Here is a 57,671-nt window from a genome sequence, read left to right on the forward strand (position 1 = left end):
TTTTCATGTTAGGACAGATGGTGGATCAAAATCCAGATGTTGCAAAACAAGTCCACGACGAGGGTCATGAGGTAGCAAGTCACTCGTATTCTCATCCACAATTGAATACACTTTCGACAGATGAATTACAAAGGGAAATAAATAAAACCAACAAAGCTATTTTCAAGGCTACAGGCGTCTTGCCTCGCAATATCCGTCCCCCTTATGGCGCTATTGATAAAAAAAGTGCTGAAACAATTGGCATGCCAATTATTCAATGGGATATTGACTCACAGGATTGGAAATCAAAAAATCCTGGAACAATCAATAATGTTGTTAAACAGAATGTCTTTAATGGCGCAATCATCTTAATCCACGATATCCATCCTGAATCAGTCAAAGCTGTACCAGGATTGATCTCTATGTTAAAACATGAAGGATACGAATTTGTGACGATCGATCAACTATTGTCAGGAAAACAAAAACCATTGCATCAATATTTTGGTATGAATGATGAACGACTAGTAGAATAAAAGAAAAGCGAACGTATTGGCGTTCGCTTTTCTTTTATTCATAAACATTTGTAGTAAATATTTGAATAAGTAAATGAGAAACTGCTTTAGGCTGCATCTCAGAAAAATCTTTTAGCCAGCGTTCAATCAACCCGATCGAGCCACAGACAAAATAACTCAAACATAACTCTAATTCTTCTCTTGTTGCATCTTCGAAATAAATAGTAAAGCGTTTAAACGTTTCCGGTCTGATTTTTTCCAATAACAAATCTAATAAATGACTGTTATTAAGCAGAATCAAATGACTTACACTAGGATTTTCTTGCAGTATAAGTAATAATTTTTCTAGCCATAGATCTAATGGGAGATTTTCTTGTTGCAAATTATCTGCAATTTGTTCAACGATTTCTTTCTCAATCTCCTCTAAAAGGTCTGCAGTATCTTTGTAATACTTATAAAAAGTTCCTCGATTGATATCAGCACGCTGGGCAATCTCTGTAATTGTGATTTTTTCAAATTCTTTTTCCATCAAAATCTCTTGAAATGCTTTTCGAATCACTTTTTTTGTATATTGTGTTCGGCGATTTCCAACTATTCCTACCATAACTTCAATCCTTTCTATACAAAAATAACTTAAATGTTTATTTAATAACAGATGAATAAGATTTGAGGATTGCCCCTTTTTTTCTTTCTTAGTATACTAACGCTATGTGATTAAATCAACAGGTGTTCAAAATATGGAGGCGTTATATGAGTTATGTAGAAGTAAAAAATACGTATAAAAGATATAAAATGGGCGAAACCACGATTACCGCTAATGAAGACCTATCCTTTTCAATTGAAGAAGGAGAACTAGTCGTTATTTTAGGTCCAAGCGGAGCTGGAAAATCGACTATTCTAAATATATTAGGTGGGATGGATTCACCTGATGAAGGTCAAATCATTATCGATAATATTGATATTGCACAATTTTCGGATAAACAACTTACAGAATATCGGCGCAAAGATGTAGGCTTCGTTTTTCAATTTTATAATTTAGTCCCAAATCTAACAGCAAAAGAAAATATCGAGTTAGCAACAGAGATATCACCGAACGCACTTGACCCAGATGCTGTGCTTAAGCAAGTAGGATTAGAAAATAGGTCCAATAACTTTCCTTCTCAATTATCAGGTGGCGAACAGCAACGAGTGTCCATTGCCCGAGCGCTAGCAAAAAATCCGAAATTACTTCTTTGTGACGAACCAACAGGAGCATTAGATTTTGAAACCGGTAAACAAGTATTGAAGCTGTTGCAAAGCGCAAGTCGTCAAGCTGGAAATACTGTTTTAATCATTACGCACAACAGTGCCATTGCTCCCATTGCTGATCGCGTGATTCGTATTAATGATGCTACAGTGCGCTCTGTAGAAATTAATGAATCCCCTATTTCAATCGATGAGATCGTTTGGTAGGAGGAAACAAATGAAAAATAAGACGTATTTAAAAGCAAGCTTACGAGAAATCAAACAGTCTAAAGGAAGATTTATCGCTATTGTTTTAATCATCTTTCTAGGTACTTTTTTGTATGTAGGTGTCAAAGCAACTGGGCCTATTTTGAATCATTCTGCAAGTACTTATGTTGATGAACATAACTTAGCTGATATACAGGTTACATCAACACTAGGTATCACCGATCAAGATCTTAAAGTAGCTAAAGAGTCAGGGATTCAAGTGGAATCAGGCTATCAATTTTATTATGTAGCAGAAGCAGATGAAGTTGTCCAAATCAATTCTTACAACAAAAGCCAAAAACAAAACGCATTAATCCTTGAAGAAGGCCATTTACCAAAGAATAGCAATGAAATTGTCTTAGATACACAAGCGAAAGAATATGGCTATCAGTTAAACGATACTTATACTATCGACTCGCAGGATACTATAAAGGATAAAAACTTCAAAATCGTTGGTTTTGCCAACTCGCCCCTATTTATCAGTAAAGCTGAACGAGGCTATGCGAATGTTGGCAGTGGTACAGTAACATATTTTGCTTACCTTCCCGAAAATCAATTTCTGAGTGATGTCCAATCGGTGCTCTATCTGTCTTTTGATAATGTGAAAGATTTAGAAACTTACTCTGATTCCTATCAAGAAAAAATGGAAAAGAATCAAGAAAAAGTAGAAACGCTTTTTGCTGATCGTCCACAAGAACGTGTAGCAGAAATCAAACATGACGCAATGGAAGAATTGAAACCTGCTAAGGAAAAAATTGAAACTGGAAAAGCACAGCTATTAGATGCACAAACAGAATTAGATGCTGCTAAAGCTCAGATTGAACAACAAAAAAGTGCAACCCTTCTGTTACCGTCTCAACAACAAGCTGGTGCTATTGAACAACTGAAAACTGCTGAATCGACATTGATTAAACAACAAAATCAAATCAATGAAGAAAAAGAGAAGTTAGCTGATGCAGAATCTACATTACAAAAAAAAGAAAATGAAATAAATGAAATGGAAGAGCCTACTTATTTATTTAATCTAAGAAAAGATAATCCTGGGTTTCAAGAATACGGCGGTTTATCTGATCGTATAGCGGCAATTGCAAATGTCTTTCCAGTATTCTTCTTTTTTGTAGCAGCTTTAATAACTTTTACCACCATGACTAGAATGGTAGAAGAAAATCGAAAAGAAATTGGCACATTAAAGGCTTTGGGATATGCAAAAAGAGAGATAGCTCGAAAATATATCATCTATGCTCTTTTATCATCTAGTATAGGAATTCTCTTAGGAGCTGTACTAGGTATCGAATTTCTACCTCGATTAATCTATTTTCTTTCTAGTGAACGGTATCTTTTAGGTGGTGTCCGGGTTTACTATGTTTGGGGGCCAATCATTCAAGCTACAGTCGCCTTTATTCTTGCTACTTTAGGTGCAGCCCTTGTTGTCCTCTATCGTGATTTGCGAGAAAAACCAGCGCAACTATTGCAGGCACGTGCACCAAAGCCAGGGAAAAGAATTTTTCTAGAATACATTCAACCACTTTGGTCACGCTTGAGCTTTAATCAAAAAATCAGTTACCGAAACATTTTTCGCTATAAATCACGAATGATTATGGCAATAATTGGGATCGCAGGATGTGCAGGACTTATGGTCGCTGGAGTGGGTCTAAAAGATTCATTAAGTGCTGTTTCGCAAAAACAATTTGGTCCTATCACTGATTATCAAGCAATCGTCACATTAAAAGATAGTAAAACAAACAATACCGAAGTTTTTGAAATATTAGAAGAAGATCCAACAATTCAACAATCCCTGCTTGTATTGAATGAAACAATTGAGTTACGGTCCAAAGAACAAGGAAAGCAAAGTCTGTCTTTAGTGGTACCTTCTGATACTGACTCATTCTCGAACTATATGCATCTACACTCTACCGATGGAAAAAAAATGTCACTAGATGATGGGGCCATCCTAACGATGAAATATGCGGAGCTTTTTGATATCCACATTGGAGATGAGCTAACCTTTTATGATAAGGATCAAACAGCTGTAACAGTGAAGATAGCTGGTATCGCTGAAAATTATTTAGGTAACTCACTTTATCTTTCTAGAAATGACTATGAAAAAGCAACAAATACGAACTATCAGCCTACATCGCTTCTTATCAAGAGTAAAAAGATGGAACAAAAGCAAGAAGACGCATTAGCTAAAGAACTATTGAAAACAGACCAAGTTCAGAATACTACCTTCCTGTCTAGTCAAATCAAAGCGCAAAATGAGTCCATGGGGAATCTGAATTCCATTGTTCTTATCTTGGTCATTTTATCTGGTGCCTTGGCATTTGTTGTTCTATACAATTTAACAAACATTAATGTATCGGAAAGGATTCGGGAACTCTCTACAATTAAAGTTTTAGGTTTTTACGACAAAGAAGTTACAATGTATATTGTTCGTGAGAATGTTGTCTTTACTTTGCTAGGGATCCTAGCTGGTTATGGAGTCGGATACTTACTGACTGATTTTATTCTCCGACAGGCATCGATGGAAAACATGGTTTTTCCATTAGTGATTAGTTGGGCTGCTTATGCGTTAGCCGGCGGCATGACCATTTTATTTACAATCATTGTTATGTTGGTTACTCATTATAAATTGAAGCATGTTGATATGATCGACGCATTGAAATCAAATGAATAATTTTCCCATACAAAAAATGGCGGTCAGTGTCTTATTAAGACTACTGGCCGCCATTTTTTATTTAATGTTTTCACGTGAAACAATTTCTAAGACTTCACAGAATAGTTTGGTGCTTCTTTAGTAATTTGCACATCGTGAGGGTGAGATTCTTTCAAACCATTTCCGCTCATTTGGATAAACTGTGCTTCATCTCTTAGTTGTTTTAAGTTCGCTGCTCCAACATATCCCATCCCTGATTTTAGACCGCCGATCATTTGGAATAAAATATCTGCAACACTGCCTTTATAAGCCACTCGGCCTTCAATTCCTTCTGGAACAAGTTTATTTGCTTCATTAACTCCACCTTGGAAATAACGATCACTTGAACCTTTTTCCATAGCTCCTAGTGACCCCATTCCCCGATAGGTTTTGAAACGTCGACCTTGATAAATTTCAAATTCCCCTGGAGATTCATCCGTTCCTGCCAACATACTTCCTAGCATAACTGCATGTCCGCCAGCAGCCAAAGCTTTGACAATATCACCAGAATATTTGATACCACCATCTGCAATAATGGCTTTTCCATATTGTCGAGCCACTGAGGCAGCATCATAAATAGCCGTTAACTGAGGGACACCTACACCAGCGACAACACGTGTCGTACAGATGGAACCAGGACCAATACCAACTTTAACGACATCTACACCAGCGTCGTATAGAGCTTTTGTTCCCTCAGCAGTTGCGACATTCCCTGCAATTAATGTTGCTTCAGGAAAATGTGCTCTGATTTCAGAAATTTTACGCAGTACGCCTGCACTATGTCCATGAGCAGTATCGATTACGATCGCATCTGCTCCAGCATCTAACAATGCTTGTGCTCTTTCAAAGGTATCACTGGTCACACCTACAGCTGCCGCTACTAATAAACGGCCATGAGTGTCTTTAGCCGCGTTGGGGAATTCAATGACTTTTTCAATATCTTTGATCGTAATCAATCCACTTAAAATACCTTCATCATCAACGATCGGTAATTTTTCGATCTTATGTTTTTGCAAGATTTTCTCTGCATCTTTCAAAGAAGTACCAACCGGTGCCGTAACTAATTTTTCTTTGGTCATTACATCAGAAATTGCGATTGAATAATCCGTAACAAAACGCATATCTCGATTCGTGATGATTCCAACTAGTTTACGATTCTCCATTGTTTCAACAATAGGGACACCGCTGATTCGGTATTTACTCATAAGGTGTTCTGCATCTGCTACTAGATGACTAGGTGTTAAGAAGAACGGATCAATGATTACGCCACTTTCAGAACGTTTTACTTTCCGCACTTCATCTGCTTGGGCAGCAATACTCATATTTTTATGAATGACCCCTAATCCACCTTGACGAGCCATTGATATTGCCATTTTACTATCAGTTACTGTATCCATACTGGCACTCATGATCGGTATATTTAACGTAATATTTTTTGCAAGCTGCACATGCATATCCACATCATTTGGCAACACATGACTTTCTGCAGGTATCAATAATACATCATCAAACGTTAACCCTTTTTTTACAAATTTGGTTTCCCAGTTGGACATTTTTGTAACCACTCCTTAAAGTTAATATGTATTTTTAAAAAAATAGCAAATATTTTTTCATAAGTCAACTATTCGGAAAGCTTTCTTATTTATTCCTGTGTAATCTGAGAAAACAGCCAGAATCACAAAAGATTTCTATTTTCTCCCTCTTGTATGACACATAATAAAAAAGACCCACACGCATGAATGACATGTGGGAACTTATTATTATCCTCTAGGAACAGATAAGCTACTAATAATATTGTATTTCTTCTTCAAGTAATATTTAGCTGCTAGTGCCACAGCCCCAATCACAATTTCGATTAATGGGTCGACCTGTGGATTAAGTGGTGGTTGAAGCATAGCAGAAAGTGAGATAGTCACGATCCATACTAAGAAAGCTCCAACTAAAATCAAAATAATTTTCCACATTTTCGGACGTTTACTTTTATCTGCGCCTGGACGTTCATATTGATACATGTACTTGTACATTAAGTAGAAGACCCAACCAGCTAACATGGCCATTAAGAAGAGGGTCAACAATCCGTAAGGCTGTGCTTGACCTTTTGTAAATACCCCCATCACGCCGAGCATTAATCCAAAAATACCTAAAATAAGCAACGTATTGTCTAACCACATCAAGAATGGACCTGATTCTTTTTGTTCAACTGGCTTCGTGATGATTGCTTCCGTACGTTCAGAGACTGTCCCAAAAAGTTGTCTAGCGGTTTTACCACCTTTTTGTTCTTGAACAAGAATCGGTAACATCTCATGTAATGCGACAGTTTTTTCTTCTTCAGAAAGATTAGCTGCCTCCAAAGATTTTTTTAAATCAAAAATATATTGTTGGTTACGTTTTGTTAGTTGTTTTTCTAATTCACGATTTTCGGAAACATACGAGCGCAGAGTTTCTGGTTCCATAAATCATTTCTCCCTTCTGCGTGATTTCTTCACAAAGGACATTTTACCATATTTTTTTTTGGAAGAAAGCCTTTTATACATTAAAACGGAATAACATAACATCGCCGTCTTGAACGACGTATTCTTTTCCTTCTAAACGAACACGCCCAGCTTCTTTTGCTGCATGCATATTGCCATACTTATCCAAATCTTCAAAGGAAACAGTTTCTGCACGGATAAACCCTCGCTCGAAATCTGTATGAATAATTCCTGCAGCTTGAGGCGCTTTGATTCCTTTTCGGAAAGTCCATGCACGAACCTCTTGTTCCCCAGCTGTAAAGTAAGTGGCTAATCCTAATAAATCATAGGCCGCACGAATCAGTTGATCTAAACCAGATTCTTCAATGCCTAAAGCTTCCAAAAATTCTGCTTTATCTTCATCATCCAATTCAGCGATTTCTTCTTCTGCTCGAGCACTAATGACGATCACTTCCGCATGTTCACTCTCGGCAAATTCTTTCACACTTTTAATATAGGGATTCTCTTCTGCATTTGCCACATCATCTTCTGCAACGTTTGCTACATATAGAACAGGTTTTGTTGTCAGCAAAAACAATCCTCTAACGATTTTTTGTTCTTCTTCAGTAAATTCAATAGAACGTGCGGATAGACCTTCTTCTAAAACAGGTTTAATTTTATCTAAAACTGCTAATTCAGCTACAGCATCTTTATCTTTTGTTTTCGCAACTTTAGCAACACGTGCATAACGTTTATTGATAGATTCTAAATCAGCCAAGACTAATTCTAAATTAATAGTATCGATATCCGCTAGTGGATCTACCCGTCCTTCAACGTGTGTAATATTGTCATCATCAAAACAACGGACTACATGACAAATAGCATCTACCTGACGGATATGACTTAGAAATTGATTTCCTAGTCCTTCTCCTTTACTAGCTCCGCGAACGATTCCTGCGATATCCGTAAATTCAAATGTTGTCGGTACAGTTTTTTTTGGATGTACTAATTCCGTCAAACGTTGTAAACGCCAATCAGGGACTTCCACCATCCCTACATTTGGATCGATCGTAGCAAAAGGATAGTTTGCTGCTTCCGCTCCAGCTTTCGTTATAGCATTAAATAAAGTAGATTTACCTACATTAGGTAGTCCAACGATTCCAGCAGTTAAAGCCATTTATTATTTCACTCTTTCTCTTTTTTTTCTAGGATTTTTTTCATTTTTTTGTCGAACTCACGGCGAGTAAGCATAACAATATGGCCACAGTTCGTACATTTTATTTTGATGTCCGCACCCATACGGATAATTTCCCAACGGTTTGCTTTACATGCATGGGGTTTCTTCATTTCAACAATGTCACCAAGATCATACATATTTATCACCTCAAGCTTCATCAAATTGAATGTTCAATAAATCAAGGATTCGTGTTAAATCTTTCTGTGAAAGGTACTCAATCTCTATTTTCCCCTTACCTTCCTTTTCATGGATTTCAACATTTGTCCCAAACTTGTCCATTAGTCGTTCTTCACTTTCCCGCAAATAATAGGGTTTTTCACGAATCAAACGAGGAATTTTCTTCTTCTCATTTTTAGCATCATTCATTTCAGACACTAATTGTTCTAATTGGCGAACAGTAAGATTTTCTTTCACACATCGATTGGCTAATTTTAAAATCAGATCTTTGTTTTTTAACCCTAGCAGTGTGCGCGCCTGTCCCATTGATAAGCGTTCATCTTGTACCATCTCTTTTACCAACTTTGGCAATGATAATAGACGAAGATAATTTGCAATATAAGGACGACTTTTGCCTAATCGTGTTGCCACTTCTGCTTGTGTTAATTTAAGATTTTTCATCAGCATTTCATACGCTTCAGCTTCTTCTAAAGGATTTAAATCTTCTCTTTGCAGATTCTCTAGAACAGCTACTTGCATCATTGCTTCTTCATCAAAATCACGGATAATTGCAGGTATCGTTTCTTTTTTTGCTAACTTGGATGCACGAAAACGTCGTTCACCAGCAATGATTTCATAGCCCTTTACAGTAGATTTTCTAACAATAATCGGCTGAAAAACACCTGCGTGTTGAATTGAATTAGCTAGTTCTTGAAGTGAGACTTCATCGAAGGTTTTACGTGGCTGGTAAGGGTTTGGTCTTAATTCATTTAAAGGGAGCTCAACCACTTCCTCTGTTTTGATATCTACTTCTTCTAAGCCTTGAAGATCTTGAAATAGTGCATCGATCCCCCGTCCTAAACCTTTCCCTTTATTTTTCACGAGTCAACACTTCCTTTGCTAATGTCTGATATACTTCAGCACCCTTTGAACGTGGATCATAATCAATAATAGATAGACCATGACTTGGGGCTTCTGATAAGCGTACATTACGTGGAATAATTGTCTCATAAACTTTTTCTTGGAAATAACGACGAACTTCTTCTACTACTTCAGCACCTAGATTTGTCCGTGCATCGTACATTGTCAACAAAACACCTTCAATTTCTAATTCAGGATTAAAGTGCTTTTGAACTAGACGCACGGTATTCAATAACTGACTTAGTCCTTCCAATGCGTAATATTCACATTGAACGGGTATTAAAATAGAGTCGCTGGCTGTAAATGCGTTGATCGTCAAATGTCCAAGAGAGGGGGGGCAATCAATAAATATATAGTCATATTGATCTTTGATTTCATTCAATGCCGATTTCAAACGAGATTCCCGAGCCATCATTGAAGTTAATTCAATTTCAGCACCAGCTAATTGAATCGTCGCAGGAACAATATCTAAATTCTCACGACTACTTGGCAATATTGCCTCTACGATTGGTGTTTCATTCACCAATACATCGTAGATATCTTTATCAACATCTGGTTTACGAATTCCTACTCCACTTGTGGCGTTTCCTTGAGCATCAATATCTACTAGTAAGACTTTTTTTCCTACATAAGCCAAACAAGCACCCAGGTTGACTGTAGTTGTTGTTTTGCCTACGCCGCCTTTTTGATTTGCCACCGAAATAATACGTGCCATTCTGCTTCCTCCTACTTGATTGGTTGTTTCGCCGGCAAACCAGGTTTGCGCGGGTATTTTTTTGGCGTTTCTTTCGTTTTTTTGATGATCAAAAGATGCCGTTCATCATTACTAACAGGCAATGTCAATTTTTTTTCTTCAATAAACTTACCACCAAGTAATGCGATTGCTGATTTTGCTTCTATTAATTCTTCTTCGCTTTTTGCTGCTTTTAAGGCAAAGAAATACCCGTTCTTTTTAACGAGAGGCAAGCATAGTTCCGTTAAAATATTTAAACGAGCTACTGCTCGAGCAGTGACATAATCAAAGGATTCTCGGAACTCTTTTTGACCAAATGTTTCTGCTCGATCGTGAAACAAGTAAACATCTTTTAAACCTAAATCTGCCACTAAAGTTTGTAGAAAAGTAATCCGTTTATTCAGTGAATCAACGATTGTTATCTTTAGTTGTGGGAAGATGATTTTCAATGGAATACTAGGAAAACCTGCTCCAGAACCGACATCACATAAATGTGCATCTTCTTTGAATGCTGTCACAAAAGCTAAAGAAATCGAATCATAAAAGTGTTTCAAATATACTTCTTTTTGATCGGTAATTGCAGTGAGGTTCATTTTTTGATTCCATTCAATCAACCGATCATAGTAAGTAGCAAATTGCTTGAGCTGTTCAGATGACAACTCAATTCCTTGAATAGATAATTGTTTTTGAAATTCTTCTGGCAGCATAATGAATCCTTTCTATTTTTGTGAAACAGAAAAATGTTTCACAGACTAATTCCTACTTTAACGCAAAAAGTTTTGAGATGCAATAGGAATACATTGCTTTCAAAGAGATTTTAATTTTTCCTCGACGGTTTTTATTTAATTGTTTGTGGTTAGTTTATGGCAAAAATTTGAACTTGTACTCAGACAAAAAAATGCATCATTTTCCATGACCGGTAAATACTAACTCACTAGACTTAAAAAATACAATTACAAAATTGTATCTGTATTCTGATGAAATTGTTACTTGTATGAATAGTCAGTAAGCAGCTGTAAAAGTGTATTATCAGTTCTATCAATTTTTTAGTTAAATAATATAGAAAGAATCTGTTTTTCAAAAAAATTGATCGATAAAATAAGAGCTACCCTTCAACATGAAGGATAGCTCTTATTTTTTCTATTATTAATTAATGAACGCGAGGTTCATTATTTTCTTGCATACGATCAGATGTTCGTTCTACTGCACCTTTAGCTTTTTCTGTTTGTCGAGAAGCAAAATCTCCTGTTTTTGATGCCGCGTTGGAGACTTTATCTTGAACTGTCTCGCTATCTTCTTGATACTCAGCTTCTGACTTAATGTCGACCACATTGATATTGACTTCAATTACATCTAGTTGAGTCATATTGGCTACTTCTCTATGAATCACTTCTTTAACTCTCTCCGCAACTTCTGGAATATTTCGTCCGTACTCTACCACAATATCCATATCAACAGCGACTTGTTTTTTGCCAACTTCAGTATTGATCCCAGAGGTTACATTATCTGTATTTACTAATTTCTCTGCAATATTTGAGAAAAACCCTCCATCAACTGTTAACAGACCATCAACATCTTCCAGAGCGATACCAATAATTTTTTGAATAACTTTATCATCATAGGTCAAAGAACCATTTACGGATGTTTCTCCAGTAGGACCTTGAAATCCACTAGGTTTTTCTGTCTGATTATGATGTTGGTTTCCAACTGTTGCTTGGTGCTGTTCAACCGCTTCTTGCGCATGAGGTACAACTGGGTCTGGTGCTTCTGTCATCGGAATATCGTTTTCTTTTGTCGTATGATCCGTGTTTGGTACGACTGGATCTGGATGTGCACTTACTGGTTTTTCATTTTTTAATTCGTTTTTTTCGTTATTCATTTAAATTCCTCCTGAGTTCTTATTGTTTTAGAAATTGATCTAACATTCCCGTTCTCTGTACGTACATCCCTAGGGCAAAGCCTAATCCTGTGAGCATAATGATCAGTAGTGTTTTGAAAAAGCCAATGCTGACAAATAGTAAAGCTAACACTAATCCAATCGCTCCAAAGATAATAGGGATCTTATATTGTTCAAGCTCTTTCATTGATAGACCTCCTATTCTACACGTGGATTTTCTGTAGTGTTCTGTTCTTCGTAGTTCGTATAAGAAACATCGACTTTGACTTTTTCACTTGATCCTAACGTTCTCTGCAAATCTTGCTGGATCTCAGTCATCAAATTCTCTGTTTTACCTACCAATGCAGAAGTACGTTTTAATCTTCCTTTGATTTTTACGCTGATTCGATTTTTAGTTGCTTTAACATTCACTTTAGGTCCATCAACAAATTCTTTTTCACTAACCTTTGTTCGTACTAAACCTTCAATTGCTTTTTTATCAATCGACAATGTTCCTTTATCCTCTTTCAAAACAAAAGTAGCTTTTGTTCTAGGATAGAAGATAATAACTAGAATGACACAAAGGAAAAAGATAATTAGAACTGCTGCTGCCCAAAAAAGATATTGTTGTAGGAAATAATTCGTGAAAAAGAAGGAAATAAATCTTTCTTTTCGATCTAAGCCAAACGGTAAACTAAAATAAGGATTGCCCAATAATAATATTGGCAATAACACAGTAATAAAAATCAATGAAACTACAATCGCTAAAGTTTTCCATCCTTTATTCATAAGACACCTCCTAATATTTGATCACTTCTTATAGATTGATTGCTTCTCCACCAGTTACTCCATAAATTTGAGCTGTTACATAGCTTGCTTTGTTCGACGCCAGAAAAACATACACAGGTGCTAACTCGGCTGGTTGTCCTGCACGTTGTAACAACGAATTTTGGCCAAATTCAGGTAACTGATCCTGAGGTTGTCCATGATCCAACTGTAGAGGTGTCCAAATTGGGCCTGGTGCTACACCGTTTACTCTAATTCCCTTTTCAGCAAACTGTTTTGCCAAACTAACTGTGAAACTAGCAATAGCAGCCTTAGTTGCAGCATAATCCATTAAATGAGCACTTGGACTAAAAGCTTGAACAGAAGTCGTTGTCACAATGGCCCCACCTGCTGGGAGATGAGGTTCTGCAGCTTTAACTAAAGCAAACATGGATAATATATTCACCATGAACGTATCTTTTACTTGCTCAAAGGGTAATTCTGAAATAGAGGGACGTGTGATTTGTTGCGCAGCGTTCAAAACAAGCGTATCCAAACCGCCTAGCCCTTTTACTGCTTTTTCAACGATTTCTTGAGGAGCTGCTTCATCTCTCAGATCATATGGTAATAGGATAGCTTTACGTCCAGCATGTTCGATATAGTGAGCAACTTCCTCGGCATCTTTTTCTTCTCCTGGAAAAAAATGTAAGGCGATATCGGCCCCTTCTCGTGCAAAAGCAATGGCTGCCGCTCGACCAATTCCTGAATCTCCACCCGTAATCAGTACCCGTCGATTTTCTAATTGATTTGTTCCTTCATATGTTTCTTCTCCACAATCCGGCTCAGGCATCATTTCTTCTTGCAAAGCAGGAGTATCTTGATCCTGTTTTTTAAATTTACCTGTTTGATAAAGTTCGCGCGGATCATTCAAAATAGGTTCACTCATCTTACATCCTCCTTTTGTCTATAACAAAATTCTAAACCATTAAATTTTTTTTTGGAAATATAACGCTTATTTAATTTTAAAATCAAAAATAATTTCAATAAAAAATGAGCAAAGAAAGCGTACACAAAGAGGGTTTTAATAAGGATATAGAAGGTAAAATAATTTATTTCTCTTTCCGTACTGAAATTCAATTTTTTCCATATTTTGGCAAAAGTAGGTAAACTAAAAGAAAAAAGGGGGAGTACAAAATGCCTTGGAATATGAAAGATTATCCTGCTTCAATGAAAAACTTGGATCCGTTGGTTCGAAAAAAAGCAATTGATATTGCAAATGCTTTGTTGAATGATGGCTATACAGACGATCGGGCAATTCCTATTGCTACTAGCCAAGCGGAAAAATGGCTAGAAAATGCCAGTGAAGAAGAAAAGAAAGAATTTCGTAAGGAAAAAAATCCTCAAAAAGATGATCCGCATACCAAAAATAAAAATGCAAAAAAACTTCTGACAGCCAATGTTCAAGTAAAATTTGAAGAAGATAAATGGATTGTTTTATCTGAAGGCGCTAAACGAGCTAGTGATCATTTTAATATTAAAGAAGATGCCATTGCTCGGGCAAAAGAAATCGCTGAAAATAAAAAAACTGGTGTAGAAGTATTTAAAAAAGACGGTAGTCACCAAAAAGATTACGACTTTTCCGAATAAAAAAACCAGCCTCTTTAGGCTGGTTCTGTTATTTTCGCAATCTTTCCTTGTTCGATGTAGACCATCAATATACTTATGTCGGCTGGATTTACGCCACTAATTCGGCTGGCCTGAGCGATGGTTTCTGGTTGTATTTTTTGTAGTTTTTGTTTTGCTTCAGTTGCAAGACCATTGATTGCTTCATAATCAATGTTTTCAGGAATCCGTTTTGCTTCCATGCGTTTTAGTTTTTCTACTTTTTCAAGGGCTTTTTTGATATATCCTTCATATTTGATCTGAATCTCTACTTGCTCAATTTCCTTCGGCTTTAATGCAGGGTTTGCTTCGATAAACTGCAAGAGTTCTTGATAATTTACTTCTGGACGGCGTAGAAATTCATTTGCTAGAACACCATCTTTTAATGGAGCGGTTCCTTTCTCTTTGAGGAAAGTTTGAACAGATGGTGTTGGTTTGATACGTACTTTTTTTAGACGTTGGATTTCCTCTTCTACAGCTGTTTTTTTTGTTAGATAGGCTTGGTATTGTGGCTCTTCCACTAAGCCAATTTGGTGTCCGACTTCTGTTAGACGAAGATCCGCATTATCGTGACGCAGCAACAACCGATATTCTGCTCTCGATGTCAATAGACGGTATGGCTCATTAGTCCCTTTTGTTACTAGATCATCGATCATTACTCCGATGTATCCATCACTACGTTTCATAATAAAAGGCTCTTTTCCTTGAATCTTAAGAGCAGCATTTATGCCAGCAATCAATCCTTGACCCGCTGCTTCTTCATATCCGCTCGTTCCATTTGTTTGTCCTGCTGTAAAAAGGTTAGCGATGACTTTTGTTTCTAACGTTGGTCGTAACTGATGTGGTACTACAACATCATATTCAATAGCATAACCCGTACGCATCATCTCAACTTTTTCAAGCCCGGCAATCGAATGGAGCATATTGACTTGGACGTCTTCTGGAAGAGAAGTTGAAAGTCCTTGGACATACACTTCTTCGGTATCTAAACCTTCTGGCTCTAAAAATAATTGGTGGCGTGATTTATCGGCAAAACGTACGATTTTGTCCTCGATCGAAGGGCAGTACCTTGCTCCAACCCCTTCAACGATTCCAGTAAACATTGGTGCACGATGAATATTATCATTAATGATTTGATGTGTATGTTCATTGGTATAGGTTAACCAGCAAGGTTCTTGATTGGTTTTGTATTGGCTATCTGGTGTACTGTAACTAAAGTGATTAGGGGCTTCGTCACCGGGTTGGATCTCAGTTACATCATAGTTGATGGTACTTGACTTCACACGTGGCGGCGTACCAGTTTTGAAGCGCGCAATTTCTAAACCTAACTCTTTTAAATGATCAGCAAGTCCAATGGATGGTTGAGAATTATTAGGTCCCGAAGAATATTTTAGTTCACCAATAATAATTTCCCCACGTAGCGCAGTTCCAGCAGTAATGATCACCGATTTTGCTTGGTAACGAGCTCCAGTTGCAGTAACAACGCCTTTACAAATACCATCCTCAACAATCAATTTCTCTACAATACCCTGGCGTAATGTCAAATTTTGCTCCATTTCAATGGTTTTTTTCATTTCAGAAGCATAGGCATGTTTATCTGCTTGTGCACGCAATGCACGCACAGCCGGTCCTTTACCTGTATTCAACATTCTCATTTGAATGTATGTTTTGTCGATGTTCTTCCCCATCTCGCCCCCGAGAGCATCAATCTCTCTAACAACTACACCTTTAGCAGGACCTCCTACTGATGGATTACAAGGCATAAATGCAACCATATCTAAATTGATGGTTAACAATAATGTTTTACACCCCATACGGCTAGCTGCAAGAGCAGCCTCTGATCCAGCATGACCTGCACCAACTACTATGACTTCATATTCTTCTGCTTGATATTCTTGCATCGTATTCTCCTTTGGTAATTTTATTTTCCTAAACAAAATTGACTAAATAACTGCGTAATTAATTCATCTTGAACACTATCTCCAACAATTTCACCTAAATAATCCCAGCAACGAGTCATGTCGATTTGCACAAGATCAACAGGCATCCCACTTTCAATTCCTTGAATCACTTCTGCTAATGAATGTTCTGCTTTTTCCAATAATGCAATATGACGAGTGTTTGAGAGATAAGAAGCATCTTTGTCTCCTGTATTTCCACCAAAAAACAAGTCAGCTATTGCTTGTTCAAGTTGATCCAATCCTTCACTCGTTAATACCGAAATAGGAAGAGCAGGCTCATTCTCTAAATAGGGCACTAAATCTTCTTGATTGATTCTTGAAGGTAAATCTGTTTTATTTAGCAAAATGATTCGTTTATTTCCAGATGTAATATCCAATAATTGTTTATCTTCTGTCGTGAGTGACTCACTTTGATTTAGTACTAATAAAATCAAATCCGCTTCACTGAGTGCTTTGCGACTACGTTCAACACCAATTTTCTCAACGATATCTTCTGTTTCACGAATTCCTGCGGTATCAACTAACTTTAAAGGCACACCACGTACGTTTACATACTCTTCAATAACATCTCTAGTAGTACCTGCAATATCTGTTACAATTGCTTTCTCTTCCCGTAATAAGTGATTTAGCAGACTTGACTTGCCTACGTTTGGCCGACCAATAATTGCTGTACTGAGACCTTCTCGTAAAATTTTTCCTTGCTGTGCTGTCTGTAAAAGAGCTTGTATCTGTTTCTGGACTTGATTTGCCTTTTCTAATAATAAACGTGTTGTCAATTCTTCGACATCATCATATTCTGGATAATCGATATTTACTTCTACCTGTGCCAATGTCTCTAAGATCTCTTGCCGTAGTTGTCGGATCAATCTTGAGAGGTTACCATCTAATTGGTTGATAGCGAGATTCATTGCTTTATCAGTTTTTGCACGAATCAAATCCATCACTGCTTCAGCTTGAGATAAATCAACACGCCCATTAAGAAAAGCACGCTTTGTAAACTCTCCCGGTTCAGCCAACCGTGCTCCTTGACGCAAAACTAATTGCAAAATTTGATTAACGACAACAATCCCGCCGTGACAATTGATTTCTACTATATCTTCTCTAGTAAAAGTTTTTGGTTTTCTCATGATCGATACCATAACTTCATCCATCATTTGATACTTCTCAGGGTCAAAAATATGGCCATAATGTATCGTGTGGCTACTCACATCTATTAGTTTTTTCTTTCCTGATTGAAAGACAGCATCTGCTATGGAAATTGCTTGTTCACCACTTAATCGAACAATACTGATCGCTCCTTCACCAGGGGGCGTAGATATTGCTGCAATCGTATCAAATTCCTGCGTAATACTCACCATACTAAAGCTCCTCCTAATTTTTCGCATAAAAAAAGCGCCCACTCCACCCGTCAAACTCATAACGGATAGACTTAGCACTTTGACTGCTTGTCATATAAAATTCTGGGAATAGATTAGCATACTTTTTATTTTGTCGCAAGTCTACTTGGTAAACTTTTAATCTTTTGCATCAAACACTAAAAACATTTAAAATAAAGGAAACAATAAGAAATGAGGGATTTTTATGGATACGTCCAAAAAAATAGATACTTCTTCTCGCATCAAGGAAATCATTCTTTCTACCGGAAATGTCAATCGGCCATACATTGTTCGCGATATTGTCTTTGCCGCAGATAAAATTGAAGTAGATTTATTTGATCCTGAAATCGATTTGAATGCGCTTCTCTCTGATGTTGCTTTTCGTCTGAAAGAAAAAGCGCACAGTTATGGTGCTAATGCTGTAATCAACTGCCATTTTGAACATGATCGGATCGTAGAAAACGGGAAAACTTTTTTAGAAATTTTTGCTTATGGAACAGTTGTACAGTTTACACAATCTACAATCGGCGGCTAATTTCCCTCAACAATAAACTGCTAAACCTCGATACTACCAATACAATTAATATAAAAAAAGAGTCCGTGGCAAACGGACTCTTTTTTTCACCAAAGTAAGAACTACTCATCGTATGTTTACTTTGATAAGAATGATTTCTAGTCAAGAATACTTGGTTTCAAATATCTTGTCAATTCCTTTAGACTTAAAAGTTTTTTTTCGCTGGTTCAACCACCAAGTACCGATAAGGCTCGTCACCTTCAGAGTGTGTTTGTATTTGGGCATCCTTACTTAATGCAGAATGGATTTGCTTTCTTTCAAAAGCTGGCATAGGTTCTAAAAAGACTGGTCTACCTGTGCGTTTAACTTTTTCTGCTGTTCTATTGGCCAGACGCTCTAAAATTGCCTGACGCTTTTCACGATAATCACCTACATTAACAACCACGGATAGCTTATTTGCTGCGATTCGATGAATATATACTTGTGCCAGATATTGTAAAGCATTTAGTGTTTTTCCATGTTTTCCAATCAGGAGTCCTTGCTTTTGTGTATCTAGATGAAAAACGATCAAGCCATCTTCTCGTGCTGTTTTTACAAGGGCTGGTGCATTCAATGCTTTAGAAATGTTAGTCAAATATAAAGCAAGATGAGTAAGTGCTTCATCATCAGAAAGATCCTTTGCGTTAGGTTTTTCTTCCGTATCTGCTTGCGATTTTGCAGTAAGCACTGATTCCTCAAGTTCAGGTTCTAAGATTTCTTCAATTATTTCAGTTACTGATTCTGTGATGATTTTTGATTCATCCGCAGCACTTCTTTCAATTGATACGCGGGCATTCTTTTTACCAATACCCAAAAAACCTTTTTTCCCCTCATCCAAAACATCGATCACTGCTTGATCCTTGTTTAAACCTAAAGCATGCAATCCTTCTTGGATAGCTTCATCTACTGTAAGACCTTCATAAATCGGCATTATCTGCAACCTCCTTTTATTTCTTACGTTTTTTCTTAGGACTCATTGCTTTCTTCAGCGCTCTTTCTCGTTCTCTTTCTTTTCGAGCAGCTTCTTCTCTTTCTTGACGAATCTTGAATGGATTATTCAAAATCAACGTTTGTACTACTTGGAATGCATTGGATACAACCCAGTATAAAGATAAACCACTAGCGATATTGATCCCCATCAATAAAATCATCAATGGCATTGCAAAATTCATTATCTTTAAACTAGCATTTGATTCTATTTGACTCATACTAGACAAATAAGTACTTGCAAATGTAAATAGTGCAGCTAATATAGGTAAAATAAAGTAAGGATCTCGGTCCCCTAATTGTAACCACAAAAATTTTCCTTCTTGTAAAGCTGGAACCCGCGAAATCGATTGCCATAATGCCATCAAAATTGGCATTTGGACAAGTAGCGGCAAACATCCGGCATAAGGATTCACATTATTTTCTGCATAAAGCCGTTGCGTTTCTGCACGTAATTTATTTTGTGTTTCACTATCTTTCGATGCATATTGTTGTTGCAGAGCTTTTAATTTTGGCTGCAATTCTTGAGTTTTTCGCATACTCTTTGTTTGAAAATGCATTAAAGGCATGAGAATAATCCGAATGATCAGAGTAAATAGAATGATCCCAATCCCAGCATTGCCAAAAGATAGCATCTTGATCGCTTCAGCAAAGTAATAAACGATATAACGATCCCATAATCCTGAACTTTGCGCATTCACTTCCCCAGTTGCGCTACAGGCAGACAAGACAACTACCAATGAGACGATCCCCAAAAATAGTAAGATACGTTTTCCTTTTTTCACTTAAATAATTCCTTTCCGTTAGTTAATGATTTTAGCAAGCTTTAACACATGCTCTAAATTCGAGTATACTTCTTGAGAAGAGCAATTCGAAACACTTGGACGAGCAATTACGATGAAATCGAGTGTAGGTTTGATTCTAGGTTGCATATCCGTGAGACTTGCTCTGATTTTTCGTTTGATCTCATTTCGTTTAACAGCATTTCCTACTTTTTTTCCTACAGATAATCCGACACGAAAATGTGGCTGATCTTTCTGCAGAACATAGACAACAAATTTACGGTTTGCAAAAGACTTTCCTTTCTGAAAAACCTTTTGAAAGTCTTGTTCTGTTTTTACGCGATATGCCTTTCTCATCTTGGTTCCTTCATTTCTTTCTACTTTGGTTACTCACCTGTCAATAATACCATATTTAGTAAAAGGGATTCACTATATTCCTTAAAAAACGGCATAAAAAAAACCACTGGCATTCAGTGGCTTATGCAGAAATAACCTTTCTGCCTTTACGACGACGACTTGCTAAAACACGACGTCCATTTTTTGTACTCATACGTTTACGGAATCCGTGAACTTTTTGACGTTTACGTTTATTTGGTTGATAAGTTCTTTTCATTTAGTGACACCTCCATCAAAATAATGATTATGCGCATAGACATACTTTGATAGTATAACGAGTCAGACAGTGTTTTGTCAATATAAAATTCACCCACTTTACTGTCTTGTTTTCCACATAAACTAAATGAACTGTGTGTTACTTGTGGATTTTGCATTTTTGTGGATAACTTATTTCCACAAGTTTTTCCTGCTTTTTCCACAAATAAACACCCTTCTAAAAAGTTATCCACATACACTTTTCTAGCTGTGCATAAATCAGTAAAATGCTTTTACATCAACGTATTTGATTAACAGTTACTTGTGGATAAACAAGAGATTATTGTAACAATCCACAAACACTCCTCCTCTGTGGATAACCGTAAATTTGATAAGTTAATTTCTCCTGTTCTTTTTTCCATAGATGTGGAAAAGTATTTTTTTCTAACCTTTTTTATTATAATCTGTGGAAAACTTCTTCCATCCGTGCTAAATTAGTATTATCTATTCTTAGCTATAGGAGGACAATTTATGTCATCTGCTGATTCCATTTGGCGAGATCTTCAGAAATCTTTTAAAGAAGAACTTAATCCAGCAAGTTACAGTGCTTGGATCGAAACAGCCAACATATTATCTTTTGAAAAAAATCAGTTATTGATTGAAGTACCCAGTGATCTTCATAAATCTTATTGGGAAAAAAATCTAGCTGCAAAAATTGTTGAGATGGGCTTCATGAAGACCGGTGAAGAACTAATTCCTAGTTTTGTCACTGCTGAAGAAGCAGAAGCTCTGCAAAAATCGCCTTCTGTTGAACAAACAGTTACTGAAAAAGCAGAAAAAAAAGGAAAAACTATTCTAAACGAAAAATATACTTTTGATACATTTGTTATAGGTAAAGGAAATCAGATGGCTCATGCTGCAGCTTTAGTTGTAGCTGAAGATCCCGGTTCTATCTATAATCCGTTATTCTTCTATGGTGGTGTGGGTCTAGGAAAAACTCACTTGATGCATGCTATCGGACATCAAATGCTGTTAAAAAGACCAAATGCAAAAATCAAATATGTGAGCAGTGAGAACTTCACTAATGATTTTATTACTTCGATCCAAAAGAATAAAATGGAAGATTTTCGGAATGAATACCGAAATGTTGATCTCTTACTTGTTGATGATATTCAGTTTTTGGTCAATAAAGAAGGGACACAAGAAGAATTCTTTAATACATTTGAAGAGCTTTATCGAAATAACAAGCAGATCGTTTTGACAAGTGATCGCTTACCAAATGAAATACCCACGTTACCTGAACGATTGGTTTCACGTTTCGCATGGGGGTTATCTGTAGATATTACACCTCCAGATCTAGAAACTAGAACAGCGATTTTAAGAAAAAAAGCAGAAGCTGAACGCCTCGAAATCCCTGACGATACACTGAGTTATATCGCAGGACAAATTGATTCGAATATTCGGGAATTAGAAGGCGCATTAGTGCGTGTACAAGCATTTGCAACTATGCAAAATTCGGATATTACAACAAGCTTAGCTGCAGAAGCAATCAAAGCATTAAAGTCAAGTCATGGAAGCACTCAAGTTTCTATATTGCAAATCCAAGAGGAAGTTGCAAAATACTACCATATCCATATAAATGATCTCAAAGGAAAAAAACGTGTCAAAGGAATTGTCGTACCTCGGCAAATCGCCATGTTTCTTTCTCGTGAACTAACGGATAACTCTTTACCTAAAATTGGAGCTGAATTCGGAGGTAAAGATCATACTACAGTCATTCATGCTCATGAAAAAATCCAACATCTTTCAGAAACGGATCCTACCATTAAGAATGAAATTTCAGAAATCAAAAACATTCTCTTTAGTTGAGTTGTGGATAAAGCAAAAACATGTCAAAAAGTTATGCACAGGTTATACACAGGCGTTTTCGTTGACGTCTCAATGATATTTTCTAGTTATCCACAATACTAACAAGCCTATTACTACTATTACCTTATTTAATAACTATAAATAAAAGGAGTGCTCCTAATGAAAGTAACTTTAAATCGAACAGAGTTCATGCAAGAATTACAAACCGTTCAACGTGCCATTTCATCAAAAACTACCATACCGATCCTTACAGGTGTTAAATTAGTTCTAACTGATAAAGGTTTAACTCTGACAGGAAGTAATGCTGATATTTCAATTGAGACTTTTTTAAGCGTAGAGAAAGAAAAAGTTCAAATGAAAATTGAACAAACAGGAGCAATTATTTTACAAGCACGATTTTTTAGTGAAATCATTCGTCGCTTACCGGATAATACTGTTACGCTGGAAGTGATAGAAAATAACCAAGTAGCAATAACTTCAGGGAAAGCTAACTTTACTGTAAATGGATTAGATGCTGATAGTTATCCACATTTACCAGTTGTCGAAAGTCAAGATCGCATCGAAGTTCCTGCTCACATTCTAAATAAAATTGTTAACGAAACAGTTTTTGCTGTTTCACAGCACGAAAGTCGTCCAATTCTAACCGGTGTTCATTTTGTTCTTGAAAATAAGAAATTATTAGCTGTAGCTACAGATTCCCATCGATTAAGTCAACGAGTAATTCCATTAGAAAGTGGGGAAGCGAATTTCAACATCGTTATTCCTGGGAAAAGTTTGACTGAATTGTCCCGTTCTTTAACAGATGAAGAAGAAGCTATTCAAATCAGTATCATGGATAATCAAGTATTGTTCCAAACCAATACAATGAAGTTCTATTCACGCCTATTAGAAGGGACTTACCCAGATACAAATCGATTGATACCATCAAGTTTTAACACAGAAATTGAATTTTCAGTTCCAGAATTGTTGTCAGCCATCGAACGCGCATCTTTACTTTCACATGAAGGAAGAAATAACATTGTTCGTTTGTCAATAAATGAAAATTCTGTTATTTTATATGGGAATTCTCCTGAGATTGGTAAAGTAGAAGAAGATCTATCCTACGAGCAAGTTTCAGGAGAACCATTGGAAATCTCTTTCAATCCTGATTACATGAAGGCGGCTCTAAGAGCTTTTGGAGATACAAACATCACGATTCGCTTTATTTCTGCTATCAGACCATTCACTTTGGAACCAACTGAAAGTCAAGGAAGCTTTATTCAATTGATTACACCAGTCCGCACAAATTAGAATTTTTCATATTTATTGTAAATGCATGAAACAAACGTCTGAAAATACAAAAATAGTTTAGAAGGGCTTAAAATCGATTTTAAGCCCTTCTTTTTGTTTTTGCTTATTTTTTATCTAAAACAATCAAAACTTCTCAGAATGAAAATTATACGGATAAATTTGTTTTATTCCTTAAAAAAGAGTATAATAATGGTATACGTTCTTCTATAGAATCGAGGGATAATATGAAAATGCAAATACCTTTAGAAACTGAATATATGACGTTAGGACAAATGTTGAAAGAAGTCAGCGTAATCAGCAGTGGAGGACAAGCAAAATGGTTCCTAGCTGAACATACGGTACTTGTAGACGGAGAGCCAGAGAATAGACGAGGCCGCAAATTATATGCGGGAATGAGGATTGAGATACCTGATGAGGGTACTTTTTTTATGGTAAAGAAGGAAGCCTCAGATGCGTCTGAATAATCTTCAGCTAAATAATTATCGCAACTATGAATCTTTGGAATTATCTTTCGATAAAAATCTTGTCATTTTTTTAGGCGAGAATGCTCAAGGAAAAACCAACGTTTTAGAAAGTATTTATGTTTTAGCGATGACAAAAAGTCATCGAACTACAAGTGAACAAGAGTTGATTCGTTGGGATACAGCTGGGGCTCAAGTTAGCGGAGCTGTGTCTCGAGGGCATTCTACCATACCATTAGAATTATTTTTAACTAAAAAAGGTCGTAAAACGAAAGTCAATCATATTGAGCAAAAAAAACTTAGTAGTTACATAGGGCAATTGAATGTAATTCTTTTTGCCCCCGAAGATCTTTCACTTGTTAAAGGAAGTCCTCAAGTAAGAAGAAAATTTATCGATATGGAAATTGGACAGATTGATCCGATTTATTTGTATGATCTTGTGCAATATCAAAGTGTTTTGAAACAGCGAAATCAGTATTTGAAGCAATTATTTGAAAAAAAGCAAAATGATGAGCTCTATCTCACTGTGTTGACTGAACAATTGATTGAATTTGGCAGCAAGATCATTTTTGCACGACAACGTTTTGTAAAACGATTAGCATTTTGGGCCAATCAACTCCATCAAAAAATAAGTGATGAAAAAGAAGTTTTACAAATAGAATACTTGTCTAGTGTTGGTACTGTAAGTGCATCTCTAGAACAAGTTCAACAACAATTCAAAGATGCACTGGATCAAGTGAAAACACGTGAAAAAATGAGACAGATTTCTCTAGTGGGTCCACACCGAGATGATCTCAACTTTTTAATCAATGATAGGAATGTTCAAACATTCGGATCCCAAGGTCAACAGCGAACCACTGCATTAAGTGTAAAATTGGCAGAGATTGATTTGATGAAAGAAGAAACGGGAGAATATCCGATTCTTTTGTTAGATGATGTCATGAGTGAATTAGACGATTCTCGTCAGTTACACTTACTAGAAACAATTGAAGGAAAAGTACAAACATTTATTACCACAACCACACTTGAACATGTAAAAGATAAAATGTCTGTTGAAGCAGAGATTTTTTACGTAGACAAAGGACACATAAAAGGAGAATAGACTGAATGACAGAAGAAGAAAAAAGTTTAGTTGAACGTGCCAAAGAATATGACGCCAGTCAGATTCAAGTCTTAGAAGGTTTAGAAGCGGTACGCAAGCGTCCAGGAATGTATATCGGATCGACCAGTTCAGAAGGGCTCCATCACCTTGTGTGGGAAATCGTAGATAATTCGATTGATGAAGCACTTGCTGGTTTTGCTACAGCAATTCAAGTAATTATCGAAGAAGATAATAGTATTACTGTTGTCGATGACGGTCGGGGAATTCCTGTAGATATTCAAGCAAAGACTGGCAGACCTGCTGTTGAAACTGTATTTACTATTCTTCATGCAGGTGGAAAATTTGGCGGTGGCGGATATAAAGTTTCAGGGGGTTTGCATGGTGTAGGTTCTTCAGTGGTAAACGCATTATCTACCACATTAGATGTTAAAGTATACAAAGAAGGCAAAGTTTATTATCAAGAATACCATCGGGGAGCTGTTGTCGAAGATCTAAAAGTGATTGACGAAACAGATCGTCATGGGACTACTGTTCACTTTGTACCGGATCCTGAAATATTTACAGAAACTACTGTTTTTAACTTTGATAAGTTGGCTACACGTGTTCGAGAATTAGCTTTTCTGAATCGCGGCTTAAAAATTTCAATTGAAGATAAACGAGAAGAACATCCTGTTCTGAAGGAATATCATTATGACGGCGGAATTAAAAGCTACGTTGAACACTTAAATGCAAGTAAGACAGTTATTTTTCCTGAACCAATCTATCTTGAAGGGGAACAACAGGGCATCACGGTTGAAGTTTCTCTACAATACACAGATAGCTATCATAACAATTTGCTAAGTTTTGCTAATAATATTCATACGTATGAAGGTGGTACCCATGAGTCTGGATTCAAGACAGCTTTGACTCGGGTTATCAATGACTATGCACGTAAGTCTAAGCTAATGAAAGAAAATGATGAGAATCTAACAGGTGAAGATGTTCGAGAAGGTCTTACAGCGGTTATTTCCATCAAACATCCAGATCCTCAGTTTGAAGGACAAACAAAAACAAAATTAGGGAACTCAGAAGTGCGGACTGTAACTGATCGTTTATTTTCAGAGCATTTCACAAAATTTTTGATGGAGAATCCAGCAGTTGGGCGCCAAGTAGTTGAAAAAGGACTGCTAGCCTCTAAAGCACGTCAAGCAGCTAAGCGTGCGCGTGAGATGACTCGACGTAAAGGTGCTCTTGAAATTAGTAATCTGCCAGGTAAGCTAGCAGATTGTTCAAGTAATGATCCTGAGAAATGCGAATTATTTATTGTCGAAGGAGACTCAGCTGGAGGATCAGCTAAACAAGGACGAAGTCGTGAATTCCAAGCGATTCTGCCTATTCGAGGGAAAATTTTAAATGTCGAAAAAGCAAGCATGGATAAAATTTTGGCAAATGAAGAAATCCGTTCACTATTTACAGCGATGGGCACAGGATTTGGAGCAGACTTTGATGTTTCTAAGGCACGTTATCATAAATTAGTAATTATGACTGATGCCGACGTCGATGGCGCACATATCCGAACATTGCTATTAACTTTATTCTATCGCTATATGCGACCAATTGTTGAAGCTGGGTATGTTTATATTGCTCAACCACCACTTTATGGGGTAAAACAAGGAAAAAATATCCATTATATCCAACCAGGCAAAAACGCAGAACAAGATTTGAAGAATACAATCGAGTCATTGCCTGCAACGCCTAAACCAAGTGTTCAACGATACAAAGGTTTAGGTGAGATGGATGACCATCAGCTTTGGGAAACAACAATGGATCCGGAAAACCGGATGATGCTCCGTGTAAGTGTAGACGATGCAATTGAAGCAGATCAAATTTTTGAAATGCTAATGGGCGATCGTGTAGAACCAAGGCGTGCCTTTATTGAAGAGAATGCACATTATGTTAAAAATCTTGATATCTAGCCAATCGTAAAGGAGGAAATAGCTTGAGTGAAGCAAAACAAAATATTCATGATGTCAATCTGACAAGTGAAATGCGTGAGTCCTTTATCGATTATGCGATGAGTGTTATTGTTGCAAGGGCCTTGCCAGATGTTCGAGATGGACTAAAACCAGTTCATCGTAGAATTTTATATGGAATGAATGAATTAGGGGTTACACCAGACAAACCTCATAAAAAATCAGCCCGTATCGTCGGTGATGTAATGGGTAAATATCACCCTCATGGTGATAGTGCGATTTACGAATCAATGGTGCGGATGGCGCAACCGTTTAGTTATCGTTATATGTTAGTGGATGGTCATGGTAACTTTGGTTCAGTCGATGGTGATGGTGCTGCCGCGATGCGGTATACTGAAGCCCGCATGAGCAAATTAGCAATGGAAATGCTAAGAGACATTAATAAAGATACCGTCGATTTTCAAAGTAATTACGACGATACTGAAAGAGAACCTGCAGTATTGCCTGCTCGTTTTCCTAATCTCTTAGTCAATGGTACAACAGGTATTGCGGTAGGTATGGCAACGAACATTCCACCACATAATTTGAATGAAGTAATTGCGGCTATTGAGCTGCTAATGGAAAATCCTGAAGTAACAACGAATGAATTGATGGAAGTTTTGCCCGGACCTGATTTTCCAACGGGCGGCCTAGTTATGGGTAAATCAGGTATTCGACGGGCCTATGAGACAGGTAAAGGGTCCATTACGGTACGAGGAAAAGTTGAAGTTACTGAGATGCCTAATGGTAAAGAAAGAATTCTAGTCACCGAATTGCCGTACATGGTCAATAAAGCAAAATTAATTGAGCGGATTTCAGAACTTCATCGAGACAAACGAATCGAAGGTATTACGGACTTGCGCGATGAATCTTCTCGAGAAGGTATGCGTATTGTGATCGATGTTCGTCGTGACGTTAGTGCTTCAGTTATTTTGAACAACCTTTATAAAATGACGGCTCTTCAATCATCTTTTGGCTTTAATATGCTGGCGATTGAAAAAGGCGTACCAAAAATTTTAAGTTTGAAACGAATTTTAGAAAATTATATCGAGCATCAACAAGAGGTAGTAACGCGTCGTACTCAATTTGACAAAAACAAAGCAGAAGCACGTGCTCACATCTTGGAAGGATTACGGATTGCTCTTGATCATATTGATGAAATCATTGCATTGATTAGAGCATCTAATTCAGATGATGAAGCAAAAAACACAATGATGGAACGTTTCAGTCTATCAGATCGACAAGCGCAAGCGATTCTAGATATGCGTTTGCGTCGTTTAACAGGATTAGAAAGAGACAAGATTGAAAATGAATATCAAAGTTTGTTGGAATTGATTGCTGACTTAAAAGATATTTTAGCTAATCCTCAGCGAGTTTTAGAAATTATCCAAACAGAATTGCAAGAATTAGGTCAACGCTTTGGTGATGAGCGCCGAACAGAATTACTTGTTGGAGAAGTATTGAGTCTTGAAGATGAAGATTTGATTGAAGAAGAAGAAATTGTCATTACGCTGACAAATAATGGGTATATCAAACGAGTAGCAAATTCTGAATTTCGGGCTCAACGTCGTGGAGGTCGTGGTGTTCAAGGCATGGGGATTCACGATGAAGACTTTGTTAAAACGTTGATTTCTTGTTCAACTCATGATACTTTACTTTTCTTTACTAACATGGGGAAAGTTTATAAAGCTAAAGGATACGAAATTCCTGAATACGGACGAGCTGCTAAAGGTATTCCTGTGATCAATCTTTTAGGTATTGATTCAAACGAACGCATCGAAGCGATTATCTCTGCTTCTGGAGGACCTCAAGAAGGACGTTATCTGTTCTTCACGACACGGCTAGGTATAGTAAAACGTACATCAGTTACTGCTTTCTCCAATATTCGGGCCAATGGATTGATTGCTATTGGGTTACGCGAAAATGATGAATTAGTTAATGTAGTAGAAACCAATGGGCAAGATGTGATGATTATTGGTACACACAATGGCTATTCAGTTACATTTAAAGAAGAGCTGGTTCGAGATATGGGACGAACTGCTGCAGGCGTTCGAGGCATCCGTTTAAGAGAAGATGACTATGTTGTCGGCGCTTCTGTGATCAAAGAAGATAGTGAAGTATTAGTTATCACAGAGAATGGCTACGGAAAACGTACAAAAGGTTCAGAATACCCAATAAAAGGGCGTGGTGGTAAAGGAATAAAAACTGCGAATATTACTGCGAAAAATGGACCGTTAGCTGGATTGACTACAGTTTCAGGCAAAGAAGATATCATGCTAATTACAGACAAAGGTGTCATTATCCGATTTAACGCTGAAACAGTATCTCAAACTGGACGTGCAACTTTAGGCGTTCGCTTAATGAAGATGGAAAACGGAGCGAAAGTAGTCACGATGGCCACTGTAGATCCGGAAGTTTCTGAAACAGAAGAAGAAATATCTTCTGAAAGTCAGAATGATGAATAGTAATGTAACTCCAACACGATGTTGTTGGAGTTTTTTTAATAAATGAAAATATTTTGTGCGTACTTATTGATGCAAGCAATTTTACTGTCAAAAGTCAAAAAATTAATCTTGTATTATGGATGAAAAAAATGTATAATTGGTATTTGTGAGTAGTCTAATCAGGCGACTCTCTCTGCTCCTAGAATATACTAGGGGCCTAAGACCACAGGGAGGTGAATAATCAATGGAAAATACGAAGTATGAGATCTTATACATCATTCGTCCAAACATTGATGAAGAAGCAAAATCTGCATTGATCGCACGTTTTGACACGATCTTGACAGATAACGGAGCTGAAGTTATCGAGTCTAAAGATTGGCAAAAACGCCGTCTAGCGTATGAAATGGATGGATTCCGTGAGGGTATCTATCACATCGTTAAAGTTTCTTCTCCATCAAATGCAAGTGCAATCAATGAATTTGACCGTCTTGCTAAAATCAATGACGATATTATCCGTCACATGATTGTCAAAGAAGAAGAATAAAATTGTTTCACATGAAACAAAGCGATGAGGAGATGATGAACTTTGATTAATAATGTTGTATTAGTAGGAAGATTAACCAAAGATCCTGATTTACGATACACTGCTAACGGCACTGGCGTCGCGTCTTTTACATTGGCTGTAAATCGTAATTTTACAAACCAAAGTGGAGAACGTGAAGCTGATTTCATCAATTGTGTGATTTGGAGAAAACCTGCAGAAACACTGGCTAATTATGCTCGTAAGGGTACATTACTTGGTGTGACTGGAAGAATCCAAACACGTTCTTATGACAATCAACAAGGACAACGTGTATATGTAACTGAAGTTGTAGCAGACAATTTTCAATTGTTAGAATCTCGAAATGCTTCTGAACAACGACGCACTACCGAAAGCGGTGGAAATACTTCGTATAATACTAGTGGTTCTTCTGGATTCGGAAACAATAGCACAAATCAAAATCAATCCTCTCAACCATCAGGAATGCCTAACTTTGATCGAGATAATTCTGATCCATTCGGAAACTCGTCAATTGACATTTCAGACGATGATTTACCATTCTAATAAATTGATAGGAGGGAAATAGAATGGCACAACAAAGAAGAGGCGGACGTAAACGTCGCAAAGTAGACTATATTGCTGCAAATCATATCGAACACATCGATTATAAAGATACAGAATTGTTAAAACGTTTCATTTCTGAACGTGGAAAAATTTTGCCACGTCGTGTAACAGGTACAGGGGCTAAAAACCAACGTAAACTAACTGTTGCAATTAAACGCGCACGTATCATGGGATTACTTCCATTTGTAGGCGAAGAATAATTTTTACTATTCAAAAGTTGACAACTGTTTTTGACAGTTGTCAACTTTTTTTGTATATACTATTACTAAAAACATTTAGTGTATTTGTTATTTAATTCAATATTTAAATAACGAAAAAATCTTTGCCGGTATTTGATTTGTGGTTTCCTAAATAAAGTTTCACGTGAAACTTTATTTAGGAAATCGCTTATTCGTATAAGATGTGGTAAAATATAAAAGTGTTTAATATTTCTATAGCAGTTTATTGAGGAGTTAAATTATGTCAGCAATCGGACTTATTTCAATTGATAACTATGATGATCTAATTGACAAAAAAGATGACAAACAAATATCCTACTTGAACTCTTTGATCACGACGCTGATTTCAGATTGGGCCAGTGAAAATCATATCTTTTATAAGCGGATTAATTCTGAACGCTTTCTTTTTGTTGCCAAGATTGAAGATATTGAGAAGATGAAAAAAGGGAATTTTGAATTTTTGACACGTGTTCGTAATATTGCTGAAAAGAATGACTTAGCCTTAACCATTAGTATGGGAATCTCTTACGGAGAAGAATCGCTAGAGACAATAGGCGAAGTAGCTCAAAATAATTTAGATATCGCCTTGGTACGTGGTGGGGATCAAGTGGTACTGAAGAAAGCTGATGAGGAAGCAAAACCACAGTTTTTTGGGGGGAATACAGATGGTACGCCCAAGAGAACTCGTGTTCGCTCTCGGGCTATGAGTACTACATTAAAAAAAATATTTGCTGATAATAAAAAGGTATTTATCATGGGACACAGGTACCCTGATATGGATGCTTTAGGTGCAGCCTTTGGAGTTGCTTATATGGCAATGATGAGTGAACGTGAATGTTACATCATTTTAAATCCTAAAGAAATTACTGCGGATATTGAACGGGTATTAGAAGAATTGAAGAAATATCCTGATTTAGAACGAATTGTTATTTCAGGTGAGGAAGCTGTAACTTTATCCAATGAGGAAAGTGTCTTAGTAATGGTTGATTATCATAAACCGTCTATGTCAATCTCACAAAAAGTTTATGATGTATTTGATAAAATTGCTGTAATTGATCATCACCGTCGCGGAGATGAGTTTCCAGATAAGCCGTTGTTGACTTATATTGAATCAACAGCATCTTCGGCATCAGAGTTAGTCGCTGAGTTGATACAATATCGTTCTACTCGCAAAACACAAATTCCCAAATTTATCACTACTTCTTTATTGGCGGGAATTTATGTCGATACAAAGAATTTCTCTGTTCGAACAACTGGTAGAACTTTTGATATAGCTGGATACCTCAAAAATCATGGTGCGGATACTTCACTTGTTCAATATATGCTTAGTACGGATTTAGACTCCTATTTAATGATTAGTGAACTAGTTTCTAAAAGCAAACATTACAAAGAAGATATCGTTATCGCAGTAGCTGATGATAAACGAGTATATGACAGTGTGACAGTCGCTAAGGCAGCGGATACGCTTTTATCAATCAATGGGATTCATGCTGCTTTTGTGATCACAAGGCAGCCTAGTAAGTTGATCGGTATTAGTGCTCGAAGCACTGGCAAAATCAACGTGCAAGTTTTAATGGAAGCACTTGGTGGAGGAGGCCACTTCACAAATGCAGCTACTCAAATCAAGGATAAAAGCTTGGATGAAGTCAAAAAAATGTTAATTCAAGAACTTAACAAGTTAGAAAGAGAATGAGGAGTGACCACAGATGAAAGTTATTTTCTTGCAAGATGTTAAAGGAAAAGGAAAAAAAGGAGATATTAAGGATGTACCAAATGGGTATGCACAAAACTTCTTAATTAAAAACAACTTAGCTAAACCAGCTAATAATGAAAGCATGGCCGAATTAAAAGGAAAACAAAAAGCACAAGAAAAACATGAAGCGGAATTACTGGCGGAGGCTGAAGAACTAAAAACAGTCCTTGAAAAGGAAGAAACAGTTGTTAGAATTAAAGCAAAAGCAGGAGAAGATGGTCGATTGTTTGGTTCTATTCCATCAAAACAAATTGCTGATGCTTTGAACAAACAATATAGTATAAAATTGGACAAGCGGAAAATTGAGTTAGAACAACCCATTCGGGCATTAGGTTATACAAAGGTGCCCGTCAAATTACATTCTAAAGTAACTGCTACAATTACCGTCCAAACGGTACAAGAATAAAAAGTTTCCCAACAGTAAAATGTTGGGTTTTTTTAAGCGGATATTTTTGTAATCGAGGTTCTCTTGTGCTTTGATTTGATATCCTGTAGAATAAATGAACACTAGATTAGGAGCGAAAGTCATGAATGAAGTATGGCAAAATCAAATTCCGCCTCAAGACATTGAAGCTGAGCAAGCGGTTTTAGGAGCAATCTTTTTAGACGCGGATTCAATTATTGATGCGATGGAAATTATTGAACCACAAGATTTTTATCGGCGCAGCCATCAGATTATCTTTCAAGCGATGATTCAACTCAATGATCGTAATGAATCCATCGACCTAATCACATTGAAAGCAGAAATAGAAAAAAGTAATAGTCTGGAAGATATCGGCGGGCTTACTTATTTAACAGAACTTAGCCAAGCTTCTCCTTCGGCCGCTAGTATTGCTTATTATGCAAAAATCGTGGACGACAAAGCGACTTTACGCAACTTGATTCAAACCGCTAGTCGTATCGTGACAAAGGGGTTTGAACAAGATGAAGATGTTCAATCGATTGTCGATCAAGCAGAGAAAAGCATTTTAGAGGTTTCAGAAAAAAGAAATAGCAACGGATTTCAGTCTATTGCTGATGTGTTAAATCGAACAATTGAAAATATTGATCAGTTAGCGCAAAATAACGAAGAAATTACCGGATTGCCTACTGGCTATGCAGCTTTAGATAAAATGACAGCTGGACTTCAAAAAGAAGAGCTAATTATTTTAGCAGCACGTCCTGCTGTTGGTAAAACAGCTTTTGCACTAAATATAGCACAAAATGTAGGAACAAAAACAGATCGTTCTGTCGCCATCTTCAGCTTAGAGATGGGTGCAGAATCATTAGTCAATCGAATGCTATGTGCGGAAGGATCTATTGAAGCCAGCCATTTACGGACCGGTCAACTGTCAGAAGAAGAGTGGCGCAATTTGATCGTGGCCATGGGAAGTTTGTCGAATGCTAGTATTTATATTGATGATACACCTGGAATCAAAATTTCCGAGATTCGAGCACGTTGTCGTAAATTAGCACAGGAAAAAGGGAATTTGGGTTTGATATTGATTGATTATTTGCAATTGATTGAAGGTACAGGAAGAGAAAACCGTCAACAAGAGGTCTCTGAGATTTCTCGGCAATTGAAGAAATTAGCCAAAGAATTAAAAGTTCCAGTTATTGCGCTTTCTCAATTATCACGAGGGGTGGAACAACGCCAAGATAAACGTCCAGTTTTAAGTGATATTCGTGAATCAGGATCTATTGAGCAAGATGCAGACATTGTTGCATTTCTCTATCGAGACGATTACTATCAACGTGAAGGTGACGAAGAGGATGGCGGTGAAGAGCCGCAAAACAATAATGTCATTGAAGTGATTATTGAAAAGAACAGAAGTGGAGCACGGGGAACAGTTGAATTATTGTTTATCAAGGAATACAATAAGTTTTCCTCTCTATCTCCAAGAGTTGAGTTTGCATAGGATAGGTTGCGACTGGTACTATTGCCGGTCGCTTTTTTTTATTCGTATTTAGCTTTGTATAAAAAAAATAAATAAAATATAGTTCGTTTTTTTCTGCTTTTTTTCATTTTAATGAATTCAATCATTCGATTTTAGATTGAATCCATGATCGAATACTGGTACAATACTTATGGAGTGCAATATATAAAGAAAGAGGTCATTAAATGTCATCTGTAGTAGTAGTAGGTACCCAATGGGGCGATGAAGGAAAAGGGAAGATTACCGACTTTTTGAGTGAAAATGCGGAAGTGATTGCACGTTATCAAGGTGGAGACAATGCAGGACATACTATTAAGTTTGATGGAGTGACATATAAATTACACTTGATTCCATCCGGTATTTTTTATAAAGATAAAATTAGCGTGATCGGAAATGGCGTAGTTGTGAATCCAAAATCTCTTGTTAAGGAACTTGCCTATCTAAAAGAGAATAATATAATAACAGATAATTTGAAAATTTCTGACCGTGCCCATGTTATTTTACCGTATCATATCAAATTAGATCAGTTACAAGAAGATGCTAAAGGTGACAATAAAATCGGAACAACGATCAAAGGGATTGGTCCAGCTTATATGGATAAAGCCGCTCGTGTAGGTATTCGAATTGCTGATCTTCTTGATAAAGAAATTTTTGAAGAAAGATTACGTATCAATCTTGAAGAAAAAAATCGTCAATTTGTTAAAATGTTTGATGATGAGCCGATTGCTTTTGAAGATATTTTTGAAGAGTATTATGAATATGGTCAACAAATCAAGAAATATGTAACGGATACTTCAGTTATTCTAAACGATGCGCTAGATCAAGGAAAACGCGTACTGTTTGAAGGTGCTCAAGGAGTTATGCTAGATATTGATCAAGGAACATATCCGTTCGTAACATCCTCAAATCCAGTAGCTGGTGGAGTAACTATTGGTAGTGGAGTGGGTCCTTCTAAAATCAATAAAGTAGTTGGTGTTTGTAAAGCATATACTTCAAGAGTTGGTGATGGCCCATTCCCAACAGAACTTTTTGATGAAACAGGCAATCAAATTCGTGAAGTTGGCCGTGAATATGGTACGACAACTGGTCGTCCACGTCGTGTTGGTTGGTTTGACTCTGTTGTCATGCGTCATTCAAAACGTGTTTCTGGTATCACGAATCTGTCTCTAAATTCAATTGATGTTTTGAGCGGCTTGGAAACTGTAAAAATTTGTACTGCTTATGAATTAGATGGAGAATTGATTTATCATTATCCTGCAAGTCTAAAAGAATTGAATCGTTGTAAACCAGTCTATGAAGAGTTACCAGGCTGGTCAGAAGATATTACTGGATGCAAAACATTAGCTGATCTTCCTGAAAATGCACGTAACTATGTACATCGTATCTCTGAATTAGTTGGGGTTCGTATCTCAACATTTTCAGTAGGGCCAGATCGTAATCAAACGAATATATTAGAGAGTGTTTGGGCACAAATCTAATCAGTGGGTAGAATTAATTAGTAGAATTGAATAGTAGAAAGAACAAGGCAGAGTATTTTAGAAGAAAATCGATGATTTTCCCGTCTTCAAGTATGATTTCTTCTGCCTTGTTCTTTTTTTGCTATAATAAGGTTATCAAAGGGGGTGTACCTATGTATCAAATCATTACAGATTCATGTTGTGATCTACCAGCAAAAAGATTAGCTGAATTGGGTGTTCAATATATATCTATGACAATTGAACTTGAAGGAAAAGAATATATCGATGATATGGGTGAACAATTTGATGCCAAGTGGTTTTTAGAAAAATTAAAAGAAAATGCACAACCGACAACTTCTCAAATCAACGTCGGACGTTATGTTGAATTTTTTCGTCCATATGTAGAATCGCACACACCGATACTTTATCTAGGTTTTTCGTCTGGAATGAGCGGTTCTTTTCAAAGCGCTGTTCAAGCTGTTGCTATTCTTAAAGAAGAATACCCTCATGCTGAAATCACACTCATTGATACAAAATCTGCTAGTTTGGGAGAGGGTTTTTTAGTAGCGGAAGCAGCAAAAAGACAAAGTGAAGGTTGGTCTCTTCATGAGGTCAGCCAGTGGGTAGAAGAACATAAATTATCTCTAGATTCTTGGGTGACAGTTGATGATCTTCGACATCTTGAAAGAGGCGGTAGAATATCTAAAACAGCAGCGGCCATTGGCGGCCTATTAAATGTTAAACCAATTATTACTGTAGATACAGATGGAAAGTTGAAAAATGTCGATAAAGTGAGAGGTCGAAATAAATCAATTCAAAAAATTGTTGATAAAACAGTAGCGAATCTGCGTGAATCTCAAATAGAGACGGTTTATCTTGCAAATGCAGGTGATGACGAAGCAGCAGAAAAAGTGTTAAGACTCTTGAAAGAGCAATTTCCAGCATTAATTATTTATCATTATCCTTTAGGACCAACAATTGCCAGCCATACAGGATATGGTTGTTTGGCACTTTTTTCATTCGGAAAAACACGTTTGATCAGTGATTGATTTTCTCTTAAATATAAAAGCCAAATGCAAGAGTTCTTGCATTTGGCTTTTTCATTTGGAGATCAATTATATAATTCTTGAATTCTTTGTTGTACATCTTTGTTGTCTAAGAACTCATCATAGGTAGTCTCTGCACGATCAACAACACCTTTATTTGAAACGGCGATAATTCGATTTGCGAGCGTTTGAATAAATTGATGGTCATGAGAGGCAAAAAGTAAAGAGCCGGTAAAAGCCATAAGGCCATCATTCAATGCAGTAATCGATTCTAAATCTAAGTGATTTGTTGGATCGTCTAAGACAAGAACATTAGCTTTTGATAGCATTAGTTTTGATAACATACAACGAACTTTTTCGCCACCCGATAGAACATTGACTGGTTTTAAGACTTCATCACCTGAAAACAGCATCCGACCTAAGAAACTACGTAAGAATGTATTATCATCCTCTTCTTTACTAGCATACTGACGCAACCAATCAACAATTGGTGTATCCGTATCAAATTCACCAGTAGTATCTTTTGGCAAGTAAGCGTGTTGTGTTGTAACACCCCAGCGTACACTACCAGTATCTGGCACGATCTCGCCCATAATAACTTTGAATAATGTAGTCGTTGTGATGTCGTTGTTGGCAATAAAAGCAACTTTGTCATCTTTATTCAAAGTGAATGAGATATTATCTAAAATCTTTTTACCGTCAATAGTCACACTGACATTATCTACTTGCAACAAGTCATTCCCAATTTCCCGTTCTGGTTTAAATCCTACAAAAGGATAGCGGCGTGAAGAAGGTTGAATATCATCAAGTGTGATTTTATCCAACATTTTCTTTCGAGAAGTGGCTTGCTTTGATTTTGACGCGTTTGCACTAAAGCGGGCAATAAATTCTTGCAGTTCTTTGATTTGTTCTTCTTTTTTCGCATTTGATTGTGATTGCAATTTTGCTGCTAATTGACTTGATTCTAACCAAAAATCATAGTTTCCGACATACAGTTTGATCTTCCCAAAATCTAGATCTGCCATATGGGTACATACTTTATTTAAGAAGTGACGGTCATGGGAAACTACGATAACGGTATTATCAAAGTTGATTAAAAATTCTTCTAACCAGTTAATAGATTGGATATCCAATCCATTAGTCGGCTCATCCAAGAGCAAGACGTCTGGTTTTCCGAAAAGAGCTTGTGCTAACAACACTTTCACACGTTGACCAGCTGTTAATTCTTTCATTTGGACATGGTGTAATTCATCAGGGATATTCAACCCTTGTAAGAGAACTGCGGCTTCAGGTTCAGCTTCCCAACCATCCAGTTCAGCAAACTCTCCTTCTAGTTCAGCAGCACGGATACCATCTTCGTCACTAAAGTCTTCTTTCATGTAGATCGCATCTTTTTCTTTCATTACGTCGTATAATCGTTTGTGACCCATGATAACAGTTTCAATAACTGGGTATTCTTCGAAGTCAAAATGATTTTGTTTCAAAACAGCCATTCGTTCATCGGGTCCTAATGAAACATTTCCTGTAGATGGTTGGATTTCTCCAGATAATATTTTTAAGAAAGTTGATTTACCAGCACCATTTGCACCAATCAAACCATAGCAATTGCCAGGCGTAAACTTAATATTAACATCGTCGAACAGTTTGCGATCTGAAAAATGCAAACTTACATCACTTACTGTAATCAATTCTTTTCCTCACTTTATATATATTGACATTGAGTCTCCTAGCATTATAGCGATGAATGTTGAAAGTTTCAAGTAAACTCAAGGATTTCCCTACAATCAAACAAGGAGCTTAGAATTATTTTGAGTAAAACAAAAGGCTAGAATCAAGCGTTTTCCTATGCTAGAGTAAAGGGAGAAGATAGGAGGAGAGAAATGTTTTGGTTGAATGGTTAATGCAACTGTCCCCGTGGCAGCAGGCTTTGGTTGGTACTTTATTTACATACGCCATGACTGCTCTAGGTGCGGCACTTGTTTATTTTTTTAAGGATATCAATAAAAATGTTCTGAATACGATGTTGGGATTCGCTTCCGGTGTAATGATTGCTGCGAGTTTTTGGTCATTACTAGACCCTGCTATCGCTCGTGCGGAAGAAAATGGGGATATCCCATGGCTTGTGGTTAGTATTGGTTTTGGATTGGGTGGACTATTTTTATATGCTGCAGACAAAACATTACCGCATATGCACTTTGGTCCTAACCATGAAACAGAAGGCTTTCCAAGCCATTTAAAACGAACGATTCTGTTGGTCTTCTCCATCACATTACACAATATTCCTGAAGGCTTGGCAGTTGGTGTGGCTTTTGGAGCAGCCGCCAGCTCGGAAGATCCTCGGGCAGCAGTTTTGGCAGCTATTTCAGTAGCTATAGGTATTGGGATCCAAAATTTTCCCGAAGGAGCTGCTGTATCCATTCCTTTAAGACAGGAAGGATTGAGTCGTAATAAGGCCTTTGTCTATGGACAAGCTTCTGGGATCGTTGAACCGATTGCCGGTGTTATAGGCGCTTTGCTGGTAACAAGTATGACAGCCGTTTTGCCATATGCTTTAGCATTTGCAGCGGGAGCGATGATTTATGTAGTGGTAGAGGAACTAATACCTGAAGCACAACAAACAGCTAGTAGTCGACGGCATTTTGCAGTTTTTGGTGTTATGACAGGCTTCATTCTGATGATGGTTTTGGATGTTGCTTTAGGATAATCAAAAAAGACTTGGAACAGATAATGCTCCAAGTCTTTTTGTTAGTTATAGTATTTTTTTGGTCGTTGTCGAACGTTTGTCAGCCACCGAACAATTAGAACAGCTAACAATAAAGGAATACCAAAACGAAAAATTAAACCAATCAATCCGCCAATTAATCCTAAGACGAGAGATAAGAGCAATGAAGCCAGAACTAAAACTGCTACAACAGTTACGATTTTACCTAACAAACTTTGTGTATTCATAATAAATCCTCCTATACCTTTTTCTTAAATTTATTTTATCAAGAAAGAAGAGGTGGAACATCCATCTTAAGGCGGAATTTTTTCTCCGTCGGTAGTCAAAGAGATGTTAGTGAGGTAAACTGGTAAAAAAAAGCAGGTGAGAACATGAAAGCAATTATCAAAAGTAAACATTTTATTACGGAAGGAGGGTGCAATGCTTGCCAGGCCTTTGAGTTAGAAACGTTTACGATGCACTTAGAGAATGGTAAAGAAGTTTCTGTAGAAAATCTGGACGTAGCATCTTTAGTAATGCCACTTATCCAAAATGAGCATTGGCAGACAGCGCTATTATTAGACGAAGAAGAGGGCTACATTTTTCGAAAAGAGAATCAAGAAGTGAAATTTGTGGATAATGATGCTACACAAGTATTTGTTTCAAAAGAACAAAGAATTGTTTGTCAGAAAAAAGCCTGTGATCAGGAATTGTTTACAGAAGCAAATGCAGTTTTACAGCAACTCTTCGCTATGGAACCAGTTGAATTTGTAATTGAACAAGCATAATCAATCAGAAAAGCAGCTTGAAAAAGAAACTTTCAATCAAAAGTGAAAATCACTTAAAGATTGAAGTCTCCGGAATCAAGCAGCTTTTTTATTTACGTATTTGACCTTCTCCATAGATAATATATTTGGTGGAAGTCAGAGCTTCGAGTCCCATTGGGCCTCTAGCATGCAATTTCTGAGTTGAAATGCCGATTTCTGCTCCAAAACCAAAAACAAACCCATCCGTGAATCGTGTAGATGCATTGACATATACTGCAGCAGCATCTACTTCTTGTAAGAATTTCTGAGAGGCAAAGTAGTTATCCGTGACGATAGCTTCAGAATGCTTAGTGTTGTAATGATTGATGTGGGCAATTGCTTCATCGATGGAATCTACAACTTTGATGGCTACAATATAATCTAGAAATTCGGTTTGCCAATCTTCTTCAGTAGCAGGTTGCGCATTTATTAAATAGTTTCGCGCGTTAGTATCAGCACGCAACTCTACTTTATTTTTCAGTTCTTTTTCTAGTAAAGGTAGAAAGTCTGCTGCACAACTTTTATGAACGAGGATCGTTTCGATTGCATTGCAAACAGAAGGTCGCTGAGTTTTGGCATTGACAACAATGTCGACAGCCATCGGAAGCTGTGCATCTTTGTCAATAAAGATATGGTTGTTACCTGTTCCTGTTTCAATGACAGGAACTGTTGCTGTTTCTTTGACACGACGAATGAGGTTAGCACCGCCTCGTGGAATCAGTACATCCAAGTACTTGTTCAAGCGCATCATTTGATCAGCCACTGCATGACTGGTGTCATCAACAAATTGAATAGAATAGGGTGAATATCCATTGGCGCTTAATGTTTCTTGCAAAAGATTTACAAGGATTTGATTTGAGTAGAAGGCTTCTTTACCTCCTCGCAAAATGACAGCATTCCCAGATTTGAAACATAGACCGGCAGCATCTGTTGTAACATTGGGTCTTGCTTCATAAATAATTCCCACAACACCTAATGGTACACGTTGTTTACCAATTAAGAGATTATCACTATTGCGCCACATTTTGTCCACGATTCCAAGTGGATCAGGGAGCTGAACGATTTTTCGAATACCAGTTGCCATCTCCTTGATTCGTTCATCAGTTAATTCTAGGCGATCAATTAAAGTTGAATTTAATGCATTTTTTTTTGCAGCAGCAAGGTCTTTTTTATTTTCTGTTAAAATTCGTGAACGATTTCTTTCAAGTGTATCGGCCATAGCTGATAGTAAGTGATTTTTCTCAGTAGCGGTTAGTAAGCTAAGTGAGGCCGCACTCTTTTTTGCTTGCTTTCCCAATTGCATTAAATCGATCATAATGTTTCCTCCTTGTAAAAGTAAGTGCCAACCTTTTTGCCAGCTAAGATATCAAAAATGATTTTAGGCTGTTTCCCATTCGCCAAGATCATTGTGGCATCTGTTTTGAGAATACGATCCGCAGCTTTTAATTTGCTTGACATGCCACCAGTTCCATACGGACTTCCTTTTCCGGTTGCTTGTTTCATTAAATCAGGTGTAATCTCAGTAATTTCATCATAAAGTTTAGCAGTTTTATGATGTAGCGGATTAGCAGTATAAAACCCATCGATGTCGGATAGCATAATCAGCAGATCCGCATGGACTAACTGCGCTACAATTGCAGATAATTGATCATTATCACCAAATTTAGTAAGATGGTCCAACTCATCTATGGCAACTGTATCATTCTCGTTGATTATTGGGATAATTCCCATCGCTAAGAGCTGCTCCAATGTATTACATACATTTTCTCGACTTTGAGGAAACTCAATAATATCTCGAGTCAACAATAATTGAGCAGTTTTTTGATTGTAAACTTGAAAACGGTGATTGTAAATATTCATTAATTCGGCTTGCCCCACGGCTGCAACAGCTTGTTGCTGGGGGATTTCTACAGGACGTTGTGGAATGTTTAGTTTATTCATCCCTACACCAATAGCACCAGAAGAAACGAGAATAATCTCTTTGTTTTGATTCTTTAGATCGGACAGAACAAAAGCCAGTTCATCAATACTCGAGAAGTTGATATTTCCATTGGGATAGACGAGGGAACTGGTCCCAATTTTGATAACGACTCGATTCGCTTTTTTTAGTTTCTCTCGCATGGATGTAACCACCTCTTCTGAATTCAGTAAATAATATTTTTTCTATTGTACTAGCAAAATAGCCTTTCGTCATGTCCTTTTTCTATTTTCTTCGTTTTTTTGACTGCGGAAGCGAAGAAAATATAAAGAGTTTCTGTTAATTTTGTTTTCATTAAAGAAAACAAGGGTTACTATGCTAAAATGACTATATGTTTATTAATTGGAGGAAAAGATGAAGACACGTGGATTTGAAATTGTTTCAACATATGCAGATAAGGATATAGCTCTTCCGCAACGCGCAACACACCATGCGGCAGGGTATGATTTTGAAGCGGCAGAAGAAGTCGTAATACCTAGTATATGGAAAGCGGGGTTGATGAATGGCATCCAAGCGTTGACAGCTAAAGATGTTCAAAAAGCAATCAAACCGACACTGGTTCCGACTGGAATCAAATCATATATGGGAAAAGATGAGTATTTACAATTAACGAATCGTTCGAGCAATCCTCTCAAACGTTTTTTGTTACTAACAAATGGTGTCGGAGTCATTGACAGTGATTATTACAATAATTCTGATAATGAAGGGCATATCATGTTTCAATTTACGAATTTTGGTCCCAGTGATTTGACCATCAAAAAAGGTGAACGAATTGGTCAAGGGATCTTCTTGCCGTTTTTAAAAGCGGATCAAGATGTAACCAGTCAATCACGCTCTGGAGGATTTGGTTCCTCAGATCTGTGATTGTTCGATATACGCATGCAGTCAGTCCTAGATAACGAATTGGAGGTTTGCAATGGCTAAGAAAGCAAAGAGTCAGTTTGTCTGCCAAAATTGCGGATATTCTTCACCAAAGTATTTAGGGAAGTGCCCTAATTGTGGTAGTTGGAATTCGATGGTAGAAGAAGTGATTCAAGAAACAACGGATCGGCGAGTACGGACTACTCTTACGGGACAACGGATGCAACCAACAAAAATTGCTGATGTCATACCAAAGAAAGAACCACGAGTACAGACCAAACTAGCAGAGCTAAACCGAGTTTTGGGTGGTGGTGTTGTTCCGGGATCATTGATTTTGATTGGTGGTGATCCAGGAATCGGCAAGTCGACTCTTTTACTGCAAGTCTCACAGCAGCTTGCAGCTATTGGCGGCAAAGTATTGTATGTTTCGGGTGAGGAAAGTGCAGAGCAGATAAAAATGCGTGCCCAGCGTTTAGGAGCCATTGATACGGAATTTTATTTATATCCAGAAACGGATATGTCTGAGATAAGCAAGGCAATCGAAAATCTAACACCGGATTATGTCATCATAGATTCGATACAAACGATGACACAACCAGATATCACTAGTGTGGCAGGAAGCGTGAGTCAGGTTCGAGAAACGACTGCCGAACTTCTAAAACTGGCTAAAACCAACGGGATTGCTATTTTTATTGTGGGACATGTAACCAAAGAAGGTTCAATTGCTGGTCCACGAATGCTAGAGCACATGGTGGACACCGTTTTATATTTTGAAGGTGAAAAGCATCACAGCTTCCGTATTTTGCGTGCCGTCAAAAATCGATTTGGTTCGACAAATGAGATTGGGATTTTTGAAATGGAAGCAGGCGGATTGAAAGAAGTAGCCAACCCCTCTCAAGTCTTTCTTGAGGAGCGATTAGAAGGCGCTACGGGTTCTGCCATCGTTGTTGCAATGGAAGGCAGTCGACCGATTTTAGTAGAGATCCAAGCTTTGGTGACACCAACTATGTTTGGTAACGCTAAACGAACGACTACCGGATTGGATTTTAATCGTGTTTCATTAATCATGGCGGTCCTTGAAAAACGGGCTGGGTTGCTTCTACAGAATCAAGATGCTTATTTAAAAGCAGCTGGTGGTGTAAAATTAAATGAACCTGCAATCGATTTAGCAATTGCAGTCAGCATAGCCTCAAGTTATAAGGAAAAAGGTACGAGTCCTACGGAATGTTTTATCGGTGAAATTGGGTTGACTGGTGAGATTCGACGCGTCAATGCGATCGAACAACGGGTAAAAGAAGTGCAAAAATTAGGATTTACTAAAGTATATTTACCTAAAAATAATCTTACTGGGTGGCAACCGCCCAAAGGTATCGAAGTAGAAGGCGTGTCAACTTTATCGGAAACCCTACGAAAAGTTTTTCGTTAATTCTGATAAGGTGTTAGTTAAAAAAAAAAGAATAAATTCGAAGATGAGACGAAAATAACGAAATTATCAGAACAAGAATGAATGAAGACTGTTTATTGAGAACTATTTGCATCAGAAGGTGCTATCTTTGTCCAGCTCTTTCTAAAAAAGATTTTTTCGTTTATGAGTCTCAGCTTCGTACTAAATTAGTTTGGAGGAACGTGTATGCAGAAACGAGTCATTACTGCGCTAATGGTTCTTGCTGGAGCAAGTTTAGGTATCTCATTAATGCCTGTTGCATGGCAAACCATTGGTCAATCAAAAAATGAATGGCTGAACAATAATATCACTAATAGCTTGCTTGGAGCCCTTATTTTCTTTTTATTATCTTTGCTATTAGCGAAATATATTGCAGCTGGAATTCGTAAAATTGAAGAAAAATTGAGTGAATTGAGTCTAACTTATTTATTATTTGGAGCAATCGGATCAATTATTGGTTTAATGATCGGGGTCATTGTATCGATTCCTTTTTATAATTGGGATATTCCTTTTATTAACGGAATCGCGCCTATTTTAGTAATGGCGTTGTTGGGATATCTTGGCTTTCAAATTGGCACGACTCGAATCGAAGAATGGAAAAAAATCTTTTCTTCTAAAAGCAAGAAAACAGAACCTGTTGAAGAACAACAGATGCTTGATCGTAAAATAGCTGATCATTTTCATAAGTATAAAATTCTCGATACGAGTGTTATCATCGATGGACGTATCTACGACATTGCTAAGACAGGTTTTCTTGAAGGGGTCCTATTAATTCCCAATTTTGTTTTATATGAATTACAATATATTGCAGATTCAGGAGACAGCTTGAAACGTGTACGAGGTCGACGTGGATTAGATATTTTGAATGCTTTGCAAAAAGAAGAAGGTATCGCTGTTGAAATGTATGAGGGTGACTTCGATGATATTTCTGAGGTCGACAGCAAATTGATCAAATTAGCAAAGATCCTTGATGGTATTGTGGTTACAAATGACTATAATTTAAACAAAGTTTCAGAATTTCAAAATGTTCCTGTGTTAAATATCAACGCTCTTGCGAATGCAGTTAAACCAGTAGTGATTCCTGGAGAAACAATGAATGTACTTGTTGTAAAAGCTGGAACGGAAAGACAACAAGGTGTCGCTTATTTGGATGACGGAACGATGGTTGTTGTTGAAGATGGACAGCATTACATGAATGAACATATCCAAGTAGTTGTTACGAGCGCACTGCAGACAGCTGCGGGACGAATGATATTTGCTAAACCGGCTCATTCAAGTCGTGGAATCGATAATCAGGATGACACAAAAAATTAGCAATAATCAATGGCAATTGGCGGATTTTACGCCGGTTGCCTTTACTATTTTGCTTAATGATTGTACAATTCTAGCTGAGCGAACTATTTTATTATCGGAGATTTTCCCTATAAGCTAGAAGGTAAAAACCGAACAGCAAAGGATTGTTTGCAAATCAGATGAAGGAAGAGGAAAAAGATGACTAAAGTGCGAGTACGTTATGCTCCAAGTCCAACTGGACATCTACACATCGGAAATGCCCGAACAGCATTGTTTAACTATTTATTTGCACGTCATAACGATGGCGAATTTATTATCCGTATTGAGGATACGGATCAAAAAAGAAACATTGAAGATGGTGAGAAGAGCCAGCTAGAGAATCTCGCTTGGTTGGGTATTGATTGGGATGAATCCCCTGCAAACCCTGGAGAGTACGGACCGTACCGCCAATCAGAACGCGGTGAGTTGTACCAACCATTGATTGATCAGTTGCTAGCAAGCAATCGTGCCTATAAGTGTTATTGTACAGAAGAAGAGCTAGAAGCAGAGCGTGAAGAACAACGCGAACGTGGCGAAATGCCTCATTATGGCGGAAAATGCGCTAATCTAACACCAGAGGAGCAAGCGGAAAAAGAAGCACAAGGTATCCAACCAGTTATTCGTTTCCGAGTTCCTAGAAATACAGAGTATAAGTTTCATGATATGGTAAAAGGTGAGATCGTTTTTGAGTCAGATAATGTAGGCGGCGATTTTGTCATTCAAAAGCGCGATGGGATGCCAACATATAACTTTGCAGTGGCAGTTGATGATCATCATATGAAAATCACACATGTATTGCGGGGCGATGACCATATTGCTAATACACCAAAACAATTGATGATCTATGAAGCATTTGGTTGGCAAGCGCCACAATTTGGACACATGACACTGATCATCAACAGCGAAACTGGTAAAAAGCTAAGTAAACGCGATGAATCAATTTTACAATTTATTGAGCAGTATCGTGAATTAGGATACTTACCAGAAGCAATGTTCAATTTTATCGCATTGTTGGGTTGGTCCCCAGTAGGAGAAGATGAGTTATTTTCTCAATCTGAATTGATCCAAATGTTTGATCCAGAACGCTTGAGCAAATCACCAGCGGCTTTTGATGCCAAAAAATTGGAGTGGGTCAACAACCACTATATGCGTCAAATGGACCTGGATCAGTTGACAGAAATGTGTTTGCCATATTTAATCAAAGCAGGTCGAATTGAAGAAGAGCCTTCCGTAGAAAAAAGAGAATGGCTGAAAAAAATCGTCTCACTATATCAACCACAAATGAGTTATGCTGCACAAATTGTGGAAGTTTCTGAGTTATTCTTTAATGAACATCCTGAATTGGATGCTGCTGCGCAAGAAGTCTTGGCGGGTGAAACTGTTCCAACTGTACTCAATGCCTTTAAAGAAAAATTGACTGCAATGACTACAGTTGACGCACCAACAGTAAAAGCTGCAATCAAAGAGATCCAAAAAGAAACAGGAATCAAAGGCAAAAACTTGTTTATGCCAATTCGTGTTGCTGTCTCAGGACAAACGCACGGACCAGAATTACCGGATACAGTAGAATTACTAGGAAAAGAAAAAGCACTTGATCATTTAAATAATGTATTATAAACACGAAGAATAGACGAAGTACTTACCTTTTTTTTGAAGAGAGATCACGGGTGGTGAGAGTGATTAAAAAAAGTAAGGAAATGCACCTAGGAGTGGTTTTGGCGCAAGTCAAAAACGGCAGCAGACGTTACCTGCACCAAGGCAGAAAATTCTGTGAACAAAAGTGGAACCACGTGGTTGAGCGTCTTTTGAATAAGGAAACTTATTTGAAAGATGCTTTTTTGTATGTAAGTAATCAATAGGGGAAGCAGGTGAGAAGATGACTTGGACCCAAAAAGCAATTGCAGCAGCGAAAAAAAATGACCCTTCAGCTCGATCAACGCTGGAAATCGTATTGTCTTATCCGGGCTTTCACGCATTGTTTTGGCATCGCTGGTCGCATTTTTTATTTCAAAAAAAACTCTTTCTTCTAGCTAGACTCACATCCCAGTTTTGGCGTTTTCTGACAGGCATCGAGATTCATCCTGGTGCTCAGATTGGCGAAGGGGTTTTTATCGATCACGGGATGGGTGTTGTAATTGGAGAAACAGCTATTATTGAAGATGACGTCGTATTATTTCACGGTGTAACACTAGGCGGGACAGGTAAAGAAAAAGGGAAACGCCACCCGACCATAAAAAAAGGGGCATTCATTTCAGCTCATGCACAAATTCTTGGCCCTGTCACAATAGGGGAAAGCGCCAGAATCGGTGCTAGTGCAGTGGTTCTTAGTGATATCCCAAATGAAGCGACTGCTGTAGGAATACCAGCCAAAGTCGTAAGAATCAAAGGAAAGAAGGTTAGCCAAGATGATCAAAATTTATAATACGTTAACACGTAAAAAAGAAGTTTTCCAACCTCTCGAACAAGGTAGGGTGAAAATGTATGTTTGCGGGCCAACAGTTTACAATTATATCCACGTCGGCAACGGACGTAGTGTAGTATCTTTTGACACGATTCGCAGATACTTAGAATATAGAGGGTATGAAGTCGATTACGTAATGAACTTCACCGATGTTGACGACAAAATTATTCGGACCGCCAAAGAATTGAAAACTTCTGCTCCAGAAATAGCAGATCGTTTTATCGAAGCATTCAATAAAGATACTGCGGCTTTAAATGTTCAACCAGCTACATTAAATCCGCGAGTAATGGATCACATCGAAGACATTATTGCGTTTATTCAAGTATTAGTAGATAAAGGATACGCCTATATGGCAAATAATGATGTGTATTACCGTACACGTAAATTCAAGCACTATGGTCAGTTAAGTGATCAATCAATTGATGAATTAGAAGTTGGGGCCAGTCAACGAACGGGTGAAGAACAAAAGATCAAAGAAGATCCGTTAGATTTTGCTTTGTGGAAAGCGGCTAAGGAAAACGAAATCGCTTGGGATTCACCATGGGGACTAGGACGTCCCGGTTGGCACATCGAGTGCTCCGTTATGGCAACCAAACATTTAGGAGAAACAATAGATATTCATGGAGGTGGACAGGACCTGACTTTCCCTCATCATGAAAATGAAATTGCACAGAGTGAAGCGAAAACGGGTAAGACGTTTGCTAATTATTGGATGCACAATGGTTATGTCACGATTGGTGAAGAAGAAGAAAAAATGAGTAAATCTTTGGGCAATTTCGTTACTGTCCATGAAATGGTTCAAAAAATTGATCCTCAAGTTTTGCGCTTCTTTTTGGCTACTACCCAATATCGGCGTCCAATCAAATACAGTGAAACGACATTGAAAGAGGCAGAAACAAATCTGCAAAAATTGAGAACAGCCTTAGAAAATGCACAATTTCGTTTGCAAAATAGTAAAGAAGGATTCCCAGAAGGAACCGACCATGCCATCTTAGCAGAATTTGAACAGCGTTTTGTACAAGAAATGGATGACGATTTTAATGCAGCAAATGGTATCACAGTAGTATATGAACTTGCAAAATGGTTGAACACTTACAGTGAAAGTGCTTCAATCGATATAGAATTATTGACTGCTGCAGTTGAAAAATTCAAGGAATGGCTAGCCATCTTTGGGATTTACTTTGTGGGTGAGGAACTTTTAGATGAAGAGATCGAACAACTAATCGAAGAACGTATCCAAGCAAGACAAGCAAGAGATTTTGCCCGAAGCGATGAAATCCGGGATGTGCTAAAAGAAAAAGGGATTATCTTGGAAGACACAGCGCAAGGTACCCGGTGGAGAAGAGACGCATGAGAGATTACAAACAGTTGAACGGACTAGCGTTAGCCTATATTGGGGACGCGGTCTATGAAGTATACATTCGGGACTATTTGATTGAACAAGGACAAACAAGACCTAATCAGCTTCATCATATGGCGACACACTATGTATCAGCAAAAGCTCAGGCGGCATTGATCCAAAAGATGCTTGATGAAGAAATAATGACTGAAGAAGAATATGATTTTTACCGTCGTGGACGAAATAGTAAAAGCCATACCAGTGCAAAAAATGCTGATGTAACCACCTATCGCATTGCTACAGGCTTTGAATCCTTAATTGGGTATCTACACTTAACAAAGCAACAGGATCGTTTAGACACGCTCGTAGCTTGGTGTATCAAGAAAGTAGGGGAAGAAGATGAGGGAAAAGAAACAAAGAAAACCGTCGCGTCAAAACACGGTAAAAAATAAACAGCACACTAGAAAGAATTTTCGTGAAGAAACAACTGAATTGATAGATGAGAATTTTGTATTCGGTTATCATGCGGTAATTGAAGCGTTGAAAGAAGGACGCGGGAATAAATTATTTATGGCAGAGGATGCCAGAGGGGAAAAAATCGATGGGTTAAAAGAAGCTGCTCGCGCACAGTCTGTCCCAGTCAAGTGGGTGCCAAAACAAAAGCTCGATCAAATGAGCAATCAAGGCGTCCATCAAAGTGTGATTTTAGCGATCACCCCTTATGAATACCTATCACTGGATGAATTATTGGCACAAACAAAAGAGCAGTCATTCTATTTGATTTTAGACAATTTAGAGGATCCACATAATTTTGGTTCAATCCTGAGAACAGCGGATGCTAGTGGGGTAGACGGAATCATTATTCCGAAACACCGTGCAGTAGGAATCACTCCTGTAGTCGTGAAGACTTCTACTGGTGCTGTAGAACATATTCCGATTGCTCGTGTCACCAATTTAAGCCAAGCGATTCAACAACTAAAACAAGCTGGTTTTTGGATTTTTGGAACGGATATGAAAGGAACTGATTACCGTTTGTGGAATGCTCAAGGGGCAGCGGGATTGATTATCGGCAATGAAGGTCGAGGAATGAGTGAAGGATTGAAAAAAGATGTTGATGAGATGTTGACTATTCCGATGACTGGTCATGTACAAAGTTTGAATGCTAGTGTGGCAGCTGGGTTATTAATGTATCAAGCTTTTACTAGTCGAAATGGGGCGCCGCAATGAAAACGCCCCTGCTAATCGTCGATGGCTATAATATGATTGGTGCTTGGCCTGAATTAGTCTTATTAAAAAACCAAGATCGTTTAGAAGATGCAAGAGAGGCGTTATTGCATCGATTATCCAATTATTCAAAATACGAAGGATTAAAGATTATTGTTGTATTTGATGCGCAATTGGTTCCCGGTGTTACTCAAAGCTATAGTAAATATCAGTTACAAGTCATCTTTACTGAAGAAGGTGAAACTGCTGACAGCTATATCGAACGCATCGCTGGAGAATTGAATGACCGTTTGACTCAAGTAACAGTTGCAACGAGTGACTTAGCAGAACAATGGGTTGTGTTTTCTCAAGGTGCGTTGCGAACTTCTGCTCGAGAGCTTTATAAAAGTATTGAAAAAACAGAAGAAGCAATCCATCAGCATCAAACAGACATCAAATTTGAAAATTTTCGCAGAAACTCTCCTTGGACGCCTGAACAATTAGCTGAATTAGAAAAAAAACTGCATGATTTGAGTTAGGGACAAAGTTGGTTCGTTAAATGAGAAACTAATGAACAAGAATATGTTACGCTCTTTTTGTACCAAAAATTAAGCATAAAAGGAGCGTAACAAAATGAAATCAAACGAATCAATCAGTAGGAGTTCAGAAGAATTTGAAGCAATGTTTTTCAAGTATCGCCCTATCGTCGAGATTATGTACAAAAAATATTATCTCAAAGATTATGATTTAGATGATTGGATGCAAGAAGGCCGTATTGTTTTTAACAAATGTCTGCAGGCTTATGATGAAAACCGTGGAACAACACTAGGAGTTTTGTTCAAACGCTCGTTTGAAAATCGCGTCTGCAGTTTATTACGGTTGCAACAAGCACAAAAAAGAAAAGCACAATTAAATTCTTCTTCTCTTGAAGAAAAAATTTCTCATGAAGGACCAAATTTTCTCTCCGATCAAAATGAACAAACTGAAAAAGCGGAGAAGTATTTAATGCTTCAAGAAACTATGAATAAATACGATTCGCCATTTTCGAAGTTAGAGCAAATCGTTATAATGAATTACTTGAAAGGATTAGAACTTGAACAAATCGCAGAACAAACAGAACTTCCACTGCAACAAATTAAAAGCGCTTACAACCGCGGTAAAAAGAAATTGAGAGCGCTTCTTATGAACCCTTAGAGAAAATCTTATTGAAAGAATAATTATTTTATGGTAAACTTGAAATTTTCTGTAAATTATAGTATACTGTTGCTTGAGGTGAATGCGATGCCAACAACTTTAGCAACAATCAAAAAAGATTTAGAAGGTCGTATAGGCAGTGAAATCATGCTAGTTGCTCAAACTGGGCGTAAACGTCAAACGGAACGCCGTGGTGTTTTGACAGAAACATACCCTTCTGTGTTTGTCGTGGATTTAGATCCAAACGAAAATTCGTTCGAACGTGTTTCCTATAGTTATTCGGATATTCTTACTCGAACGGTTGAGATTGAATTTTTAACAAAAGCTGTTTGATCAGAAAAGGGCTGACAAAATGTTAGCTCTTTTTTTGTATTTTTTATTATTGATTAGTTAGGAGATAGTAGAATGATTGTTATGATAAAAGAGTTGCATGAGATGACCGGATTAGAATTTCACCAAATCGCTGCTTTACGTACTCAAGTGTTTGTCGTAGAACAAAATTGTCCCTATCAAGAAGTAGATGCAATTGATTTGATTGCTAAACATCTTTGTATTTTTGATGAACAGCAACAACTTGTTTCTTATGCAAGGATATATTTTATCGAAGGTACGGTTCATTTTGGTCGAGTTTTAGTAAATCCTCTGTTCCGTGGACAAGGGCATGGGGATCAATTGCTACAAGAAATCATCAAACAACTAAATCGTTTCTATCCAAATGCTCCGATTGAAATCGAAGCTCAAGCGCATTTGCAGAAATTTTACGGGAAATATAATTTTGTCACTGTTTCCGATCCTTTTGATGAAGATGGAATTTTACATGTGGTTATGAGAAAAGAGAAATAAAAGCAGTCATTACTTATAAAAAAAAAGATGAACAAATCATGAATAACTCTCTGCTCTGACATGTATTTGCCAGAGCTTTTCTGATTTCAAGAGCTATCCATTATTGTTCGAATCATTCTAAAAAACTATCTAGTTAAAAGGATCACGGTTTATATCATTAGTTGTGATATTGGTACGGGATTCTGTTTGTACTTTCAATAAGTCACGAATTTCTTGAAGATAGTCTTCGGCAGTAACTTCTGGTTCTTCTTCTTCAACTGGTTTTTGATGAAGATTGCGCAATTTATTCACAGCTTTAACGATTAAGAATAGAACAAAAGCAGTAATCAAGAATGTAATAATTGCAGTAATCACTTGACCGAAATTAAAGACGACATTTTTTTTAGGCTCCCAAACAAGCCCTGAAAATGCATCTTCGCTGCCGAAAAATGAAAATACCAGCGAAACTAATGGTGTTAAAAGACCTTCTACCAAACTGGTGACAATCGCTGTGAAGGCACTCCCGATGACAACCCCAACAGCTAAGTCAATCACATTTCCGCGCAAAATAAATTCTTTAAATTCCTTGATCATAAACAAACCTCCTTTAAATTTATTCTTAGTATAACGAATAAACGATGATTTATAAAAATATACGCCCGTAAAATGAGTAATTTTTCTGGAAAAATTCTGCATTATGCTATAATTGAAGAGATGATTTTTGAGAGGATAAGAGGTGCATTATGGCAATTGAACTAAAAAAAAATGTTCGACTCACGGTTTTGCCGACTAAAAAATATAAAACAATCCGTGTTTTTATTCGATTTACTTCGCAATTAGCGGCTGAAACGGCTGCGAAACGCACATTATTGACGAGTTTATTAGAGACAACTAGTTTGCGTTATCCCACTCAAACAGCCTTTAGTACGCAACTGGCAGAATTTTATGGAGCAAGCTTTGGCATGAATGTTAATAAAAAAGGGGATCTTCATCAAGTCAATGCAGCGATGTCGTTCGTCAACGGAAAATATGTTGCTGATGAAGAACTATTTACCCAAGCTGTTTCTTTTTTGAAAGAAGTGCTTTTTTTCCCAAATATTGTTCAAGATGAATTTGAATCAAAAAATTTTACGATCGAAAAAAGCAATTTGATTGCTTATATGAGAAGTATTGCTGAGGATAAACAGGCGTTTGCTTCATTAAGCTTACAAGAATTATTTTTTTCAAAAAGTGACAATCAAAAATTTCCAAGTTTTGGTCGTCCTGAAGATTTGGAAGATGTGACGGCAAAAGAACTAACAGAAACATATAGTTCTATGATTAAAGAAGATGCTGTAGATATTTTTGTGATTGGGGATGTCGAAGAAGATCAAGTAATTGAAGTTATGAAGGATCTCCCCTTTGAAAATCGTCCTGAAAAAGATCTTTCTGTTTTTTATCGTCAAGATTTGGAAAATATTATCCGCGAGAAAATCGTCAGAGAGCCTGTGACTCAGGCAAAACTGAACTTAGGTTATCGTACGGGTGTTTATTATAATCAACCGGAACGTTTCTCTCTCATGGTTTTTAATGGATTATTTGGCGGATTTCCTCATTCAAAACTATTTATGAATGTTAGAGAAAAAGAGAGCTTAGCTTACTATGCATCAAGTAATGTGGATACATTTCGAGGTTATTTATCTGTTCAAACAGGAATTGATGGCAGTAACCGGGATCAAGTCTTTACTTTGATTGAACAACAACTTCAAAGTTTACAAAGAGGAGAAATTACAGAGGCTGAATTGGCACAGACAAAAGCTATGCTTAAAAATCAGTTTTTGTTATCGTTGGATAGTCCACAGTCTTTGATTGAAACAGAATATCTTAATCAGTGGGTACCGAATACTAAAATGAGTGAAGAGCAATTTATACAGCGTTTGGAAGAGGTATCGGTCACAGATGTTCAAAAAATTGCTCAAAAGATCGAACTTCAAGCCGTATTCTTTTTAGATAAGGAGCTTGATCATGAATAAAAAACATTATAATCAAATAAATGAAGTCTTGTATAAAGAGATATTACCCAATGGATTAACAGTTTATTTATTACCTAAAGAAGGGTTTCATAAAACATACGGTCTTTTTAGTACAGATTATGGTTCTATCGATAATCATTTTGGTTATGCGAATGAAACGATGCATACTGTACCAGATGGTATTGCCCATTTCTTAGAGCATAAACTTTTTGAAAAAGAAGACGGTGATGTCTTTCAAAAATTTGGGCAACATGGAGCATCAGCCAATGCATTTACTAGCTTCACAAAAACGAGTTATCTTTTTTCGGCTACCAATCAAATTCGAAAAAATTTAGAAACCCTTTTAGATTTTGTACAGATGCCTTATTTTACGAAAGAAACGGTTGAGAAAGAGAAAAGGATCATTGGGCAAGAAATTCAGATGTATGATGATGATCCTAACTGGCAACAATTTTTTGGTGTCATTAAGAATCTATATCCAAAGCATCCGCTTCACATTGATATTGCTGGGACTGTTGAAAGTATAGCAGCCATCACAGCAGAAGATCTTTATCTGTGCTACCATACATTCTACCACCCAAGCAATATGACTTTGTTCATAGTTGGAAACATCGATCCAGAAGAGACAATGAACTGGATCAGAGAAAACCAGGCAGCAAAAACTTTTTCTGCAGCAAAAGAAATTAAGCGTCAATTTCCGGAAGAAACCGTTCAAGAAATTATTCCAGAAAGTATTATGAGGATGCCCGTTACGCGACCAAAAGGTGTTTTGGGTATCAAAGGGAATATGGAGAAACGTCCGACGGAAGGTCGGGAGTTGCTACGATATAAACAATCTTTGAATTTATTGTTCCAATTACTTTTAGGTAATACTTCAGCTAATTACTTAAGGTTGTATGATCAAGGAATTATTGATGATACGTTTGGTTTCGAAGTAAGTTTGGATCGAAGTTTTTACTTTGCTGATTTTTCTGGAGATGCAGAATACCCTGAAGAGATGCTTCAAGCGGTTGAAGAAATTTTATTGAATTATGAAAATGATCCTGAAATGAACGAGAAGAATCTTGAGTTACTTAAGAAAAAAATGCTGGGTAAATATTTTCAATCTCTCAATTCATTAGAATTTATTGCTAATCAATTTACACAAAGCTTATTTGGCGAAACAACACTCTTTGATTTGCCAGATGTTATACGTTCAATCACGCTCAATGATGTTCGATCTGCTGCTAAAGTATTCATTGATCAAAAAGCATTCAGTCGGTTTTACTTGCTACCAACTAAAACTAACTGATTAATCGTCATTGTGTAAGATGCCGTCTATGCATTTTCTGATAGATGGCTCTTGTTTTTGTAGAAGAATGAGTAATGAGATCAAAAAGTATTAAATTTTGTTTGCGACTTGTCTGAATGTTATCCTCAGTCAATTTTTTTTATGGTATTCTTTAAATGATACTGATTGAACAATTTTCATTTATGATGAAAAATCAAGAGTAAAAATGTTATATTTAATAAACAACCTATCAATTAAGCAATCCAAGGATGACAAGGAGAAACGAAGTGGATTTCCGATCCAAGTGTTTGCCTTCCATAAAATGAATAGTAAAGACTGGAGTAGATGATCGAGTGGCCAACGAAACTACGATTGGAGCAAAATTACGGCAAGCCCGTTTAGATAAACATATTTCATTAGATGAATTACAGCAAATGACAAAAGTTCAAAAAAGGTATTTGGAGGCAATCGAAGCCGATCGTTTTGAACAATTACCAGGAACTTTTTATGTTCGTGCATTTATTCGTCAATATGCCGCCGCTGTAGGTGAGGACGGAGATAAGTTAGTTTCTGTATTTGATGGAAAAGATACATTGGCAGAACCACTGCCTAAAAGACCTCAACCTGAGACCGTAAGCGGATCGAGAAAAGCTTTGCATGTAGAGGAAAAAGGCGGAACGTTTTTATCCCGCTACTTACCAATGATTTTATTAGGATTAGTAGCAGTCACTATTATCTGTATTGTTGGGTATATGGCTTGGCAAGACAGACATTCAACCCCTATGATTCAAGGTAGTTCGGCACCGGTGGTT

At 37.3% G+C, this 57,671-nt stretch carries 59 protein-coding genes and 1 other annotated feature (1 of these 60 running past the window's edge); of the genes, 36 read left to right on the plus strand and 23 right to left on the minus strand.

Annotated elements, in window-relative coordinates; all coding sequences use genetic code 11:
* Nucleotides 1-512, plus strand: a 512-nt coding sequence (locus DVW06_RS14095) for a polysaccharide deacetylase family protein (protein WP_153226863.1), incomplete at its 5' end; no start/stop codon positions are given.
* 34 nt (nucleotides 513-546) lie between these two features.
* Here the strand turns inward: DVW06_RS14095 and DVW06_RS14100 are convergent.
* A complete protein-coding gene (locus DVW06_RS14100; RefSeq protein WP_003129161.1) occupies nucleotides 547-1,095 on the minus strand; it encodes a TetR/AcrR family transcriptional regulator in 549 nt (182 codons plus the stop codon).
* Between the two features lie 146 nt (nucleotides 1,096-1,241).
* Here DVW06_RS14100 and DVW06_RS14105 point away from each other — a divergent pair, with 146 nt between their 5' ends.
* Complete coding sequence (locus DVW06_RS14105) at nucleotides 1,242-1,943, plus strand: ABC transporter ATP-binding protein (RefSeq protein ID WP_005473109.1); 702 nt, start codon at nucleotides 1,242-1,244, stop codon at nucleotides 1,941-1,943.
* Between the two features lie 10 nt (nucleotides 1,944-1,953).
* A complete protein-coding gene (locus DVW06_RS14110) occupies nucleotides 1,954-4,656 on the plus strand; it encodes an ABC transporter permease (protein ID WP_005473108.1) in 2,703 nt (900 codons plus the stop codon).
* A gap of 86 nt (nucleotides 4,657-4,742) precedes the next feature.
* Here DVW06_RS14110 and guaB read toward each other — a convergent pair whose 3' ends face one another.
* The 11 genes from guaB to DVW06_RS14165 all read right to left on the minus strand — a co-directional run bounded on the left by guaB (nucleotide 4,743) and on the right by DVW06_RS14165 (nucleotide 13,758).
* Nucleotides 4,743-6,227, minus strand: a complete 1,485-nt coding sequence (guaB, locus tag DVW06_RS14115) for an IMP dehydrogenase (RefSeq protein WP_003129164.1) — start codon at nucleotides 6,225-6,227, stop codon at nucleotides 4,743-4,745.
* Between the two features lie 207 nt (nucleotides 6,228-6,434).
* Nucleotides 6,435-7,127 carry a DUF1129 domain-containing protein gene (locus tag DVW06_RS14120; RefSeq protein WP_003129165.1) on the minus strand — a complete coding sequence of 231 codons (693 nt, stop codon included), beginning with the start codon at nucleotides 7,125-7,127 and terminating at the stop codon, nucleotides 6,435-6,437.
* Nucleotides 7,128-7,200: 73 nt separating this feature from the next.
* The gene (ychF, locus tag DVW06_RS14125) at nucleotides 7,201-8,301 is read right to left on the minus strand and encodes a redox-regulated ATPase YchF (RefSeq protein ID WP_029487362.1); all 1,101 of its coding nucleotides are present in this window, start codon (nucleotides 8,299-8,301) and stop codon (nucleotides 7,201-7,203) included.
* Between the two features lie 8 nt (nucleotides 8,302-8,309).
* On the minus strand, nucleotides 8,310-8,498 hold the full coding sequence (locus tag DVW06_RS14130; protein ID WP_021148890.1) for a DUF951 domain-containing protein: 189 nt from the start codon (nucleotides 8,496-8,498) through the stop codon (nucleotides 8,310-8,312).
* Nucleotides 8,499-8,508: 10 nt separating this feature from the next.
* The gene (locus tag DVW06_RS14135; protein ID WP_003129168.1) at nucleotides 8,509-9,399 is read right to left on the minus strand and encodes a ParB/RepB/Spo0J family partition protein; all 891 of its coding nucleotides are present in this window, start codon (nucleotides 9,397-9,399) and stop codon (nucleotides 8,509-8,511) included.
* Nucleotides 9,389-10,153, minus strand: coding sequence for a ParA family protein (locus DVW06_RS14140; protein WP_003129169.1), 765 nt, complete (start codon nucleotides 10,151-10,153; stop codon nucleotides 9,389-9,391). Before DVW06_RS14140 ends, DVW06_RS14135 begins: the two co-directional genes overlap by 11 nt.
* 11 nt (nucleotides 10,154-10,164) lie before the next feature.
* On the minus strand, nucleotides 10,165-10,878 hold the full coding sequence (gene rsmG / locus DVW06_RS14145) for a 16S rRNA (guanine(527)-N(7))-methyltransferase RsmG (protein ID WP_003129171.1): 714 nt from the start codon (nucleotides 10,876-10,878) through the stop codon (nucleotides 10,165-10,167).
* 443 nt (nucleotides 10,879-11,321) lie between these two features.
* Nucleotides 11,322-12,050, minus strand: a complete 729-nt coding sequence (locus tag DVW06_RS14150) for an Asp23/Gls24 family envelope stress response protein (RefSeq protein ID WP_005473101.1) — start codon at nucleotides 12,048-12,050, stop codon at nucleotides 11,322-11,324.
* Nucleotides 12,051-12,069: 19 nt separating this feature from the next.
* On the minus strand, nucleotides 12,070-12,255 hold the full coding sequence (locus tag DVW06_RS14155) for a DUF2273 domain-containing protein (RefSeq protein ID WP_005473099.1): 186 nt from the start codon (nucleotides 12,253-12,255) through the stop codon (nucleotides 12,070-12,072).
* An 11-nt stretch (nucleotides 12,256-12,266) separates the two neighbouring features.
* Nucleotides 12,267-12,836, minus strand: a complete 570-nt coding sequence (gene amaP / locus DVW06_RS14160; RefSeq protein ID WP_021148896.1) for an alkaline shock response membrane anchor protein AmaP — start codon at nucleotides 12,834-12,836, stop codon at nucleotides 12,267-12,269.
* Between the two features lie 28 nt (nucleotides 12,837-12,864).
* Entirely contained in the window at nucleotides 12,865-13,758 is an 894-nt protein-coding gene (locus tag DVW06_RS14165; RefSeq protein WP_029487361.1) for an SDR family oxidoreductase, read from the minus strand.
* 248 nt (nucleotides 13,759-14,006) lie between these two features.
* On the opposite strand from DVW06_RS14165, the gene DVW06_RS14170 reads away from it, so the two are divergent.
* Nucleotides 14,007-14,459, plus strand: a complete 453-nt coding sequence (locus tag DVW06_RS14170) for a DUF2188 domain-containing protein (protein ID WP_005473095.1) — start codon at nucleotides 14,007-14,009, stop codon at nucleotides 14,457-14,459.
* Between the two features lie 14 nt (nucleotides 14,460-14,473).
* Here DVW06_RS14170 and mnmG read toward each other — a convergent pair whose 3' ends face one another.
* Both mnmG and mnmE read right to left on the minus strand, forming a co-directional pair.
* Nucleotides 14,474-16,375 carry a tRNA uridine-5-carboxymethylaminomethyl(34) synthesis enzyme MnmG gene (gene mnmG / locus DVW06_RS14175; RefSeq protein ID WP_005473093.1) on the minus strand — a complete coding sequence of 634 codons (1,902 nt, stop codon included), beginning with the start codon at nucleotides 16,373-16,375 and terminating at the stop codon, nucleotides 14,474-14,476.
* Nucleotides 16,376-16,395: 20 nt separating this feature from the next.
* Nucleotides 16,396-17,793: a tRNA uridine-5-carboxymethylaminomethyl(34) synthesis GTPase MnmE gene (gene mnmE / locus DVW06_RS14180; RefSeq protein WP_003129182.1), complete on the minus strand. Its 1,398-nt coding sequence runs from the start codon at nucleotides 17,791-17,793 to the stop codon at nucleotides 16,396-16,398.
* A 223-nt stretch (nucleotides 17,794-18,016) separates the two neighbouring features.
* On the opposite strand from mnmE, the gene DVW06_RS14185 reads away from it, so the two are divergent.
* Nucleotides 18,017-18,346, plus strand: coding sequence for a heavy metal-binding domain-containing protein (locus DVW06_RS14185; RefSeq protein WP_003129184.1), 330 nt, complete (start codon nucleotides 18,017-18,019; stop codon nucleotides 18,344-18,346).
* Nucleotides 18,347-18,530: 184 nt separating this feature from the next.
* Here DVW06_RS14185 and jag read toward each other — a convergent pair whose 3' ends face one another.
* The 4 genes from jag to rpmH form a co-directional block, all read right to left on the minus strand.
* Nucleotides 18,531-19,295: an RNA-binding cell elongation regulator Jag/EloR gene (gene jag, locus DVW06_RS14190; protein ID WP_003129185.1), complete on the minus strand. Its 765-nt coding sequence runs from the start codon at nucleotides 19,293-19,295 to the stop codon at nucleotides 18,531-18,533.
* A gap of 16 nt (nucleotides 19,296-19,311) precedes the next feature.
* A complete protein-coding gene (locus DVW06_RS14195) occupies nucleotides 19,312-20,136 on the minus strand; it encodes a membrane protein insertase YidC (protein ID WP_003129186.1) in 825 nt (274 codons plus the stop codon).
* 18 nt (nucleotides 20,137-20,154) lie between these two features.
* Entirely contained in the window at nucleotides 20,155-20,490 is a 336-nt protein-coding gene (gene rnpA / locus DVW06_RS14200; RefSeq protein ID WP_003129188.1) for a ribonuclease P protein component, read from the minus strand.
* Between the two features lie 121 nt (nucleotides 20,491-20,611).
* Nucleotides 20,612-20,746 (minus strand): 50S ribosomal protein L34, encoded by a 135-nt coding sequence (rpmH, locus tag DVW06_RS14205; protein WP_002356012.1) that lies wholly within the window; start codon nucleotides 20,744-20,746, stop codon nucleotides 20,612-20,614.
* A gap of 509 nt (nucleotides 20,747-21,255) precedes the next feature.
* On the opposite strand from rpmH, the gene dnaA reads away from it, so the two are divergent.
* The 14 genes from dnaA (at nucleotide 21,256) to DVW06_RS14280 (ending at nucleotide 37,439) form a co-directional block, all read left to right on the plus strand.
* Nucleotides 21,256-22,593: a chromosomal replication initiator protein DnaA gene (gene dnaA / locus DVW06_RS14215; RefSeq protein WP_003129244.1), complete on the plus strand. Its 1,338-nt coding sequence runs from the start codon at nucleotides 21,256-21,258 to the stop codon at nucleotides 22,591-22,593.
* Between the two features lie 159 nt (nucleotides 22,594-22,752).
* The gene (gene dnaN / locus DVW06_RS14220) at nucleotides 22,753-23,883 is read left to right on the plus strand and encodes a DNA polymerase III subunit beta (protein ID WP_021148899.1); all 1,131 of its coding nucleotides are present in this window, start codon (nucleotides 22,753-22,755) and stop codon (nucleotides 23,881-23,883) included.
* A 224-nt stretch (nucleotides 23,884-24,107) separates the two neighbouring features.
* The gene (yaaA, locus tag DVW06_RS14225) at nucleotides 24,108-24,347 is read left to right on the plus strand and encodes a S4 domain-containing protein YaaA (protein WP_003129246.1); all 240 of its coding nucleotides are present in this window, start codon (nucleotides 24,108-24,110) and stop codon (nucleotides 24,345-24,347) included.
* The gene (gene recF, locus DVW06_RS14230) at nucleotides 24,334-25,446 is read left to right on the plus strand and encodes a DNA replication/repair protein RecF (RefSeq protein WP_005473084.1); all 1,113 of its coding nucleotides are present in this window, start codon (nucleotides 24,334-24,336) and stop codon (nucleotides 25,444-25,446) included. The genes yaaA and recF overlap by 14 nt, the downstream gene beginning before the upstream one ends.
* Nucleotides 25,447-25,451: 5 nt before the next feature.
* Nucleotides 25,452-27,401 (plus strand): DNA topoisomerase (ATP-hydrolyzing) subunit B, encoded by a 1,950-nt coding sequence (gene gyrB / locus DVW06_RS14235; protein ID WP_005473082.1) that lies wholly within the window; start codon nucleotides 25,452-25,454, stop codon nucleotides 27,399-27,401.
* A gap of 23 nt (nucleotides 27,402-27,424) precedes the next feature.
* Nucleotides 27,425-29,902 (plus strand): DNA gyrase subunit A, encoded by a 2,478-nt coding sequence (gene gyrA, locus DVW06_RS14240; RefSeq protein ID WP_005473081.1) that lies wholly within the window; start codon nucleotides 27,425-27,427, stop codon nucleotides 29,900-29,902.
* Nucleotides 29,903-30,125: 223 nt separating this feature from the next.
* A complete protein-coding gene (rpsF, locus tag DVW06_RS14245) occupies nucleotides 30,126-30,425 on the plus strand; it encodes a 30S ribosomal protein S6 (protein ID WP_003129251.1) in 300 nt (99 codons plus the stop codon).
* A gap of 42 nt (nucleotides 30,426-30,467) precedes the next feature.
* Nucleotides 30,468-30,986, plus strand: coding sequence for a single-stranded DNA-binding protein (gene ssb, locus DVW06_RS14250; protein ID WP_003129252.1), 519 nt, complete (start codon nucleotides 30,468-30,470; stop codon nucleotides 30,984-30,986).
* Nucleotides 30,987-31,009: 23 nt separating this feature from the next.
* Nucleotides 31,010-31,246 carry a 30S ribosomal protein S18 gene (gene rpsR / locus DVW06_RS14255; RefSeq protein ID WP_003129253.1) on the plus strand — a complete coding sequence of 79 codons (237 nt, stop codon included), beginning with the start codon at nucleotides 31,010-31,012 and terminating at the stop codon, nucleotides 31,244-31,246.
* Nucleotides 31,247-31,505: 259 nt separating this feature from the next.
* Nucleotides 31,506-32,957, plus strand: a complete 1,452-nt coding sequence (locus DVW06_RS14260) for a DHH family phosphoesterase (RefSeq protein ID WP_005473080.1) — start codon at nucleotides 31,506-31,508, stop codon at nucleotides 32,955-32,957.
* Nucleotides 32,958-32,970: 13 nt separating this feature from the next.
* Nucleotides 32,971-33,423 carry a 50S ribosomal protein L9 gene (gene rplI / locus DVW06_RS14265; protein ID WP_003129255.1) on the plus strand — a complete coding sequence of 151 codons (453 nt, stop codon included), beginning with the start codon at nucleotides 32,971-32,973 and terminating at the stop codon, nucleotides 33,421-33,423.
* A 121-nt stretch (nucleotides 33,424-33,544) separates the two neighbouring features.
* Nucleotides 33,545-34,915: a replicative DNA helicase gene (gene dnaB / locus DVW06_RS14270; protein ID WP_003129256.1), complete on the plus strand. Its 1,371-nt coding sequence runs from the start codon at nucleotides 33,545-33,547 to the stop codon at nucleotides 34,913-34,915.
* A gap of 203 nt (nucleotides 34,916-35,118) precedes the next feature.
* Nucleotides 35,119-36,411, plus strand: a complete 1,293-nt coding sequence (locus DVW06_RS14275; RefSeq protein WP_021148909.1) for an adenylosuccinate synthase — start codon at nucleotides 35,119-35,121, stop codon at nucleotides 36,409-36,411.
* A 152-nt stretch (nucleotides 36,412-36,563) separates the two neighbouring features.
* Nucleotides 36,564-37,439: a DegV family protein gene (locus DVW06_RS14280; protein ID WP_005473073.1), complete on the plus strand. Its 876-nt coding sequence runs from the start codon at nucleotides 36,564-36,566 to the stop codon at nucleotides 37,437-37,439.
* A 62-nt stretch (nucleotides 37,440-37,501) separates the two neighbouring features.
* Here the strand turns inward: DVW06_RS14280 and DVW06_RS14285 are convergent, their stop codons facing one another.
* Nucleotides 37,502-39,124 carry an ABC-F family ATP-binding cassette domain-containing protein gene (locus tag DVW06_RS14285; protein ID WP_003129260.1) on the minus strand — a complete coding sequence of 541 codons (1,623 nt, stop codon included), beginning with the start codon at nucleotides 39,122-39,124 and terminating at the stop codon, nucleotides 37,502-37,504.
* Nucleotides 39,125-39,321: 197 nt separating this feature from the next.
* Between DVW06_RS14285 and DVW06_RS14290 the strand changes: the two genes are divergently transcribed.
* Complete coding sequence (locus tag DVW06_RS14290; RefSeq protein ID WP_137264803.1) at nucleotides 39,322-40,140, plus strand: ZIP family metal transporter; 819 nt, start codon at nucleotides 39,322-39,324, stop codon at nucleotides 40,138-40,140.
* Nucleotides 40,141-40,181: 41 nt separating this feature from the next.
* On the opposite strand, the gene DVW06_RS14295 is transcribed toward DVW06_RS14290, so the two are convergent.
* A complete protein-coding gene (locus tag DVW06_RS14295; protein ID WP_003129262.1) occupies nucleotides 40,182-40,385 on the minus strand; it encodes a hypothetical protein in 204 nt (67 codons plus the stop codon).
* Nucleotides 40,386-40,529: 144 nt separating this feature from the next.
* Between DVW06_RS14295 and DVW06_RS14300 the strand changes: the two genes are divergently transcribed.
* A complete protein-coding gene (locus tag DVW06_RS14300) occupies nucleotides 40,530-40,925 on the plus strand; it encodes a DUF4809 family protein (RefSeq protein WP_003129263.1) in 396 nt (131 codons plus the stop codon).
* Nucleotides 40,926-41,013: 88 nt separating this feature from the next.
* On the opposite strand, the gene DVW06_RS14305 is transcribed toward DVW06_RS14300, so the two are convergent.
* Nucleotides 41,014-42,258, minus strand: a complete 1,245-nt coding sequence (locus DVW06_RS14305) for a glutamate-5-semialdehyde dehydrogenase (protein ID WP_003129264.1) — start codon at nucleotides 42,256-42,258, stop codon at nucleotides 41,014-41,016.
* Nucleotides 42,255-43,064 (minus strand): glutamate 5-kinase, encoded by an 810-nt coding sequence (gene proB / locus DVW06_RS14310; RefSeq protein WP_005473069.1) that lies wholly within the window; start codon nucleotides 43,062-43,064, stop codon nucleotides 42,255-42,257. Before proB ends, DVW06_RS14305 begins: the two co-directional genes overlap by 4 nt.
* A gap of 211 nt (nucleotides 43,065-43,275) precedes the next feature.
* On the opposite strand from proB, the gene DVW06_RS14315 reads away from it, so the two are divergent.
* The 12 genes from DVW06_RS14315 to DVW06_RS14375 all read left to right on the plus strand — a co-directional run bounded on the left by DVW06_RS14315 (nucleotide 43,276) and on the right by DVW06_RS14375 (nucleotide 53,598).
* The gene (locus DVW06_RS14315) at nucleotides 43,276-43,785 is read left to right on the plus strand and encodes a dUTP diphosphatase (protein ID WP_137264804.1); all 510 of its coding nucleotides are present in this window, start codon (nucleotides 43,276-43,278) and stop codon (nucleotides 43,783-43,785) included.
* 52 nt (nucleotides 43,786-43,837) lie between these two features.
* Nucleotides 43,838-45,208, plus strand: coding sequence for a DNA repair protein RadA (gene radA / locus DVW06_RS14320; protein WP_003129268.1), 1,371 nt, complete (start codon nucleotides 43,838-43,840; stop codon nucleotides 45,206-45,208).
* Nucleotides 45,209-45,412: 204 nt separating this feature from the next.
* Nucleotides 45,413-46,540 carry a PIN/TRAM domain-containing protein gene (locus tag DVW06_RS14325; protein ID WP_003129271.1) on the plus strand — a complete coding sequence of 376 codons (1,128 nt, stop codon included), beginning with the start codon at nucleotides 45,413-45,415 and terminating at the stop codon, nucleotides 46,538-46,540.
* Nucleotides 46,541-46,717: 177 nt separating this feature from the next.
* Nucleotides 46,718-48,175, plus strand: a complete 1,458-nt coding sequence (gene gltX / locus DVW06_RS14330) for a glutamate--tRNA ligase (RefSeq protein WP_003129272.1) — start codon at nucleotides 46,718-46,720, stop codon at nucleotides 48,173-48,175.
* Nucleotides 48,172-48,367: a binding site (T-box leader), on the plus strand. Its footprint overlaps the gene before it by 4 nt.
* A gap of 67 nt (nucleotides 48,368-48,434) precedes the next feature.
* Complete coding sequence (gene epsC / locus DVW06_RS14340) at nucleotides 48,435-48,980, plus strand: serine O-acetyltransferase EpsC (RefSeq protein WP_003129273.1); 546 nt, start codon at nucleotides 48,435-48,437, stop codon at nucleotides 48,978-48,980.
* Entirely contained in the window at nucleotides 48,964-50,373 is a 1,410-nt protein-coding gene (cysS, locus tag DVW06_RS14345; protein ID WP_003129274.1) for a cysteine--tRNA ligase, read from the plus strand. Before epsC ends, cysS begins: the two co-directional genes overlap by 17 nt.
* Complete coding sequence (locus DVW06_RS14350; protein ID WP_003129275.1) at nucleotides 50,370-50,810, plus strand: Mini-ribonuclease 3; 441 nt, start codon at nucleotides 50,370-50,372, stop codon at nucleotides 50,808-50,810. The genes cysS and DVW06_RS14350 overlap by 4 nt, the downstream gene beginning before the upstream one ends.
* Nucleotides 50,758-51,585: a 23S rRNA (guanosine(2251)-2'-O)-methyltransferase RlmB gene (gene rlmB / locus DVW06_RS14355; RefSeq protein ID WP_003129276.1), complete on the plus strand. Its 828-nt coding sequence runs from the start codon at nucleotides 50,758-50,760 to the stop codon at nucleotides 51,583-51,585. The genes DVW06_RS14350 and rlmB overlap by 53 nt, the downstream gene beginning before the upstream one ends.
* The gene (locus DVW06_RS14360) at nucleotides 51,582-52,100 is read left to right on the plus strand and encodes an NYN domain-containing protein (RefSeq protein ID WP_005473058.1); all 519 of its coding nucleotides are present in this window, start codon (nucleotides 51,582-51,584) and stop codon (nucleotides 52,098-52,100) included. The genes rlmB and DVW06_RS14360 overlap by 4 nt, the downstream gene beginning before the upstream one ends.
* A 94-nt stretch (nucleotides 52,101-52,194) precedes the next feature.
* Nucleotides 52,195-52,755: a sigma-70 family RNA polymerase sigma factor gene (locus DVW06_RS14365; protein WP_003128971.1), complete on the plus strand. Its 561-nt coding sequence runs from the start codon at nucleotides 52,195-52,197 to the stop codon at nucleotides 52,753-52,755.
* An 87-nt stretch (nucleotides 52,756-52,842) separates the two neighbouring features.
* A complete protein-coding gene (locus DVW06_RS14370) occupies nucleotides 52,843-53,088 on the plus strand; it encodes a Veg family protein (RefSeq protein WP_003128972.1) in 246 nt (81 codons plus the stop codon).
* 72 nt (nucleotides 53,089-53,160) lie between these two features.
* Complete coding sequence (locus tag DVW06_RS14375; protein WP_003128973.1) at nucleotides 53,161-53,598, plus strand: GNAT family N-acetyltransferase; 438 nt, start codon at nucleotides 53,161-53,163, stop codon at nucleotides 53,596-53,598.
* Nucleotides 53,599-53,727: 129 nt separating this feature from the next.
* On the opposite strand, the gene mscL is transcribed toward DVW06_RS14375, so the two are convergent.
* Nucleotides 53,728-54,171, minus strand: coding sequence for a large conductance mechanosensitive channel protein MscL (gene mscL / locus DVW06_RS14380; protein ID WP_005473052.1), 444 nt, complete (start codon nucleotides 54,169-54,171; stop codon nucleotides 53,728-53,730).
* Nucleotides 54,172-54,320: 149 nt separating this feature from the next.
* Here mscL and yfmF point away from each other — a divergent pair, with 149 nt between their 5' ends.
* The 3 genes from yfmF to DVW06_RS14395 all read left to right on the plus strand — a co-directional run.
* Nucleotides 54,321-55,589 carry an EF-P 5-aminopentanol modification-associated protein YfmF gene (yfmF, locus tag DVW06_RS14385; protein WP_137264805.1) on the plus strand — a complete coding sequence of 423 codons (1,269 nt, stop codon included), beginning with the start codon at nucleotides 54,321-54,323 and terminating at the stop codon, nucleotides 55,587-55,589.
* The gene (gene yfmH / locus DVW06_RS14390) at nucleotides 55,582-56,880 is read left to right on the plus strand and encodes an EF-P 5-aminopentanol modification-associated protein YfmH (protein ID WP_003128977.1); all 1,299 of its coding nucleotides are present in this window, start codon (nucleotides 55,582-55,584) and stop codon (nucleotides 56,878-56,880) included. The genes yfmF and yfmH overlap by 8 nt, the downstream gene beginning before the upstream one ends.
* A 332-nt stretch (nucleotides 56,881-57,212) precedes the next feature.
* On the plus strand, nucleotides 57,213-57,671 hold the 5' portion of the coding sequence (locus DVW06_RS14395) for a helix-turn-helix domain-containing protein (RefSeq protein WP_003128979.1). Its footprint extends 447 nt past the window's final position; the window shows 459 of its 906 coding nt (coding positions 1-459); its start codon is at nucleotides 57,213-57,215; its stop codon lies beyond the right edge, outside the window.

Origin of the sequence: Enterococcus sp. ARL09-542 (assembly GCF_005234805.1) — a bacterium.
Lineage (GTDB): Bacteria > Bacillota > Bacilli > Lactobacillales > Enterococcaceae > Enterococcus_D > Enterococcus_D gallinarum.

Bases quoted from the DNA above. Each gene is read 5' to 3' on its own strand.
- DVW06_RS14170 (WP_005473095.1), top strand. From the start codon at position 14,007: ATGCCTTGGAATATGAAAGATTATCCTGCTTCAATGAAAAACTTGGAT.
- gyrB (WP_005473082.1), top strand. From the start codon at position 25,452: ATGACAGAAGAAGAAAAAAGTTTAGTTGAACGTGCCAAAGAATATGAC.
- DVW06_RS14325 (WP_003129271.1), top strand. From the start codon at position 45,413: ATGCAGAAACGAGTCATTACTGCGCTAATGGTTCTTGCTGGAGCAAGT.
- gltX (WP_003129272.1), top strand. From the start codon at position 46,718: ATGACTAAAGTGCGAGTACGTTATGCTCCAAGTCCAACTGGACATCTA.
- DVW06_RS14375 (WP_003128973.1), top strand. From the start codon at position 53,161: ATGATTGTTATGATAAAAGAGTTGCATGAGATGACCGGATTAGAATTT.
- DVW06_RS14350 (WP_003129275.1), top strand. From the start codon at position 50,370: ATGAGAGATTACAAACAGTTGAACGGACTAGCGTTAGCCTATATTGGG.
- DVW06_RS14370 (WP_003128972.1), top strand. From the start codon at position 52,843: ATGCCAACAACTTTAGCAACAATCAAAAAAGATTTAGAAGGTCGTATA.
- radA (WP_003129268.1), top strand. From the start codon at position 43,838: ATGGCTAAGAAAGCAAAGAGTCAGTTTGTCTGCCAAAATTGCGGATAT.
- jag (WP_003129185.1), bottom strand. From the start codon at position 19,295: ATGCCGATTTATGAAGGTCTTACAGTAGATGAAGCTATCCAAGAAGGA.
- yfmH (WP_003128977.1), top strand. From the start codon at position 55,582: ATGAATAAAAAACATTATAATCAAATAAATGAAGTCTTGTATAAAGAG.
- DVW06_RS14130 (WP_021148890.1), bottom strand. From the start codon at position 8,498: ATGTATGATCTTGGTGACATTGTTGAAATGAAGAAACCCCATGCATGT.
- DVW06_RS14305 (WP_003129264.1), bottom strand. From the start codon at position 42,258: ATGATCGATTTAATGCAATTGGGAAAGCAAGCAAAAAAGAGTGCGGCC.
- rlmB (WP_003129276.1), top strand. From the start codon at position 50,758: ATGAGGGAAAAGAAACAAAGAAAACCGTCGCGTCAAAACACGGTAAAA.
- DVW06_RS14120 (WP_003129165.1), bottom strand. From the start codon at position 7,127: ATGGAACCAGAAACTCTGCGCTCGTATGTTTCCGAAAATCGTGAATTA.
- DVW06_RS14260 (WP_005473080.1), top strand. From the start codon at position 31,506: ATGTCAGCAATCGGACTTATTTCAATTGATAACTATGATGATCTAATT.
- DVW06_RS14295 (WP_003129262.1), bottom strand. From the start codon at position 40,385: ATGAATACACAAAGTTTGTTAGGTAAAATCGTAACTGTTGTAGCAGTT.
- DVW06_RS14300 (WP_003129263.1), top strand. From the start codon at position 40,530: ATGAAAGCAATTATCAAAAGTAAACATTTTATTACGGAAGGAGGGTGC.
- mscL (WP_005473052.1), bottom strand. From the start codon at position 54,171: ATGATCAAGGAATTTAAAGAATTTATTTTGCGCGGAAATGTGATTGAC.
- DVW06_RS14140 (WP_003129169.1), bottom strand. From the start codon at position 10,153: ATGGCACGTATTATTTCGGTGGCAAATCAAAAAGGCGGCGTAGGCAAA.
- mnmG (WP_005473093.1), bottom strand. From the start codon at position 16,375: ATGCAAGAATATCAAGCAGAAGAATATGAAGTCATAGTAGTTGGTGCA.
- DVW06_RS14150 (WP_005473101.1), bottom strand. From the start codon at position 12,050: ATGAATAACGAAAAAAACGAATTAAAAAATGAAAAACCAGTAAGTGCA.
- cysS (WP_003129274.1), top strand. From the start codon at position 48,964: ATGATCAAAATTTATAATACGTTAACACGTAAAAAAGAAGTTTTCCAA.
- ychF (WP_029487362.1), bottom strand. From the start codon at position 8,301: ATGGCTTTAACTGCTGGAATCGTTGGACTACCTAATGTAGGTAAATCT.
- DVW06_RS14100 (WP_003129161.1), bottom strand. From the start codon at position 1,095: ATGGTAGGAATAGTTGGAAATCGCCGAACACAATATACAAAAAAAGTG.
- dnaA (WP_003129244.1), top strand. From the start codon at position 21,256: ATGTCATCTGCTGATTCCATTTGGCGAGATCTTCAGAAATCTTTTAAA.
- DVW06_RS14365 (WP_003128971.1), top strand. From the start codon at position 52,195: ATGAAATCAAACGAATCAATCAGTAGGAGTTCAGAAGAATTTGAAGCA.
- yaaA (WP_003129246.1), top strand. From the start codon at position 24,108: ATGAAAATGCAAATACCTTTAGAAACTGAATATATGACGTTAGGACAA.
- guaB (WP_003129164.1), bottom strand. From the start codon at position 6,227: ATGTCCAACTGGGAAACCAAATTTGTAAAAAAAGGGTTAACGTTTGAT.
- recF (WP_005473084.1), top strand. From the start codon at position 24,334: ATGCGTCTGAATAATCTTCAGCTAAATAATTATCGCAACTATGAATCT.
- rnpA (WP_003129188.1), bottom strand. From the start codon at position 20,490: ATGAGAAAGGCATATCGCGTAAAAACAGAACAAGACTTTCAAAAGGTT.
- dnaB (WP_003129256.1), top strand. From the start codon at position 33,545: ATGAATGAAGTATGGCAAAATCAAATTCCGCCTCAAGACATTGAAGCT.
- DVW06_RS14155 (WP_005473099.1), bottom strand. From the start codon at position 12,255: ATGAAAGAGCTTGAACAATATAAGATCCCTATTATCTTTGGAGCGATT.
- proB (WP_005473069.1), bottom strand. From the start codon at position 43,064: ATGCGAGAGAAACTAAAAAAAGCGAATCGAGTCGTTATCAAAATTGGG.
- DVW06_RS14315 (WP_137264804.1), top strand. From the start codon at position 43,276: ATGAAGACACGTGGATTTGAAATTGTTTCAACATATGCAGATAAGGAT.
- DVW06_RS14110 (WP_005473108.1), top strand. From the start codon at position 1,954: ATGAAAAATAAGACGTATTTAAAAGCAAGCTTACGAGAAATCAAACAG.
- rpmH (WP_002356012.1), bottom strand. From the start codon at position 20,746: ATGAAAAGAACTTATCAACCAAATAAACGTAAACGTCAAAAAGTTCAC.
- rplI (WP_003129255.1), top strand. From the start codon at position 32,971: ATGAAAGTTATTTTCTTGCAAGATGTTAAAGGAAAAGGAAAAAAAGGA.
- epsC (WP_003129273.1), top strand. From the start codon at position 48,435: ATGACTTGGACCCAAAAAGCAATTGCAGCAGCGAAAAAAAATGACCCT.
- rpsF (WP_003129251.1), top strand. From the start codon at position 30,126: ATGGAAAATACGAAGTATGAGATCTTATACATCATTCGTCCAAACATT.
- rpsR (WP_003129253.1), top strand. From the start codon at position 31,010: ATGGCACAACAAAGAAGAGGCGGACGTAAACGTCGCAAAGTAGACTAT.
- DVW06_RS14360 (WP_005473058.1), top strand. From the start codon at position 51,582: ATGAAAACGCCCCTGCTAATCGTCGATGGCTATAATATGATTGGTGCT.
- DVW06_RS14275 (WP_021148909.1), top strand. From the start codon at position 35,119: ATGTCATCTGTAGTAGTAGTAGGTACCCAATGGGGCGATGAAGGAAAA.
- DVW06_RS14165 (WP_029487361.1), bottom strand. From the start codon at position 13,758: ATGAGTGAACCTATTTTGAATGATCCGCGCGAACTTTATCAAACAGGT.
- DVW06_RS14105 (WP_005473109.1), top strand. From the start codon at position 1,242: ATGAGTTATGTAGAAGTAAAAAATACGTATAAAAGATATAAAATGGGC.
- DVW06_RS14280 (WP_005473073.1), top strand. From the start codon at position 36,564: ATGTATCAAATCATTACAGATTCATGTTGTGATCTACCAGCAAAAAGA.
- rsmG (WP_003129171.1), bottom strand. From the start codon at position 10,878: ATGCTGCCAGAAGAATTTCAAAAACAATTATCTATTCAAGGAATTGAG.
- DVW06_RS14185 (WP_003129184.1), top strand. From the start codon at position 18,017: ATGGATACGTCCAAAAAAATAGATACTTCTTCTCGCATCAAGGAAATC.
- dnaN (WP_021148899.1), top strand. From the start codon at position 22,753: ATGAAAGTAACTTTAAATCGAACAGAGTTCATGCAAGAATTACAAACC.
- mnmE (WP_003129182.1), bottom strand. From the start codon at position 17,793: ATGGTGAGTATTACGCAGGAATTTGATACGATTGCAGCAATATCTACG.
- amaP (WP_021148896.1), bottom strand. From the start codon at position 12,836: ATGAATAAAGGATGGAAAACTTTAGCGATTGTAGTTTCATTGATTTTT.
- yfmF (WP_137264805.1), top strand. From the start codon at position 54,321: ATGGCAATTGAACTAAAAAAAAATGTTCGACTCACGGTTTTGCCGACT.